The 54,241-nt window shown below is 66.7% G+C and carries 62 protein-coding genes and 1 tRNA gene (2 of these 63 only partly in view); 38 read left to right on the top strand and 25 right to left on the bottom strand.

Features of this window, described 5'->3' with window-relative positions; all coding sequences use genetic code 11:
• The 3 genes in view from pgeF to lgt are tightly spaced (at most 13 nt apart) and all read right to left on the bottom strand, a layout consistent with a single transcriptional unit that may run on beyond the window.
• Nucleotides 1-547 carry the 5' portion of a peptidoglycan editing factor PgeF gene (gene pgeF, locus PFY01_RS05530; RefSeq protein ID WP_271042728.1) on the bottom strand. 224 nt of this gene lie to the left of the window's left edge, so 547 of the gene's 771 nt are visible here — the first part of the coding sequence; its start codon is at nt 545-547; its stop codon lies off the left edge, out of view.
• A gap of 13 nt (nt 548-560) precedes the next feature.
• Complete coding sequence (locus tag PFY01_RS05535) at nt 561-1,646, bottom strand: class I SAM-dependent methyltransferase (protein ID WP_271042729.1); 1,086 nt, start codon at nt 1,644-1,646, stop codon at nt 561-563.
• Nucleotides 1,643-2,518, bottom strand: coding sequence for a prolipoprotein diacylglyceryl transferase (lgt, locus tag PFY01_RS05540; protein WP_271042730.1), 876 nt, complete (start codon nt 2,516-2,518; stop codon nt 1,643-1,645). Before lgt ends, PFY01_RS05535 begins: the two co-directional genes overlap by 4 nt.
• Nucleotides 2,519-2,691: 173 nt before the next feature.
• Here lgt and PFY01_RS05545 point away from each other — a divergent pair, with 173 nt between their 5' ends.
• The 3 genes from PFY01_RS05545 (at nt 2,692) to PFY01_RS05555 (ending at nt 4,374) form a co-directional block, all read left to right on the top strand.
• On the top strand, nt 2,692-2,991 hold the full coding sequence (locus PFY01_RS05545; protein WP_271042731.1) for an accessory factor UbiK family protein: 300 nt from the start codon (nt 2,692-2,694) through the stop codon (nt 2,989-2,991).
• A 73-nt stretch (nt 2,992-3,064) separates the two neighbouring features.
• Nucleotides 3,065-3,568, top strand: coding sequence for a YbjN domain-containing protein (locus PFY01_RS05550; RefSeq protein ID WP_017504503.1), 504 nt, complete (start codon nt 3,065-3,067; stop codon nt 3,566-3,568).
• A gap of 17 nt (nt 3,569-3,585) precedes the next feature.
• Nucleotides 3,586-4,374: a pyrroline-5-carboxylate reductase family protein gene (locus PFY01_RS05555; protein WP_271042732.1), complete on the top strand. Its 789-nt coding sequence runs from the start codon at nt 3,586-3,588 to the stop codon at nt 4,372-4,374.
• Here the strand turns inward: PFY01_RS05555 and PFY01_RS05560 are convergent.
• The 3 genes from PFY01_RS05560 to PFY01_RS05570 all read right to left on the bottom strand — a co-directional run bounded on the left by PFY01_RS05560 (nt 4,371) and on the right by PFY01_RS05570 (nt 7,036).
• On the bottom strand, nt 4,371-4,847 hold the full coding sequence (locus tag PFY01_RS05560) for a hypothetical protein (RefSeq protein WP_271042733.1): 477 nt from the start codon (nt 4,845-4,847) through the stop codon (nt 4,371-4,373). The genes PFY01_RS05555 and PFY01_RS05560 overlap by 4 nt on opposite strands.
• Nucleotides 4,848-4,932: 85 nt before the next feature.
• Nucleotides 4,933-6,300, bottom strand: coding sequence for an ATP-binding protein (locus tag PFY01_RS05565; protein WP_271042734.1), 1,368 nt, complete (start codon nt 6,298-6,300; stop codon nt 4,933-4,935).
• Between the two features lie 4 nt (nt 6,301-6,304).
• Nucleotides 6,305-7,036: a response regulator gene (locus tag PFY01_RS05570; RefSeq protein WP_404419666.1), complete on the bottom strand. Its 732-nt coding sequence runs from the start codon at nt 7,034-7,036 to the stop codon at nt 6,305-6,307.
• 88 nt (nt 7,037-7,124) lie between these two features.
• On the opposite strand from PFY01_RS05570, the gene PFY01_RS05575 reads away from it, so the two are divergent.
• Nucleotides 7,125-8,003, top strand: a complete 879-nt coding sequence (locus PFY01_RS05575; protein WP_045810405.1) for a branched-chain amino acid aminotransferase — start codon at nt 7,125-7,127, stop codon at nt 8,001-8,003.
• Nucleotides 8,004-8,136: 133 nt separating this feature from the next.
• Nucleotides 8,137-9,408: a NupC/NupG family nucleoside CNT transporter gene (locus tag PFY01_RS05580; RefSeq protein ID WP_271042735.1), complete on the top strand. Its 1,272-nt coding sequence runs from the start codon at nt 8,137-8,139 to the stop codon at nt 9,406-9,408.
• Nucleotides 9,409-9,415: 7 nt separating this feature from the next.
• Here PFY01_RS05580 and PFY01_RS05585 read toward each other — a convergent pair whose 3' ends face one another.
• The gene (locus tag PFY01_RS05585; RefSeq protein ID WP_039246907.1) at nt 9,416-9,847 is read right to left on the bottom strand and encodes a PaaI family thioesterase; all 432 of its coding nucleotides are present in this window, start codon (nt 9,845-9,847) and stop codon (nt 9,416-9,418) included.
• Nucleotides 9,848-9,894: 47 nt separating this feature from the next.
• On the opposite strand from PFY01_RS05585, the gene PFY01_RS05590 reads away from it, so the two are divergent.
• The 12 genes from PFY01_RS05590 (at nt 9,895) to PFY01_RS05645 (ending at nt 22,106) form a co-directional block, all read left to right on the top strand.
• Entirely contained in the window at nt 9,895-10,197 is a 303-nt protein-coding gene (locus PFY01_RS05590) for a DUF3253 domain-containing protein (protein ID WP_271042736.1), read from the top strand.
• On the top strand, nt 10,187-10,828 hold the full coding sequence (locus tag PFY01_RS05595) for a uracil-DNA glycosylase family protein (RefSeq protein ID WP_271042737.1): 642 nt from the start codon (nt 10,187-10,189) through the stop codon (nt 10,826-10,828). The genes PFY01_RS05590 and PFY01_RS05595 overlap by 11 nt, the downstream gene beginning before the upstream one ends.
• Before the next feature lie 16 nt (nt 10,829-10,844).
• Nucleotides 10,845-11,870 (top strand): alpha/beta fold hydrolase, encoded by a 1,026-nt coding sequence (locus tag PFY01_RS05600; RefSeq protein WP_271042738.1) that lies wholly within the window; start codon nt 10,845-10,847, stop codon nt 11,868-11,870.
• A gap of 88 nt (nt 11,871-11,958) precedes the next feature.
• The gene (gene fliF / locus PFY01_RS05605; protein ID WP_199060198.1) at nt 11,959-13,599 is read left to right on the top strand and encodes a flagellar basal-body MS-ring/collar protein FliF; all 1,641 of its coding nucleotides are present in this window, start codon (nt 11,959-11,961) and stop codon (nt 13,597-13,599) included.
• The gene (fliG, locus tag PFY01_RS05610) at nt 13,599-14,633 is read left to right on the top strand and encodes a flagellar motor switch protein FliG (protein ID WP_039246914.1); all 1,035 of its coding nucleotides are present in this window, start codon (nt 13,599-13,601) and stop codon (nt 14,631-14,633) included. Before fliF ends, fliG begins: the two co-directional genes overlap by 1 nt.
• Before the next feature lies 1 nt (nt 14,634).
• Nucleotides 14,635-15,297 (top strand): flagellar assembly protein FlbE, encoded by a 663-nt coding sequence (locus PFY01_RS05615; RefSeq protein WP_271042739.1) that lies wholly within the window; start codon nt 14,635-14,637, stop codon nt 15,295-15,297.
• The gene (gene fliN, locus PFY01_RS05620) at nt 15,297-15,629 is read left to right on the top strand and encodes a flagellar motor switch protein FliN (protein ID WP_039246916.1); all 333 of its coding nucleotides are present in this window, start codon (nt 15,297-15,299) and stop codon (nt 15,627-15,629) included. Before PFY01_RS05615 ends, fliN begins: the two co-directional genes overlap by 1 nt.
• A gap of 36 nt (nt 15,630-15,665) precedes the next feature.
• Nucleotides 15,666-17,078, top strand: a complete 1,413-nt coding sequence (locus tag PFY01_RS05625; RefSeq protein WP_271042740.1) for a sigma-54 interaction domain-containing protein — start codon at nt 15,666-15,668, stop codon at nt 17,076-17,078.
• 109 nt (nt 17,079-17,187) lie between these two features.
• Nucleotides 17,188-17,988: a class A beta-lactamase gene (gene bla / locus PFY01_RS05630; RefSeq protein WP_271042741.1), complete on the top strand. Its 801-nt coding sequence runs from the start codon at nt 17,188-17,190 to the stop codon at nt 17,986-17,988.
• 13 nt (nt 17,989-18,001) lie between these two features.
• Nucleotides 18,002-20,098, top strand: a complete 2,097-nt coding sequence (gene flhA, locus PFY01_RS05635; protein WP_271043025.1) for a flagellar biosynthesis protein FlhA — start codon at nt 18,002-18,004, stop codon at nt 20,096-20,098.
• A gap of 62 nt (nt 20,099-20,160) precedes the next feature.
• On the top strand, nt 20,161-21,687 hold the full coding sequence (locus tag PFY01_RS05640) for a sensor histidine kinase (RefSeq protein ID WP_205682840.1): 1,527 nt from the start codon (nt 20,161-20,163) through the stop codon (nt 21,685-21,687).
• Entirely contained in the window at nt 21,684-22,106 is a 423-nt protein-coding gene (locus PFY01_RS05645; RefSeq protein WP_231868686.1) for a response regulator, read from the top strand. Before PFY01_RS05640 ends, PFY01_RS05645 begins: the two co-directional genes overlap by 4 nt.
• Here PFY01_RS05645 and PFY01_RS05650 read toward each other — a convergent pair.
• On the bottom strand, nt 22,061-22,282 hold the full coding sequence (locus tag PFY01_RS05650; RefSeq protein WP_271042742.1) for a hypothetical protein: 222 nt from the start codon (nt 22,280-22,282) through the stop codon (nt 22,061-22,063). The genes PFY01_RS05645 and PFY01_RS05650 overlap by 46 nt on opposite strands.
• Between PFY01_RS05650 and PFY01_RS05655 the strand changes: the two genes are divergently transcribed.
• The 3 genes from PFY01_RS05655 (at nt 22,184) to PFY01_RS05665 (ending at nt 23,868) form a co-directional block, all read left to right on the top strand.
• Complete coding sequence (locus PFY01_RS05655; RefSeq protein WP_271043026.1) at nt 22,184-23,146, top strand: histidine kinase dimerization/phosphoacceptor domain -containing protein; 963 nt, start codon at nt 22,184-22,186, stop codon at nt 23,144-23,146. The genes PFY01_RS05650 and PFY01_RS05655 overlap by 99 nt on opposite strands.
• 14 nt (nt 23,147-23,160) lie before the next feature.
• A complete protein-coding gene (locus PFY01_RS05660) occupies nt 23,161-23,604 on the top strand; it encodes an NUDIX domain-containing protein (RefSeq protein WP_271042743.1) in 444 nt (147 codons plus the stop codon).
• A gap of 84 nt (nt 23,605-23,688) precedes the next feature.
• A complete protein-coding gene (locus PFY01_RS05665; RefSeq protein WP_055803844.1) occupies nt 23,689-23,868 on the top strand; it encodes a CsbD family protein in 180 nt (59 codons plus the stop codon).
• A gap of 66 nt (nt 23,869-23,934) precedes the next feature.
• Here the strand turns inward: PFY01_RS05665 and PFY01_RS05670 are convergent, their stop codons facing one another.
• Genes PFY01_RS05670 through PFY01_RS05680 form a run of 3 tightly spaced genes read right to left on the bottom strand, consistent with a single transcriptional unit; the run spans nt 23,935 to nt 26,203 of the window.
• A complete protein-coding gene (locus tag PFY01_RS05670; RefSeq protein ID WP_271042744.1) occupies nt 23,935-24,432 on the bottom strand; it encodes a hypothetical protein in 498 nt (165 codons plus the stop codon).
• A gap of 44 nt (nt 24,433-24,476) precedes the next feature.
• Nucleotides 24,477-25,655: a vWA domain-containing protein gene (locus tag PFY01_RS05675; RefSeq protein ID WP_271042745.1), complete on the bottom strand. Its 1,179-nt coding sequence runs from the start codon at nt 25,653-25,655 to the stop codon at nt 24,477-24,479.
• A 20-nt stretch (nt 25,656-25,675) separates the two neighbouring features.
• Nucleotides 25,676-26,203 (bottom strand): GNAT family N-acetyltransferase, encoded by a 528-nt coding sequence (locus PFY01_RS05680; RefSeq protein WP_271042746.1) that lies wholly within the window; start codon nt 26,201-26,203, stop codon nt 25,676-25,678.
• Nucleotides 26,204-26,276: 73 nt separating this feature from the next.
• On the opposite strand from PFY01_RS05680, the gene PFY01_RS05685 reads away from it, so the two are divergent.
• From PFY01_RS05685 to dxs, 5 genes are all read left to right on the top strand, one after another.
• Nucleotides 26,277-27,197, top strand: coding sequence for a histone deacetylase family protein (locus tag PFY01_RS05685; protein WP_271042747.1), 921 nt, complete (start codon nt 26,277-26,279; stop codon nt 27,195-27,197).
• Between the two features lie 41 nt (nt 27,198-27,238).
• Nucleotides 27,239-27,901: a histidine phosphatase family protein gene (locus PFY01_RS05690; RefSeq protein WP_052247765.1), complete on the top strand. Its 663-nt coding sequence runs from the start codon at nt 27,239-27,241 to the stop codon at nt 27,899-27,901.
• 48 nt (nt 27,902-27,949) lie between these two features.
• A complete protein-coding gene (locus PFY01_RS05695) occupies nt 27,950-28,201 on the top strand; it encodes an exodeoxyribonuclease VII small subunit (RefSeq protein WP_271042748.1) in 252 nt (83 codons plus the stop codon).
• Between the two features lie 79 nt (nt 28,202-28,280).
• On the top strand, nt 28,281-29,156 hold the full coding sequence (locus PFY01_RS05700; RefSeq protein ID WP_038293630.1) for a polyprenyl synthetase family protein: 876 nt from the start codon (nt 28,281-28,283) through the stop codon (nt 29,154-29,156).
• A 57-nt stretch (nt 29,157-29,213) separates the two neighbouring features.
• Nucleotides 29,214-31,127: a 1-deoxy-D-xylulose-5-phosphate synthase gene (gene dxs, locus PFY01_RS05705; RefSeq protein ID WP_271043027.1), complete on the top strand. Its 1,914-nt coding sequence runs from the start codon at nt 29,214-29,216 to the stop codon at nt 31,125-31,127.
• A gap of 5 nt (nt 31,128-31,132) precedes the next feature.
• Here dxs and PFY01_RS05710 read toward each other — a convergent pair whose 3' ends face one another.
• Entirely contained in the window at nt 31,133-31,864 is a 732-nt protein-coding gene (locus PFY01_RS05710; protein WP_271042749.1) for an NYN domain-containing protein, read from the bottom strand.
• 46 nt (nt 31,865-31,910) lie between these two features.
• Nucleotides 31,911-32,840, bottom strand: a complete 930-nt coding sequence (gene gcvA / locus PFY01_RS05715) for a transcriptional regulator GcvA (protein WP_271042750.1) — start codon at nt 32,838-32,840, stop codon at nt 31,911-31,913.
• Between the two features lie 124 nt (nt 32,841-32,964).
• Between gcvA and cysG the strand changes: the two genes are divergently transcribed.
• The 5 genes from cysG to PFY01_RS05740 are packed head-to-tail and all read left to right on the top strand — an operon-like array spanning nt 32,965 to nt 38,388.
• Nucleotides 32,965-34,350, top strand: coding sequence for a siroheme synthase CysG (gene cysG, locus PFY01_RS05720; protein WP_271042751.1), 1,386 nt, complete (start codon nt 32,965-32,967; stop codon nt 34,348-34,350).
• A complete protein-coding gene (locus PFY01_RS05725) occupies nt 34,347-34,622 on the top strand; it encodes a DUF2849 domain-containing protein (protein WP_271042752.1) in 276 nt (91 codons plus the stop codon). Before cysG ends, PFY01_RS05725 begins: the two co-directional genes overlap by 4 nt.
• Nucleotides 34,622-36,289 (top strand): nitrite/sulfite reductase, encoded by a 1,668-nt coding sequence (locus tag PFY01_RS05730; RefSeq protein ID WP_271042753.1) that lies wholly within the window; start codon nt 34,622-34,624, stop codon nt 36,287-36,289. Before PFY01_RS05725 ends, PFY01_RS05730 begins: the two co-directional genes overlap by 1 nt.
• On the top strand, nt 36,276-37,352 hold the full coding sequence (locus tag PFY01_RS05735; RefSeq protein WP_271042754.1) for a phosphoadenylyl-sulfate reductase: 1,077 nt from the start codon (nt 36,276-36,278) through the stop codon (nt 37,350-37,352). Before PFY01_RS05730 ends, PFY01_RS05735 begins: the two co-directional genes overlap by 14 nt.
• A gap of 37 nt (nt 37,353-37,389) precedes the next feature.
• Entirely contained in the window at nt 37,390-38,388 is a 999-nt protein-coding gene (locus PFY01_RS05740) for a cysteine synthase A (protein ID WP_271042755.1), read from the top strand.
• A gap of 10 nt (nt 38,389-38,398) precedes the next feature.
• Here PFY01_RS05740 and PFY01_RS05745 read toward each other — a convergent pair whose 3' ends face one another.
• The 7 genes from PFY01_RS05745 to flgF form a co-directional block, all read right to left on the bottom strand.
• Nucleotides 38,399-40,186 (bottom strand): DUF885 domain-containing protein, encoded by a 1,788-nt coding sequence (locus tag PFY01_RS05745; RefSeq protein WP_271042756.1) that lies wholly within the window; start codon nt 40,184-40,186, stop codon nt 38,399-38,401.
• A gap of 49 nt (nt 40,187-40,235) precedes the next feature.
• Complete coding sequence (locus PFY01_RS05750) at nt 40,236-40,736, bottom strand: hypothetical protein (RefSeq protein ID WP_271042757.1); 501 nt, start codon at nt 40,734-40,736, stop codon at nt 40,236-40,238.
• Between the two features lie 11 nt (nt 40,737-40,747).
• Nucleotides 40,748-41,176, bottom strand: a complete 429-nt coding sequence (locus tag PFY01_RS05755) for a hypothetical protein (protein ID WP_271042758.1) — start codon at nt 41,174-41,176, stop codon at nt 40,748-40,750.
• A 141-nt stretch (nt 41,177-41,317) separates the two neighbouring features.
• Nucleotides 41,318-42,040 carry a flagellar basal body L-ring protein FlgH gene (gene flgH, locus PFY01_RS05760; protein ID WP_153922591.1) on the bottom strand — a complete coding sequence of 241 codons (723 nt, stop codon included), beginning with the start codon at nt 42,038-42,040 and terminating at the stop codon, nt 41,318-41,320.
• 12 nt (nt 42,041-42,052) lie between these two features.
• Entirely contained in the window at nt 42,053-42,661 is a 609-nt protein-coding gene (locus PFY01_RS05765) for a flagella basal body P-ring formation protein FlgA (protein ID WP_271042759.1), read from the bottom strand.
• A 10-nt stretch (nt 42,662-42,671) separates the two neighbouring features.
• Nucleotides 42,672-43,460, bottom strand: coding sequence for a flagellar basal-body rod protein FlgG (gene flgG, locus PFY01_RS05770; protein ID WP_174085936.1), 789 nt, complete (start codon nt 43,458-43,460; stop codon nt 42,672-42,674).
• 14 nt (nt 43,461-43,474) lie between these two features.
• Nucleotides 43,475-44,215, bottom strand: a complete 741-nt coding sequence (gene flgF / locus PFY01_RS05775; RefSeq protein ID WP_045810382.1) for a flagellar basal-body rod protein FlgF — start codon at nt 44,213-44,215, stop codon at nt 43,475-43,477.
• Nucleotides 44,216-44,395: 180 nt separating this feature from the next.
• Here flgF and PFY01_RS05780 point away from each other — a divergent pair, with 180 nt between their 5' ends.
• From PFY01_RS05780 to PFY01_RS05810, 7 genes are all read left to right on the top strand, one after another.
• The gene (locus tag PFY01_RS05780; protein ID WP_174085938.1) at nt 44,396-45,067 is read left to right on the top strand and encodes a flagellar basal body-associated FliL family protein; all 672 of its coding nucleotides are present in this window, start codon (nt 44,396-44,398) and stop codon (nt 45,065-45,067) included.
• A gap of 2 nt (nt 45,068-45,069) precedes the next feature.
• A complete protein-coding gene (gene fliM / locus PFY01_RS05785; protein WP_165115751.1) occupies nt 45,070-46,113 on the top strand; it encodes a flagellar motor switch protein FliM in 1,044 nt (347 codons plus the stop codon).
• On the top strand, nt 46,113-46,694 hold the full coding sequence (locus PFY01_RS05790; RefSeq protein WP_271042760.1) for a DUF6468 domain-containing protein: 582 nt from the start codon (nt 46,113-46,115) through the stop codon (nt 46,692-46,694). Before fliM ends, PFY01_RS05790 begins: the two co-directional genes overlap by 1 nt.
• Nucleotides 46,695-46,711: 17 nt before the next feature.
• Complete coding sequence (locus PFY01_RS05795) at nt 46,712-47,632, top strand: MotE family protein (protein WP_271042761.1); 921 nt, start codon at nt 46,712-46,714, stop codon at nt 47,630-47,632.
• 323 nt (nt 47,633-47,955) lie between these two features.
• On the top strand, nt 47,956-48,195 hold the full coding sequence (locus tag PFY01_RS05800) for a DUF3297 family protein (protein ID WP_045810378.1): 240 nt from the start codon (nt 47,956-47,958) through the stop codon (nt 48,193-48,195).
• A gap of 43 nt (nt 48,196-48,238) precedes the next feature.
• Nucleotides 48,239-49,684 carry a M20/M25/M40 family metallo-hydrolase gene (locus PFY01_RS05805; RefSeq protein ID WP_271042762.1) on the top strand — a complete coding sequence of 482 codons (1,446 nt, stop codon included), beginning with the start codon at nt 48,239-48,241 and terminating at the stop codon, nt 49,682-49,684.
• Between the two features lie 58 nt (nt 49,685-49,742).
• Nucleotides 49,743-49,829: transfer RNA gene (locus tag PFY01_RS05810), tRNA-Leu, on the top strand.
• 17 nt (nt 49,830-49,846) lie between these two features.
• Here the strand turns inward: PFY01_RS05810 and PFY01_RS05815 are convergent.
• Nucleotides 49,847-51,256, bottom strand: coding sequence for an SLC13 family permease (locus PFY01_RS05815; RefSeq protein ID WP_271043028.1), 1,410 nt, complete (start codon nt 51,254-51,256; stop codon nt 49,847-49,849).
• 145 nt (nt 51,257-51,401) lie between these two features.
• Here PFY01_RS05815 and PFY01_RS05820 point away from each other — a divergent pair, with 145 nt between their 5' ends.
• The gene (locus tag PFY01_RS05820) at nt 51,402-52,136 is read left to right on the top strand and encodes a hypothetical protein (protein WP_271042763.1); all 735 of its coding nucleotides are present in this window, start codon (nt 51,402-51,404) and stop codon (nt 52,134-52,136) included.
• Nucleotides 52,137-52,138: 2 nt separating this feature from the next.
• Here the strand turns inward: PFY01_RS05820 and PFY01_RS05825 are convergent, their stop codons facing one another.
• The 4 genes in view from PFY01_RS05825 to PFY01_RS05840 are tightly spaced (at most 25 nt apart) and all read right to left on the bottom strand, a layout consistent with a single transcriptional unit that may run on beyond the window.
• Complete coding sequence (locus tag PFY01_RS05825) at nt 52,139-52,768, bottom strand: methyltransferase family protein (protein WP_271042764.1); 630 nt, start codon at nt 52,766-52,768, stop codon at nt 52,139-52,141.
• 10 nt (nt 52,769-52,778) lie between these two features.
• Nucleotides 52,779-53,426, bottom strand: a complete 648-nt coding sequence (locus PFY01_RS05830; protein WP_271042765.1) for a tetratricopeptide repeat protein — start codon at nt 53,424-53,426, stop codon at nt 52,779-52,781.
• A gap of 25 nt (nt 53,427-53,451) precedes the next feature.
• Nucleotides 53,452-54,204, bottom strand: coding sequence for an SDR family NAD(P)-dependent oxidoreductase (locus tag PFY01_RS05835; protein WP_271042766.1), 753 nt, complete (start codon nt 54,202-54,204; stop codon nt 53,452-53,454).
• On the bottom strand, nt 54,194-54,241 hold the final stretch of the coding sequence (locus tag PFY01_RS05840; protein WP_271042767.1) for a TenA family transcriptional regulator. It continues 630 nt past the right edge of the window; only the last 48 of its 678 coding nucleotides appear in the window; its start codon lies beyond the right edge, outside the window — the gene reads right to left on this strand; the stop codon is at nt 54,194-54,196. The genes PFY01_RS05835 and PFY01_RS05840 overlap by 11 nt, the downstream gene beginning before the upstream one ends.

Below are 54,241 nucleotides of genomic sequence, written 5' to 3' on the forward strand. Positions count from 1 at the left end.
CATGGTGTGTAAAGCGACCTTCGAAATCGACGCCGACCTCATAGCTGGCGGGCGCGATGCAAGGGCCGACGACGGCGACCACCCGCCGGGGCTCGGCGCCCAGGGCCTGCATGGCGGAAACGGCGGAATGAATGACGCCGCCCAGCGCGCCCTTCCAGCCGGCGTGGACGGCGGCGACGATGCGCGTCTCCGGATCGGCCATCAGGATCGGCGCGCAGTCGGCGGTCAGGACCGAACACAGCAGGCCGGGCTCGGCCGAGACGACGGCGTCGCCCTCTGGCCTGTCGCCATGCCAGGGGCCTTCGGCCACACGCGCAACGGCGGAATGGATCTGGTAACAGCCGTTCAGGTGGTCGGGGTCGGCGTTGAAATGGCCCGCGACGCGCCGGCGGTTTTCGGCGACGGCGGCCGGTTCGTCCTTGGAGCCGACGCCAGCGTTCAACCCTTCATAGATGCCGGTCGAGACGCCGCCCGCACGGGTGAAGAAGCCGTGGGCGATGCCGGCGGCGGTCAGAAGCGGGTGGGTGATGGGATACAGGTCGCTCATGCCCCCACCTATATCAGGCGTCCCAGCCGGGCACGACCAGGGATCGGGGGGCGAAGATGGCGGCGGCCTTGAATAGGGTTCCCATCTGGTCGTCGCCGGTCAGCCGATCCAACTGGCGCGCAATGACGTCGGCGGCGGCGGGCCGGCCGGCTTTCAGCGCCTCGGCGCGCGCCTCGATGCCCAGCCGGCGCAGGAACTCGCCTTGGGGCAGGCTGCCGGTGACGTCGGCGCCGGTTCGCACCGCGGCTTCCAGCACCAAGGGGAAGTCGGCCCATTGGGTCAGGTCGGCTTCGCCTGGTGTTGCGAGGGGATCCACCTTCTGGTGACGACGCAAAGCCTGGAGCGTGTCGCCGGCTTCGGGCCGGGCGCGGCCGTAGTCGATCAGCAAGGCGGCGCCCGAGGCGGCCTTCATCAGCAGGCCTAGGTCGCGGCCAAAGACCGCCTGCTGGTCCGAAATTTCCAGAATGCCGCCCGGCGCGATCTCGAAATCCGGCTTTTGAAAGCCGCCTGAAATGGCGGTCAGGCCGAACATAAGGTCGCCATCGTCTGTGACGCCGACGCGGCGCTCGGCCCAGCCGCCGTCGGTGCGGACGAACTGACGGGCGGGCATGCAGTCCAGCACTTCGTTGGCGATCAGGATGACCGGGGCGTCGGTCTCGATCGCCGTCAGGCTGCGGACCCAGCGCGGCGACAGGTCGGCGCCGGCCAGGGCCTTGGCCTGCAGATCGCGCAAGGGGGCGCTGGGTTCGATCAGGATCAGATCGCAGGCTTCGAGAAAGCCCGGGACCAGGCGGGCGGCGCGCAAGGCGTCGCTCATCAACGTGCCGTCGCCGGGGCCGACCTCGACCAGGCGGAACCGCTCGGGCGCGCCCAGTCGGTTCCAGGTTTCGACCGCCCACAGGCCGATCAGTTCGCCGAACATCTGGCTGACCAGGGGGGCGGTGATGAAGTCGCCACGCGCACCCAAATCCGGACGCGACGCATAGTAGCCGCCCTTGGGATCGTGCAGGCAGCGGGTCACGTAATCGGCGACCGTCATCGGGCCCGTCAGGGCGATCTCGCGCGCCAGACGGGCCTTGAGGGTTTCGGCCTGGCTCATGCCTCAGCGGCGGCCGGCGGGCGCTTCCACGCGCGCCAGATCAGCCAGGCGCCGACCAGGATCATCGGGATCGACAGCATCATTCCCATGGTCAGGCCGAACGGGAAATCCGGCATGCCGATATCCGGCTCGCGCACATTCTCCAGAGCCGCACGGCAGATGCCATAACCCACCAGGAACAGGCCGGTGATATAGCCGGGCTTCTTCAGCAGGCCGAACTTCCAGATCGCAATGGAAAGGACGGAGAAGAGGACGATCCCCTCAAGACCGGCCTCATAGAGCTGGCTGGGGTGGCGAGGCGCATCGCCTGCGGGGCAGAAGCCGTACATCTGTTCGATGCGCGCGTTGCAGAAGCGCACGGCCCAGGGGGCGGTCGTCTCGCGGCCCCACAGCTCGCCATTGATGAAGTTGGCCAGGCGGCCGAACATCAGGCCGATGGGCACGACGGGCGCGACCAGATCGCCGAGGCGCAGCATGTCGATCTTCTGCGACCGGGCATAGAGGACGATGGCCAGGCAGACGCCCAGGAAGCCGCCGTGGAAGCTCATGCCGCCGGTCCACAGCTGGAACAGTTCGAACCGTTCGCCCAGCGTCTGGCCGGTGAACAGCTGGCCATACATGGCCGGCTTGTAGAAGAGGGCGTAGCCGAGGCGGCCGCCCAGGATGATGCCCAGCACGATCCACAGCACCAGGTCGTCCAGTTGCGTCGTGGTGACAGGCGGCTTGCCGGGCGCCCACAGCCGCTGGGTCTTGGCCAGACGCGCGGCGTACCACCAGCCCAGCACGATGCCGGCGACATAGGCCAGGGCGTACCAGCGGATCGGAAGCGGTCCGAGGTGGATCAGGACCGGATCGAATTCGGGAAAGGGCAAGGGGCGTTCCTGTGCGGGACTGTCTTTGACAGCGGTTTAGCAAGCGTCGCCGCCGTCGTCGCCTGTGAAGACGCATCACGACGCCTTGATGGCGCCCGCGAAGCAGCAGAAAGAAAGGTTTCGTTCACCATAGTCGGTGAACCTTCGTTAACGACGTTGAGGTCGGAGCCGCCATGCAGACCCGCAATCCCATTCTGGACGAGTTCGCCAAGCTGACGACGGGCGCCATGGGCCTGGCCCAGGCCGCAGGCGAAGAGGCCAAGACCGCCTGGCGCGCCCAGGCCGACCGGATCGCCGCCGAAATGGACCTGGTCCGTCGCGACGAGTTCGATGTTCTGAAGGACGAGATCGCCGCTTTGCGTGCCGAGATCGCAGAGTTGAAGGCGGCCCAAAAGCCGGCTGCAAAGCCCGCCACTGAGGCTTCTGGGGGAACGTCCACAGATGGAACTCAACCCGGGGACGCAGCCGGTTGAGCCGAATCTGCGAACAGGCTTACCGTTCTGTTAACGCCCGCGATTCTCGCGGACGCAGCGTGAAAGACACTTGATGGACATCGCCCGGCCCGAGGAAGTGGACGTGCCCTTCGACCCGCTTGAGGTCGTCGAGCATGTGCTCACGGCCGAGAACCTTCCGTTCGACCGCACCGACGACGGCGACCTCGCCTTTGCGCTGGCCGGCGACTGGAAGGACTATGAGCTGTGGTTCGCCTGGCGTCCCGAGGGCGACTGTCTTCAGCTGTGCTGCGCGCTGGATTTGAAGGTGGCCAAGAGCCGCAAGACGGCCGCCTATGAACTGGTCGGCCTGATCAACCAGCGCACCTGGATGGGCCATTTCGAGGTCTGGGCCGAGGACGGCGAGATCGTCTTCCGCCATTCGCTGGCCTTGCCGATGGGCGAGCGCCCGACCTTGGCCCAGGCGGCGTCGATGATCGACGCGGCCATCGAGGCTTCGGATCGCTACTATCCCGCCTTCGACTTCATGGTGCGCGGGAACAAGAAGCCGCAGGAGGCGATCGACGCCTGCCTGTTCGAGACCGTCGGCACCGCCTGATGCCAAGCGCGGCATCTGTGCCGGGTCCCGTCGTTCTGGTCGGCTGCGGCCGGCTGGGCTCCGCCATTCTGGAAGGCTGGCTGCTGACCGAGACGGTGGCGGCGTCTGACCTGATCATTCTCACCCCCTCTGAAAAGCCGGCGGCCGAGACGGCGCGGGCCAAGGGCGCGCGGATCAATCCGCCGCTGGAGGCTCTGACCGAGGCGGCGGTCATAGTGCTGGCAGTCAAACCGGCGCTGTGGCGCGAGGTCATGGCTCCGCTGGCGCCGTTCCTGAACGACCGGGCCGTCATTTTGTCGGTCATGGCGGGCGTGACGGCGCCGACCCTAGCGGAAGGCCTGGGGGACTGGCCCATCGTGCGGGTGATGCCGACGACCGGCGTGTCGCGCGGGCGCGGCGTGGCCTCTGTCTGGTCGGCGGACCCGCGCGCCCAAAACATCGGGCGAGCGTTGTTCGAGCCTATGGCCGAGACGGTCGTGCTGGCTGACGAGGCGCTGATGGATGCGGCGACGGCGGTGGCCGGCTCGGGCGCGGCCTATTTCTACGCCTTTACCGAAGCGCTGGCCCGGGCCGGGGAGGCGACGGGTCTGGATGCGGCGACGGCCGATGTGCTGGCGCGCGCGACCCTGAGGTCCGCAGCCAACTCCATGGGTGACGACGGGCTGGAGGCCCTGATAGGCCGCATCGCCTCGCCTGGCGGCTCGACCCGCGCCGGGCTTGACGCCATGGCGAAGGACGGCCGCCTCACGGCGATGCTGGACGAGACGGTCGCGGCGGCGGTCAGACGCAACCGCGAGATGGGTTAGAAGCGTCCGCGCTCAATCTGATCGCCGAAGCGCTCGAATGCGCGGTCGGCGTCGCGCCAGACGCTGTAGCCCCAGACGTCGTTGATGCTGGGCGTGAAATAAGAATAGTCCACGGGCCGCGTCACCCCGTCCGCCATCACGATCTCGCCCTTGATGGCCGCGCCGCCGATCGACACGCTGCGGATCGGATCCAGGCCCGGCGTCTGGCGCACCTGCTCCCAGGTCGGCCGGTTCGGCTTCAGGTCGACCAGGACCAGATTGGCCGTCGCGCCCGGATAACGCTGGGCCAAGGCCTTTCCGACCTCGGCCTGAAGGCCGACGATCTGCTCGTTGACCTCGCGGTCGCCGAGCTTTTCGACCTCGCGCTGAAGCTGCGGCCCGACCGTGACGTTCACCGTCGGCGCTTGAGCCTGAGCCATGGCGGCGACGGCGAGTGTCGCGGCCAGGGGTGCAAAGAAACCGAGTTTACGCATCGAAATCATCTCCAAGCCCTGTCGCTCTCAAGATGACCCTTGCAGCGCCGTTCCGCCAGACCCTGATGACGAAAGCTTTCAAGCCTCAGGCGGACTCGGCGACGGTGACCGCGCCCGGGATGCGGATCGTCGCTTTCAACCCGCCCAGCTCGCTGCGATCCAGGGTGACGTCGCCGCCGTGGCCGCGCGCCACATCGCGCGCGATGGCGAGGCCCAGACCGACGCCCTTGCGGTTCTGGTTGCGAGAGTCGTCCAGGCGCGAGAAGGGCCGGAAAGCTTCGTCATACATGGCCTCTGGGATGCCGGGACCGTCGTCCTCGACAATGATCTCCAGCCCGCCGGACGCCAGGGCGCGGGCCGACAGGCGCACATGCTCGCCGTGCGAGGCGGCGTTGCCGGCCAGGTTCACCAGGGCGCGCTTGAAGGCGAGGGGGCGAACGGAGGCGGTCAGGCCATCAGCCACGACAACTTCGACCTCGGCGCCGGCGCGTTTTGCATCCTCGCCGGCGGCGTTCAGCAGGTCGGAGATCGAGACAGGCTTCGGCGGTTCGCCCGCCTCGCCACGGGCGAAGTCGAGGTATTCGTCGATCATATGCTCCATCTCGTCCAGGTCGCCACGCATGGCCGACTGGCGCTTGAAGGGTGGAGCCAGAGCCAGTTCGAGGCGCAGACGGGTCAGGGGCGTGCGCAGGTCGTGGCTGACCGAGGCGAGCAGGGCGGTGCGCTGATCGATGTGGCGCTGAATTCGGTCTCGCATGGCCATGAAGGCGACGGCGGCGGCGCGAACCTCGCGTGCACCGTGCGGCTTGAACCGGGGCACGGTCTCGCCACGCCCGAAGGCCTCGGCCGCGTCGGCCAGACGCTCGATGGCGCGGACCTGATTACGAATGAACAGGATGGCGACGCCCATCAACAGGACGGTAGCCACCGCCAGCCACAGGACGAAGATATGGGCCTGGGTCGCCACCGCGCGCTCGCGCGGGGCGATGATGCGCAGCACCCCTTGCGGCTCCTGCACCTGAATGTCGACGTAGGCGGGATAGCGGGTGGTGTCGAACCAGTAGGGGCGGTCCAGACGCGCATCCAGGGCCTTGTCCAGCACCCGGTCCACCACGCCGATCGCGCCGCGGCGTTCTTCCGTCGGAAGGGTGCGCCCATCCTGAAGCACGATGGACAGGGACATGGATCGCTCGGCGCGATTGGCCAGCTTGTCCAGGTTCGCCGGGCTGGGGTCGTCCTCATAGCTCTCGACGGCCCAGGCGATGTCGCCGGCCAGGCCTTCGGACAGACGCGCGGTCACCGTCTGCCAGTGGGCGTCGAAGAAGACCCAGGTCACCGCCATCTGCATCACCAGCACCGGCAGGACGATGATCAGCAGCGACCGGCCCCAGAGCGAGGTCGGCAGGCGCCGCTTCAGGAATCGCGGCCACAGATAGGCGGGCAGAAGCCGCATCGGCTCAGTCGGGAGCCAGCATATAGCCGACGCCGCGCACCGTCTGGAGATAGCGCGGGTTCTTGGGATCGACCTCCAGCTTGCGGCGCAGGCGCGTCACCTGGACGTCCACGGCGCGGCCGGTGATGTCGGCGGTGTCGGGCGACAGGCTCATCCGCTCGACCGGAGCATGGGCGTGAAGCGCCAGGGTCTTGAGCAACTGGGCTTCGGCCTCGGTCAGGCGCTGGGGCGCGCCGTCGCGGCTCAGTTCCAGCCGCTCCATGTCGAAGACGGCGGTGCCCAGCTTGATCTCCCTGGGACCGATCGGCTTGCCGCCGGTGCGACGCAGGATGGCGTCGATGCGCAACACCAGTTCGCGCGGTTCGAACGGCTTGGACATATAGTCGTCGGCGCCGCGCGACAGGCCCTCGATCCGGTCCTCGGGATCGCCGCGCGCGGTCAGTAGCAGGACCGGCGTCTTGGATAATTCGGCCTTGTTGCGGACCCAGCTGGTCAGGTCCAGGCCGCTTTCGCCCGGCATCATGACGTCCAGCACGACCAGATCGAACTCGATCAGTTCCATCATCCGCTTGGCGGCGGCCGCGTGCGCGGCGCCGGTCACGCGATAGCCTTCACGCGCCAGGAATTCCTTCAGCAGTTCGCGGATGCGATCGTCGTCATCGACAATCAGCAAATGGCGGCCGACGCCGGGACCGGCGATGGGGCCTGAGCGGCCATGCGAACGCGATTCCGTCATGCTCATGCGACGTTTCCCCCGCTTGCGGCGTTGACCTGAGCGATTCGTGCGGCTCTAAGACCGTCAGTTTCGCGGGAGACGTATTTCAATGGCCTTCGTTCCTTTCGACGATCGTGACGGCTTCATCTGGGTGAATGGCGATTTCGTCCCCTGGAGGGAAGCGAAAACGCACGTTCTGACCCATGCCCTTCACTATGGCTCGTCGGTCTTTGAGGGTGAGCGTATGTACGGCGGCGAAATCTTCAAGCTGACGCAACATTCCGAGCGCCTGAAGCGGTCCGCCAACCTGCTCGATTTCGAGATACCCTACAGCGTCGCTGAAATCGACGCCTTCTGTAAGGAAACCTGCGCCAAGAACGGTCTGACGGACTGCTATGTGCGTCCCGTGGCCTACCTCGGCCCAGAACAGACCAGCGTTTCGGCCCTGAACAACAAGGTTCACCTGGCCATCGCCGTGTGGGACTGGCCCAGCTATTTCGACCCCGAGGTCAAGGCGCGCGGCCTGCGTCTGGAATGGTCCAAGTGGCGTCGTCCCGATCCGGCGACGGCCCCGACGACAGCCAAGGCGGCGGGTCTGTACATGATCTGCACCATGTCCAAGAACGCCGCCGAGCGCCGCGGTTTCGCCGACGCCCTGATGCTGGACTGGCGCGGCTATGTCGCCGAGGCGACCGGCGCCAACGTCTTCTTCGTCAAGGACGGCGTCATCCACACGCCGAACGTCGAGCACATTCTGGACGGCATCACCCGCCAGACGGTGATCGAGATCGCCCGCGAGAAGGGCATCGAGGTCGTGGTGCGCGAGATCAAGCCGGAAGAGCTGTCGGACTTCACCGAATGCTTCCTGACGGGAACGGCCGTCGAGGTGACCCCGGTCGCCGAGGTGGGCGAATACCGCTTCACCCCCGGCGCCCTGTCGCTGGATCTGATGGATCACTACGGCAAGCTGGTGCGCGGTCAGCTGTAAGCCGGAGCGCGACGACAGGATGAGGGCGGTCCCTTAAGGGGCCGCCCTTTTTCGTTTCGCTTGCCAGCCGCGTCACTTTGTCCTTGAAGCGAATAAAGACCGGCAGGCGCGCCGGGTGCGGGGATCGTTGTTCATGTTCAGCCTCCTGAACCTCCAGAGCCTTCTGGGTCTGGTCGTCATCGTCGCGGTCTGCTGGGCGATTTCGGAAAAACGCAAGGCCTTTCCCTGGCGGCTGACGATCGGTGCGATCCTGGTGCAGGCCGGGCTGGTGCTCGCCCTGTTCGCCATTCCGGGCTCGCAGGCGGTGCTGGCGGCGGTGACGGGCGCGGTGGACGGTCTGGCGGTCGCCACGACCGAGGGGACCAAATTCGTCTTCGGCTATCTGGCCGGCGGCGACCAACCCTATACGGTCTCTAACCAGGGCGCGCTTTTCACCTTCGCCTTTCAGGTTCTGCCGCTGATCCTGGTGATTTCAGCCCTGTCGGCCCTGCTTTGGCATTGGAAGATCCTGAAGTGGATCACGCTGGGCTTCGGCTTCCTGTTTCAGAAGACAATGGGTCTGGGCGGCGCGTCGGCCCTGGCGGTCGCGGCCAACATCTTCCTGGGCATGATCGAAAGCCCGATCGTGATCCGCGCCTATCTGGACAAGCTGACGCGGTCCGAGATCTTCCTGATGATGGTCGTGGGCCTGGCTACAGTCGCCGGTTCGACCATGGTGGCCTATGCGACCATCCTGTCGCCGGTCCTGCCCAATGCGGCGGGGCACGTGCTGGTGGCGTCGATCGTTTCGGCGCCGGCCGGCGTGCTGCTGGCCCGGATCATCATCCCCGAGAAAGAGGGGATGGGCGGCGCGGTCGCAGACTATGACTCGGCCCTGAAATACGACAGCGCCATCGACGCCATCGTCAAAGGCACATCCGACGGCTTGATGGTCGTGCTGAACATCTCGGCGGTGCTGATCGTGTTCGTGGCCTTGGTCGCCCTGGTCAACGTCATGCTGGGCGGGTTCGTGGTGTTCGACGCGCCCCTGACCGTCGAGCGGATGCTGGGCTGGATCTTCGCGCCGGTGGCCTGGCTGATTGGGGTCGAGTGGAAGGACGCCGATGTCGCCGGCTGGCTGCTGGGCGTCAAACTGACCCTGACCGAGTTCGTCGCCTTTATCGACCTGGGCAAGGTGCCGGCCGCCGAGATGACCGAGCGCACGCGCATGCTGATGACCTACGCCCTGTGCGGCTTCGCCAATATCGGCTCGGTCGGCATCACCGTGACCGGCCTGTCGGTCCTGATGCCCGAACGCCGCGAGGAGGTGCTGGGCATGGTCTGGAAGGGCCTCTTCGCCGGCTTCCTGGCCACCTTGATGACCGCGGCCATCGTCGGCGCGATGCCCAGCGTTGTCTTCGGCTAGGACACGCTCAGCGCGGCGTGAACTTGCGGATGACGCCGGAGAAGGTCATCAGCAGGCGCTCGCCGGTATTGATCTGGCCCCGCACGAAGATCAGGCTCTTGCCGGCCTTGGTGACCTGGCCGGTGGCCTCGATCAGTTCGCCGACATAGCCGCCGTCGATGAAGGTGGAGTCCAGCTGAACCGTGACGCCCGAGGCGCCTTCCATCTCCTGATAGGCGATCTGGAACATGGCGATGTCGGCGAAGGTCATCAGGCAGCCGCCGTGCATCCGCCCGCCTGCGTTCATATGCTTCTGCTCGGCGCGGAAGGCGCAGCGCATGTGCCCGTCGGGATCCGGCTTGCCGTAGAAGGGACCGACCACCGTGTCGAAGGTGTCGTGCAGATCGTAGGTCTGCCAGCCGGCGAACTCGCCCTCGGTGATGGTGATTTTCTTGGGCATGCAGACTCGGCCTTACTTATGGGCGTGCGTTGCAGCATATAGGCGCAATGAGCGACCCGATCGAAACCGCAATCCTGAACAAAATCGCCGCGCTTGAGCCCGGCAAGAGCATTGAGCCGGCGGAAGTGGCCAAAGAGCTACAGCCCGAGCAGTGGCAGCGCATGCTGCCCAAGGTTCGCGCGACCGCTTTGGGCCTGATGCGCCAGGGCAAGCTGACCATCACGAAGAAGGGCAAGGCGGTCGATCCGGATAACTTCCGAGGCGTCACGCGCCTGCGTCAGGCGACCGGGGAAGAAACGGCCCTGGCGTTGAGTCGCCGTCCGCCGGTCGTCGAGGGCGATGACGACTGATCTCCAGGACATTCTGAACGACATCCGCGCCTGTCGCGCCTGCGCGGGCGTCCTGCCGCACGTGCCGCGCCCGGTGGTGCGGGTCTTTCCCGAGACGCGGCTGCTGATCTGCGGCCAGGCGCCGGGACGACGCGTCCACGAGAGCGGCCTGCCGTTCACGGATCCCTCCGGCGATCGCCTTCGTGACTGGATGGGCGTGGACTATGAGACCTTCTACGCCGACCCGCGCATCGGGGTGGCGGCCCAGGCCTTTTGCTATCCTGGCACCGCGCCGAAAGGCGGCGACTATCCGCCGCCGACACGCTGTGCGGAACTGTGGCGACCGCAGTTGCTGGACGCCCTGCCGCAGATGGAACTGACCCTGCTGGTCGGCGGCTATGCCCAGGCGTGGGCGCTGGGCGATAACGCCAAGCGGACCATGACCGAAACGGTCCGAGCGTGGCGGGGGTATGCGCCGGATCTGCTGGTGCTGCCGCATCCGTCGTGGCGCAATACGGCCTGGCTGAAGAAGAATCCGTGGTTTGAGGCGGAGGTGCTTCCCTATCTGCGGGAACGCGTTCGGCGCATTCTGACTTCTGCAAATCCGGCGGCCATTCGCTCCAGCGAGAAGGACTCGCCGGTGGTATCATGAGCGCTGCTTGGGACACATGGCCTTGATCGCCTCCAGACTTATGCCGCTGACCGCCGCGCTCATTCTGTCGGCCTGCGCCGCACCCCACATTCAGCCGCCGTTGACGCCGCCGCCGGGCTTTGTGGGCGCCCATGTCGAGGATCGGGCGCTGGTCATGTCGGACGGCGCGCGCCTGCCGTATCTGCATTGGGGGCCAAAGGATGGGGCGCCTTGGGCGGTGATCGTGGCCCTGCATGGGATGAACGATCACGACGCCAGCTTCCGCTTGGCCGGCCCCTGGTGGGCCGAGCAGGGTATCGAGACCTGGTCCTACGACCAGCGTGGCTTCGGCGGGGCGCCGGGGCGGGGCGAATGGGCCGGGCAGCAGCGGATGACGGATGATCTGCGCGAGATCACCGCGATGGCGCGGGCCCGCTATCCCAATGCCGTCATCGCTGTGGTGGGCGAGAGCATGGGCGGGTCGGTGACGGCGGCGGCCTTCGGCTCCGACAATCCGCCGGATGCGGACCGGATCGTGCTGCTGGCGCCCGGCGTATGGGGCTGGTCGACGCAAGGACCGTTGAACAGCACGGCGCTGAACATCGCAGCTCGAGCGCTGGGCGACGTGGCGCTGGAGCCGCCGGAGTTCATCACGCGCGACATCCACGCCTCTTCGAATACGTTGGAGCTGATCCGCAACGGGCGCGATCCGAGGAGCATCCTCGCGACCCGGTTCGACACCGTCTATGGGCTGGTCGATCTGATGGAGGCCTCGTCGCGCAGCCTGGGCCGCATTCGGGGCGACGCCATCCTGATGTACGGCGCCCACGACGAGGTGGTGAAGAAGGGACCGATGAAGGCAGCTCTGGAGCGGGCCGAGCGGGAGGGCGGGACGCTGCGGACCGCATGGTATCCGAACGGCTGGCATCTGCTGAACCGCGATCTGGACGCCGAGATCGTCTATCGCGACGTCGCCTCGTGGTTGAGAAATCCGAAAGCCCCCTTGCCGTCGGGTGCGCCGGCGGTTTTGCCGCAGCTTCAGGCGGACGGGGCGCGCCCTTAAGCGGGTCTTAACGCGACGTTTACCATCCAGGCGGCATTTTCTGCCTAGCGGGGCGTTCGTGTCTCCCGCGAGTAGGGGGCGGGGACGCGTGGGCGGCTTCACAGCGGCGTTGCAGAAGTTCGGGATCGGCCGTCTGGCTGCGGTCCTCGGCGTCGCCGCGGGCGTGGCCGCCGTGCTGGTCGCCGTCATGCTGCGCATGGGCCAGGCGCCGGACGCGCTTCTCTATTCCAACCTGGATCTGCGCGAGGCCAGCGAGATCAGCGCCGCCCTGGATCAGGCCGGCATCAAATATTCCTCCAAGGGCGACGGCTCGACCATCATGGTCAACCGCGACGAGGTCGGCACGGCGCGGATGCTGGTCGCGGGTAAGGGCTTGGTCACGTCCGGATCGGTCGGCTACGAGCTGTTCGACAGCCAGTCGGTGCTGGGTCAGACCGAGTTCCAGCAACAGTTGAACGAACAGCGCGCCCTGCAGGGCGAACTGTCGCGCACCATCATGTCCATGCGCGGCATCACCGCCGCCCGCGTCCACATCACCATGCCGCGCCGCGAGATGTTCACCTCGGCCGCCGGCGAACCGACCGCCGCCGTTCTGGTGGGCCTGGGCGGGCGTGACCTGACCAGCGACCAAGTGCGGGCGATCCGCAACCTGGTGGCCTCGTCCGTGCCGAACCTGAAGCCCGACCGCGTCACCGTCGCGGACCAAACGAACCGCACCCTGGCGGCCGGCAGCGACGACGGAACCTTCACCTCGGCTTCCGCCGCCGAGGCCAAGGGCAATACCGAGAGCCAGCTTCAGGCGCGCATCAAGGACATCGTCGAAGGCGTCGTGGGCGCCGGCGCCGCCCGTGTTCAGGTCACGGCCGACATCGATCAGAGCCGCGCCACGACCCAGGAAGAGAAGTTCGATCCCGACGGTCAGGTCGTCCGCTCGACCACGACCAACGGCTCGCAATCCGCAGACAACAGCGCCCAGCCCGACGGCGGCGTGACTGCGACGAACAATATCCCCGGCGGGGCGGCGCCCGGCGCGACGCCGGCCGGTTCGACCAATTCGGAAAACGCCGAGACGACCAACTACGAAATCTCCAAGACCACCACGACCACGACCAAGGAACCGGGCGAGGTCAAGAAGCTGGCCGTCGCCGTCGCGGTCGACGGCAAGTGGACGCCGGCGAAGGACGGCAAGGGCGAGCCGACTTATGCGCCGCGCACGGCCGAGGAGATCGCCCAGATCAAGTCGCTGGTCGCGGCAGCCGCCGGCATCGACGAGACGCGCGGCGACAAGATCGAGGTCATCAACGTCCGCTTCAATCACGACACGGGCATCGAGGGTGGTCTGGACGGCAAGTCGTCGCTGCTGGACTTCTCCAAGAACGACATCATGCGTTTCGTCGAGCTGGGCATTCTGACGGTCGTCGCCTTGCTGCTGATCTTCTTCGTGCTGCGTCCTCTGCTGAAGACGGCGGCGGGCGGCGGGGCCAATCTGCCGGCGCTGGCGGGGGCCAACGGCGTACCGGTCACCACCGTGGCGACCACGGTGATCGGCCCGGACGGCCAGCCTCAGTTGGTCCAGCTGCCGGCGCCCAGCGAGATGGAACAGAAGATCGACATCGCCCGCATCGAGGGTCAGGTGAAGGCGTCGTCGGTCAAGAAGGTCGCCGACTTCGTTCAGTCGCATCCCGATGACGCGGCCGGCATCCTGCGGACCTGGGTGGCCGAAGGCTGATGGCGAAGCTGGTCAACAAGAAAGCCTCGATCGACGATCCCAACAAGCTGTCGGGACCGGAGAAGGCCGCCGTCATCCTGCTGGCGCTGGGCGAAGAGCACACCGCGCTGTGGGAGCGGCTGGACGACGACGAGGTCAAGGAAATCTCCCAGGCCATGGCGACCCTGGGCAACGTCAGCGCCGAGGCCGTCGAGGCCCTGATGATCGAGTTCGTCTCAGGCCTGTCCGGCTCGGGCTCGGTCATGGGCAGCTATGAGCAGACGCAAAAGCTGCTGGCCGCCTTTCTGCCCAAGGATCGCGTCGACGGCCTGATGGAGGAAATCCGGGGGCCGGCCGGTCGCACCATGTGGGACAAGCTGGGCAATGTGAACGAGGCCGTTCTCGCCAACTATCTGAAGAACGAATACCCCCAGACCGTCGCCGTGATCCTGTCCAAGGTGCGCTCGGACCACGCCGCCCGCGTCCTGACCAGCCTACCGGAAGACTTCGCCCTGGAATGCGTTCAGCGGATGCTGCGCATGGAGCCCGTGCAGCGCGAGATCCTGGACAAGATCGAGGCGACGCTGCGCACCGAGTTCATGTCGAACCTAGCGCGGACCTCCAAGCGCGACAGCCACGAGATGATGGCCGACATCTTCAACAGCTTCGACCGCCAGACCGAGGCCCGCTTCATCGGCGCCCTGGAAGAACGCAATCGCGAGTCGGCGGAACGCATCCGCGCCCTGATGTTCGTCTTCGAAGACCTGTCCAAGCTGGACCCGGGCGGGGTGCAGACCCTGCTGCGCGCCGTGGACAAGGATTCTCTGGGCCTGGCGATGAAGGGCGCGTCGGAAGGGCTGCGCGAGATGTTCTTCTCCAACATGTCCGAACGCGCGTCCAAGATCATGCGCGAAGACATGGAGTCGATGGGGCCGGTGCGTCTGAAGGACGTGGACGCCGCCCAGATGGCCATGGTCCAGGTCGCCAAGGATCTGGCCGCCAAGGGCGACATCATGCTGGCCGGTCAGGGCGCGGACGACGAGTTGATCTACTGACATGACCCAGTCCCCTGAAATCCGACGCCTCTTCGCCTTCGACACAGAGTTCGACGCGGACGGCACGGTCGTGCGCCCCGGCGCCTGGACGCCCGCCAAACGCTCCTATCTGCCGGCCGAGGTCGAGGCCCTGGTCGCCCAGGGGCGTCTGGAAGCGCGCGAACAGGCCCTCGCCGAGGTCGAGAACATCCGCGCGATGGCTCTGAGCAACATCGCTCAGGCTGTCGCATCGGCCATGCCGACCCTGAAGGCTGTGGCCCAGGCGCACCGCGAACAGGCCGCTGACCTGGCCCTGGCTGCTGCGCGCACCATCGCAGGGGCCGCTCTTGACCGGTTTCCGCATGCGCCGCTGAAAGCCGCTTTGGAACTGTTGGCGCAGGAAATCGACGCCTCGCCGCGTCTAGTCGTTCGCGCCTCGGGCCTGGATGACGAGGCGCGCGGCCTGATCGAGCGCGCCTGCGCCGACAGCGGATTCACCGGCGTGGTCGCCTTCCGCGATGAACCGGGCATGGCCCAGGCCGCCTTCCAGCTGGAATGGGCCGACGGGCGCGCTGATCACGATCCGCAAGGCTCGGCCGACCGCGTCGCTGAGGCCCTGACCGCCGCCCTGGCCGCCGAGGCCGGACACGCCGAAACCCTTCCCGTCGACAGGAGCATGTTCTGATGGCATCCGACGACCTGGCGCTGGAGGAATTCTCCGGCCTTTCGGGCCTGCCGCCCCTGGACGACAGCGGCGAAAAGAGCGCCGCCGACCTGGCGACCGTCTTTGACGTGCCGGTCAACATCTCGGCCGTTCTGGGCAAATCGCACATGTCGGTGGCCCAACTGCTGAAGTTGAACAAGGGCTCGGTGCTGGAGCTGGACCGCAAGGTCGGCGAGGCGATCGACATCTTCGTCAACAACCGCCTGATCGCGCGCGGCGAGGTCGTCGTCGTCGACGACCGGCTGGGCGTGACCATGACGGAAATCATCAAGACCGAGGATTCGGGCGCCTGATTGGCGACCGGCTTTAGAGATTAGAGGAGAAGAACGATGCGTCTTCTGGTGGTAGGCAGACTGAGCGGCCAGCTCGCTTCGGCGGTGAAGATGGCCATGGCGCACGGCGCCAAGGTCAATCACGTCGAGCGCGCCGACCAGGCGACCGAACAACTGCGCCGGGGGCAGGGCGCCGACTTGCTGATGGTCGACTATCAGCTGGACATCGCCGCCCTGATCGCCGCCAACGAGGCCGAGCGGATCACCATTCCGGTCGTGGCCTTCGGCGTCGACGCCGATGCGCGAGAGGCGGCCGCCGCCATCAAGGCCGGCGCCAAGGAATTCATTCCGCTTCCGCCCGACGCCGAACTGATCGCCGCCGTCCTGTCGGCCGTCGCCGACGACGAAAAGCCGATGATCTCGGCCGACCCGTCGATGAAGGCGGTGTTGCAACTGGCCGACCAGGTCGCGCGCTCGGAAGCCTCAATCCTGATCACGGGCGAAAGCGGCGTCGGCAAGGAGGTGATGGCGCGGTATCTGCACGAGCATTCGCGTCGGTCCGAGCGCCCCTTCATCAGCGTCAACTGCGCCGCCATTCCCGACAACCTGCTGGAATCCGAACTGTTTGGCCACGAGAAGGGAGCCTTCACCGGCGCCGTTGCACGCCGCATCGGCAAGTTCGAAGAGGCCGACGGCGGCACGCTTCTGCTGGACGAAATCTCCGAGATGGACGCCCGGCTTCAGGCCAAGCTGCTGCGCGCCATCCAGGAGCGCGTCATCGACCGTGTCGGCGGCTCCAAGCCGGTCTCTGTCAACATCCGCATCATCGCCACCTCGAACCGCGATCTGGCCAAGGCCGTGGCGGAAGGCACCTTCCGTGAGGACCTGCTGTATCGCCTGAACGTGGTGAACCTGCGCCTGCCGTCCTTGCGCGAGCGGCCCGGCGACATCGTGGTTCTGGCCGACCACTTCATCAAGAAGTACGCCGCCGCCAACGGTGTGCCGGTGCGTCCGATCTCGGCCGCCGCGCGTCAGGCCATTTCGGCCCATCGCTGGCCGGGCAACGTCCGCGAGCTGGAAAACGCCATGCACCGCGCGGTGCTGCTGGCCACCGGCCCCGAGATCGACGTCGATGCCATCCGTTTGCCGGACGGTCAGCCGCTGGGCGGCATGGGCGCAGCCATGATGGCGGGACAGGCCTATGCGGCGCCGCAAGCCGGGGTGGCCGCCCGCGCCGCCCAGGCGGCCGACGCCGTGACCCGCAGCTTCGTGGGCCAGACTGTGGCGGCGATGGAAAAGACGCTGATCCTGGACACCCTGACCCACTGCCTGGGCAATCGCACCCACGCGGCCAACATCCTGGGCATCTCGATCCGCACCCTGCGCAACAAGCTGAACGAATATGCCGATGAGGGCACGGCCATTCCGGCGCCGATGAGCGGCGTCTCCGCCTCGGGCTACGCGGCCTGAACCCATGCGCGCACCCGTGGAGCGCCGATGCGTCCTGACGGGGCTGGCCGCCTTGAGCGCGGTCGGCTGTTCGCCACGCGCGGAATCACGCCCTGCGGCGCCCGCCCCTGTGTCAGACGAGGTCATTGACCTGTCCGACCTGGAAACGCGTAATGGCGGCCGTCTCGGCTTCGTCGTTCAGGACGCGGCGACAGGGCGAAAGCTGGTTTGGCGCGGCGACGAACGCTTCGTCTATTGCTCGACCTTCAAGATGTATCTGGCCGCTGCGACCCTGTTGCGCGCGCAGGCTGGGCAAGAGCGAATGGATCGCCGCATCCCCATCACGGCGGCTGACATGATCAACCACGCTCCGGTCACCGAGCCCGCCGTCGGCTCCACCCTGACGGTCGAGCAGTTGCTGAAGGGCGCGGTGGAGGTCAGCGACAACCCCGCCGCCAATCTGTTGCTGAAGGCCATGGGCGGCCCGTCGGCGATGCAGACCTTCTATCGCGGCATCGGCGACCACAGCACCCGTTCGGACCGCTTCGAACCGGAGATGAATCGCCTGGACGGCGACAAGGACACCATCCTTCCCAACCAGTCGGTCGCCAATCTCCGGCGTTTTTTTCTGGATCCGGCCTCGCCCCTGACCGCGGCGTCACGCGCCCTGTTGCTGCAGTGGATGACCGATACGCCTACGGGTCAGAATCGTCTTAGGGCTGGGACGCCTGCGGACTGGCGGGTGGCGCACAAGACGGGGACGGGGGGCTATGGGCCGACCAATGACATCGGCCTGTTGTATCCTCCAAACGGCCAACCCGTGATCGTCGCCGCCTATTACCACGCCAGCCGGGCGACGTCTGACGACGCCAATGCGGCCGTGATCGCCGAGGCGACGCGTCGCGCACTGAAGGTCTTGGGTCGTGGCTGATGCGCCGATCCTGATGAAGGACGGCATGGCGCGCCCGACGGGACGCGACGTGATCGGCTGGCTGAACCGCGGCGAAGTCCTGATGGCGGTGGGCGTAATCGGCGTGATCATGCTGCTGATCCTGCCGGTGCCCAAGTTCCTGCTGGATCTGCTGCTGGCCTTCTCGCTGGTGTCCAGCGTGCTGATCCTGATGACCGCCGTGATGATGAAGCGGCCGCTGGACTTCGCCATCTTTCCGACGGTGTTGCTGGTCTCGACCCTGTTCCGGCTGGGCCTGAACCTGGCCTCCACGCGCCTGATCCTGACCCACGGCCAGGAAGGTCACGACGCGGCGGGTCAGGTCATCAACGCCTTCGGTCAGCTGATGATGGGCGGCAACTTCATCATCGGGGTGATCATCTTTGCGATCATTCTGGTGGTGAACTTCGTCGTCATCACCAAGGGTTCGACCCGGATCGCCGAAGTGTCCGCCCGCTTCACCCTGGACTCCATGCCGGGCAAGCAGATGGCCATCGACGCCGATCTGTCGTCGGGTCTGATCACCGAGGATCAGGCCAAGCTGCGCCGCAAGGAGCTGGAGCAGGAATCAACCTTCTTCGGCGCCATGGACGGCGCCTCCAAATTCGTGCGCGGCGACGCCGTCGCCGGTCTGATCATCACCTTCATCAACGCCATCGGCGGCATACTGATCGGCACGCTGCAACATGGCATGCCGGCGATGGAGGCCGCCAACACCTATGTGCAACTGACCATCGGCGATGGTCTGGTGACGCAGGTGCCAGCCATCATCATCTCGATCGCCGCCGGCTTCCTGGTGTCCAAGGCGGGCGTCGAAGGCACGGCGGACAAGGCGATGGTGACGCAGCTGGCGACCAATCCGGTGTCGCTGGGCGTGGTCTCGGGCGCGGCCGGTCTGATCGGCCTGATCCCCGGCATGCCGCTGATCCCGTTCGCGGCCCTCGCCATCGGTTCGGGCTTCATGGCCTGGCGGCTGGGCCGCAATCGCTTGAAGCCTCAGCCGACAGAGGCGGAGATTGCGGCGGCGGCGGCGGCCGCAAAACCCAAGGAAGACGTCGAAGAGCCCATCTCGAACATCTTGACCATCGACGAGGTGAAGATCGAGCTGGGCTATTCGCTGCTCAGCCTGATCAACGATCTGGAAGGCCGCCGGCTGACCGATCAGATCCGCGCGCTGCGGCGGTCGCTGGCCCAGGAATACGGCTTCGTCATTCCCCAGGTGCGCATCCTCGACAACATGCGCTTGCCGACCCAGGGCTACGCCATCCGCATCAAGGAGATGGAGACGGGCGCGGGCGAGGTGCGGCTGGGCCATCTGATGGCGATGGACCCCGCAGGTCGTCAGGTCGAGCTTCCGGGCGAGCATATGCGCGAACCGGCCTTTGGTCTGCCGGCGACCTGGATCGAGGAAGGTCTGCGCGAAGAGGCGACGTTCCGGGGCTATACGCTTGTCGATCCGTCGACGGTCCTGACGACGCACCTGACCGAGATCCTGAAAGATAATATGGCCGATCTGCTATCCTATGCGGAGGTGCAGAAGCTGCTGAAGGAACTGGGCGCCGAAGAGAAGAAGCTGGTCGAGGAACTGGTGCCCAGCGTGGTCACCGTCACGACGCTGCAGCGGGTGTTGCAGTCGCTTCTGCGTGAGAAGGTCTCGATCCGCGATCTGCCGGCCATTCTGGAAGGTTTGGCCGAGGCCGCGCCGCACAGCTCCAGCGTCACGACCCTGGTCGAGCACGTCCGAGCCCGTCTGGGCCGCCAACTGTGCTGGCAGAACAAGGACGGCGAAGGGGCTCTGCCGATCGTCACCCTGTCGCCGGAATGGGAAAACGCCTTCGCCGAAAGCCTGATCGGCAATGGCGAGGACAAGCAGCTGGCCATGGCGCCGTCGCGCCTTCAGGACTTCATCCGCGCCGTGCGCGACACCTTCGAGCGGATCGCCATGACGGGCGAAAATCCGGTGTTGCTGACCGGCCCGATGACGCGGCCCTATGTGCGATCGATCATCGAACGCTTCCGCGGCCAGACCGTCGTGATGAGCCAGAACGAGATCCATCCCAAGGCGCGCTTGCGGACCCTGGGCCAGGTCTGATCCCGTCGACTTGGCAGTTTGACGTTTGACGCGGCGACGCACCCCGCTAAAGCTCCGCCGTCATGAGTCCGAACCCCCGATCCCAATGGTCGCGCCTGCGCGACTTCATGCGTACGCCGTCGTTGGCTCGGTCCATATCGGCCATGCTGATCTTGGCGTTCGGGCTGCTGATCGTGGTCAATGCGACAACCTTCGTAATGATCCAGCGCACCTTCGCGCTGAACGAAACCATCGAGCATGCTCAGCAGATGCGGCGCGCCGCGCGTACGGTTCTGATTGCGAGCCTGAACGCCGAGACCTCGCAACGCGGTTTTCTGCTGACGGGACGAAGCGATTTTCTTCAGCCCTACCGCGACGCCAGGGCCGACATGGAGCCCGCGCTGGCGTTTCTGGATGAGGGCGCGGCCCTCGATCCGACGCTGAAAGCCACCGTCGAACCCATCCACCGTCTAGGCGACAAGAAATGGGACGAGATGGAAAACACCGTCGCCTTGGCGCGCCAAGGTCGGATCGGGCAGGCGATCCAGGCTGTACGGTCGGGCGAGGGCAAGCAATATATGGACGAGCTCCGAGCCGCCATTGAGAAGTTCGACAAGCTGAAGTCCGATCGGATCGACAGCCGACGCCGGGCGTCGGAAGTGTTCGGCCTCCTGACCGTCACGATGAACGCCATCGCGGGTCTGCTGGTCATCGTCCTTGCGCTGCTGTCAGCTTGGCTGGTTCGGCGTTACGTGTCCGAAATTCAATCCGCCCGTGCGACCCTCGACGCCGCCAACGCCAGCCTCGAAGACAAGGTCCGCGAGCGCACCGGCGACCTGATGCGCGCCAACGAGGAGATTCAACGCTTCGCCTATATCGTCAGTCACGACCTGCGTGCACCGCTGGTCAACGTGATGGGCTACACCTCCGAACTGGAGCAGGCGGGCAAGATCGTCGACAAGGCGATCTATGAGGCTGAAAAGACGCGCGTGGTCGATCCCGAGATCGTCACCGCCGTGCGAGAGGAGATGCCCGAAGCCATCGGCTTCATCCGCGCCTCGACCGAGAAGATGGACCGGCTGATCAACGCCATCCTGAAGCTGTCGCGCGAAGGTCGTCGCAACCTGCTTCCAGAGCCGCTGGACATGACGGCGATGGCGCAGAACATCGCCAACAGCGTCCATCACCAGACCGAAGCCTCGGGGGCGCGCATCGAGGTGCAGTCGCTGCCCGAGATCGAGAGCGACCGCATTTCGATGGAGCAGATCGTCGGCAATCTGATCGACAACGCCGTCAAATATCTGGATCACGACCGGCCGGGCGAAATCGTCGTGTCAGGCGAAGACGTACCCGGCGGCTGGGTCGTCTACCGGGTCGCCGACAACGGCCGGGGCATCGCCCCACGCGACCATGAGCGAATCTTCGAACTGTTCCGGCGCTCCGGAAGACAGGATCGTTCTGGCGAGGGGTTGGGCCTGGCATTTGTGCGCAACAGCGTGCGTCGACTAGGCGGCACGATCGACGTCGAGTCCGAACTGGGCAAAGGCTCGACTTTTCTGCTGAAATTCCCCAAACGACTGATCCTGTCTGAACCCGGAGGCGCGCTGTGACGCAACCCGTCAAAATCATCATGGTCGAAGACGACCACGGCCACGCCAAACTCATCGAAAAGAACATCCGCCGGGCCAACATCAACAACGAGATCAAGCATTTCGATGAGGGCGGTGCGGCGCTCGACTATCTGTTCAGCGACGAAATCCTCGCCAATGGCCCGCTGCTGATCCTGCTCGACCTCAACCTGCCCGATATGTCGGGCACGGACATTCTGGAAAAGGTGAAGGCCAACGACCGTCTGAAGCGGGCTCCGGTCGTGGTGCTGACGACCACGGACGACAAGGTCGAAATCCAGCGTTGTTACGACTTGGGCTGCAACGTCTACATCACCAAGCCGGTGGATTATGAGTCCTTCGCCGGCGCCATCCGTCAGTTGGGTCTGTTCCTGTCGGTGATCCAGGCGCCGGAGATCTGACGATCGACGCGTCCCAGCCCATCCGCCTGCTCTACATCGACGATGATCGGGGTCTGTCCCGACTGGTCGAGAAGGAACTGGGGCGTCACGGCTACGCCGTCACCTGCGCGCCCGACGGCGATGCGGGGCTGGAGCTGTTGCAGCAGGACGAGTTCGACGTCTGCGCGCTCGACCATTATATGCCGACGCGAGACGGGCTGGACGTCCTACCGGACATTCTGGCCCTGACGGCGCCGCCGCCCGTCGTCTATGTGACGGGTGCGCAGGATGGGCGGATCGCCGTCGCGGCCCTTCGAGCGGGCGCGGCGGATTATGTGATCAAGGACGTCTCGGAGGACTTCACCTCCCTGTTGCGCTCGGCGCTCGAGGACGCCCTGTCGCGCCGTCGGCTGGAGCGCGAGAACGAACTGGCGCAGGAAGAAATCCGCCGAGCGCGCGATCGGGCCGAGGCGATGCTGCGTGAGGTGAACCACCGCGTCGGCAACTCGCTGCAGCTGGTGTCCAGCTTCATGTCGCTGCAGATGCGCCACGTCACTGATCAGGGCGCCAAGGACGCGCTGCGCGAATCGCAGGCGCGCATCGAGGCCGTCGCCCATGTTCACCGCCGCCTCTACACGTCCGGCGACATGAGCCACGTGGCGATGGACGAATATCTGGTCGGGCTGATGGACGAACTGTCCAAGTCCATCGGGCCAGACGAAGGATCGCCCAGGCTGACGCTGGACGCCGAGCCCCTGTCGGTCACGACCGATCAGGCCGTGTCCATCGGCGTCATCGTCACCGAACTGGTCACCAACGCGGTCAAATACGCCTATGCGCCGGGGCAGGGCGGCGAGATTCGCATCCATCTGCGCCGCGAGACGGACCATCGCGTGATGCTGACGGTCGAGGACGATGGCCCCGGCCTGGGCGACGGCGCGCCCAAGGGCACGGGGCTCGGTGGCAAGATCATTTCCGCCATGGCGTCTGGCCTGCGGTCGGCGGTCGAGTTTGACGGCGCCCACAAGGGCGTGCGCGCCAGGTTGTCGTTCGACCTCTAGGGTCGGTTTTCATCATGTTGCAGTTCGGCGTTCGCAAACCCGCTTGGGATTATCGTCACCGCGCCACCGCGTTCGGCATCGTCGAGCGCGACGGCCTGATCGCCTGTGTGCGCGTCGAACGCGAGGCCGGCCCCTATTTCGATCTTCCCGGCGGCGGCTTGGATTTGGAAGAGACCGAGGTTCAGGCGCTGATCCGCGAATTCGTCGAGGAAACCGGCTTGACGGTCGCGCCGCTGAACCGCATCGCCGAGGCCAGTCAATATTTCGTGCGTTCGACACGCGAGCCGGTGAACAATGTCGGCGGCTTCTGGACGGCGACTGTGGCGGCCGAAAATCCCGATGCGAAATGTGAGGACGATCACACGCTGGTGTGGCTGGATCCGACCTTCGCCATCTCGCGCTTGCGTCACGATTCTCACGCCTGGGCTGTCGCCGTCTGGCTGCGTCGTCCAAGCTGAGCCTTACGGAACAGGCCATTAGCGAACTCGTTCATTTTTCGAACCGCAACGTTACGTCGCGGCGATGAAAATTAGGAGATTTCCATGGCTGACCATGACCGTATCGAAGGCGCCGCCAAGAACATCGGTGGCAAAATTAAAGAAGGCGTCGGCAAGGTGACCGGCGACACCAAGATGCAGGCTGAAGGCAAGGCCGATCAGGTCGAAGGCAAGGTCCAGAATACTGTCGGCGGCGTCAAGGACAGCTTGCGCGACAAGGCCTAAGCTTCCCTAGAATGCGCGAAGATGCGAAGCGCCGTCCGCGAAAGCGGGCGGCGCTTTTCTTTTCGATCAATCCTTGTCGCCCCACAGGGTCAGCGACAGCCCCTTCTTGTCGGCTCCATCGATCGTGCGGCACTCAGAGCTAAACCCGCCCTCGACCGGACGCGGACGACAATCCATTTCTCGCAGGCTCGAGGGCGCGGCCGCCGTGCGAGACTGCGGGCCGCACTGGACCGCATAGTCCGAGCCTGCGGCGCTGGCCCGGATCATCTGGCAGTCGCCGGCCATTCCGCTGGGACGCAGGGCCTCAGGCAGGTTTGACCCCATGGCGATGGCGAGTTGCTCGCGCACCTCGGTCTGGCATTCGGCCATGGACGTCTGGCCGCGCACTAGCGGACTGCACCGTGCGCGCTCGAAGCCAAAGGGATCAGCCAGTCCCCAGGCAGGTACATTGTGCTCGAACGGCGGCGCCGGCGTTTCAACCACCGCCTCGGGCGCGGGCGCATCCCACACGACGGTCGGCGCAGCTTGTTCGAGGATCAGCAAGGCGAAGGCGGCGGCGATCATGGTCGGACCTTTCGTGAAGTTGCAGGCGGTCGCCCGAACGTCTCCTACCTTGTCAGGGCCCGCATTGCCTTGTCGAGGCCTTCGAGCGTCAGCGGGAACATCCGCTGCTCCATCACCTCGCGTACCAGGCCGACGGAAGCGGTATAATCCCAGTACCGCTCCTGAACGGGATTGATCCAGACCGACTTCTCCCACTGCTGGCGCGCCCGCTTCATCCATACGGCTCCGGCCTCCTCGTTCCAGTGCTCGACGGAGCCGCCGGGCATGGTGATCTCATAGGGGCTCATCGTCGCATCGCCGACGAAGATGGCGCGCCAGTCGCCGGGGTATTTGTGAAGCAGATCCCACGTCGGGATCCGCTCGGTGTGGCGGCGGCGATTGTCCTTCCAGACGCCTTCGTAGAGGCAGTTGTGGAAGTAGAAGAACTCCAGGTTCTTGAACTCGGTCTTGGCCGCCGAGAACAGCTCCTCAACCAGCTTGATGTGACCGTCCATCGACCCGCCGATGTCGAGGAACAGCAGCACCTTGATCGTATTGCGCCGCTCGGGCCGCATCTGGATGTCCAGCCAGCCCTGGCGCGCCGTGCCGTCGATGGTGCCGTCGATATCCAGTTCGTCGGGCGCCCCCTGTCGGGCGAAACGGCGGAGACGACGCAGCGCCACCTTGATGTTGCGGGTGCCCAGTTCGACCGTGTCGTCCAGGTTCTTGAACTCGCGCTTTTCCCAGACCTTGACCGCCCGACCCTGCTTGCCCGGACCGCCGATGCGAACGCCTTCGGGGTTATAGCCGCCGTGTCCGAAGGGGCTGGTCCCGCCCGTGCCGATCCATTTCGAGCCGCCCGAGTGTCGCTCCTTCTGCTCTTCCAGACGCTGCTTCAGCGTCTCCATCAGCTTGTCGAAGCCGCCCAGCGCCTCGATTTGGGCCTTCTCCTCGTCGGTCAGATATTTTTCGTTCAGCAGCCGCAGCCAGTCCTCAGGAATGTCGGTGGTCAGATCCTCGCCCGACCCGACCGACTCGACGCCCTTGAACACCGTTCCGAACACCTGATCGAACCGATCATAGTGCTTCTCGTCCTTGACCAGCACCGCGCGCGACAGGTGATAAAAGGCCTCGACCTCGCGCCCCGCCACGTCGCGATCCATGGCCTCCATCAGATGGAGCCATTCCTTCATCGACACCGGAACCTTGGCGTCGCGCAGCGCGGTGAAGAAGGGCAGGAGCATGAGAGGGATGTGAACCCGGATCAGCCGCGCCGCAAGATGAACTCGCGGTCGCGCCAGGCGCCGACGGGATAGTCGTATTCTCCAGCCTTCTCGAAGCCGTAGGCGGCGTAGAGGCGCTGGGCCTTGTCGTTGCCGCTCCAGACGCCGATCCACAGCGGTCCGTCCGTGTGGCTTTGCATCCAGTCCAGAGACAGCTTCAGCAGTCGGGTTCCTAGCCCCAGACCTTGCGCCGCCTTGGATACATAGAGCCGGCGCAACTCCATGTGCGACTGTCGAGCCTCGGGGTGGGGCAGGCCGTTGGGGCCGGCGTTGGCGAAGGCCAGCAGCTCGCCGTCGCGGTCAGCCACCCACCAGGCGCAGTCGGGCTCCGCCAACTTCTTCAGCGTCGGCTCCAGATCGAAGCTGGCGTCCAGAAACGCGTTCAGATCGGCCGGCGGATAGGGGATGCCGAACCCCTCGACGAAGGTGTTGATAAAGGTCTGGCGCCCCAGGGTGCCCAGGGCGGCGGCGTCTTCGGGGCGGGCAGGGCGGATCACGATCTCGGTCATGCGTCGGCTCTAGCGCGCGCCTTGGTGCGCGTCACGGGCGACAAGTCCAAAAGCCCGGCGTATCGTCGTTCCAATGTCCCTGCCGATCTTCACCCATCCGTCCATGCTGTCCCACGTGCCGGGCGCGGGCCATCCCGAAAGTCCCGAGCGGCTGAAGGCGGTGCTGGATGCTCTGGACGACGCAGGCCTGGCCCGCGACCGGCGCGCCGCGGCCCAGGCCGAGGTTGCGGATCTGGAGCGGGTGCATCCCGCCGCCTATGTCGCACGACTGCTGGAGGCCTCGCCGGTCGCCGGCATGGTCCAGCTGGATGCCGACACCGTCCTTTCGCCCGGCAGCGTGCCGGCGGCGCGGCTGGCGGCGGGGGCGGCGATCAATGCGGTAAGGGCCGTGGCGCGGGGCGAGATGGACCGCGCCTTCGCCGCCGTGCGCCCGCCGGGCCACCACGCCGAGCCGGACCGCGCGATGGGATTCTGCCTGTTCTCCTCCGTCGCCGTCGCGGCGCGCGCGGCTCAATCCGAAGGGATGGCGCGGGTGGCGGTGGTCGATTTCGACGTTCACCACGGCAATGGCACCCAGGCGGCGTTTGAGGACGACGACAGCCTGTTCCTGGCCTCCATCCACCAGATGCCGCTGTATCCCGGCACGGGCGCGGCGTCCGAGGGGGGCGTCGGCAATATCGTCAACGCGCCCGTCGCGCCCCATGCGGCGCGCGAGAACTGGCGCGCGACCTTCGCCGGCGGGTTGATGCCTGCGCTGGAATCGTTCCGGCCGGACCTGATCCTGATCTCGGCCGGTTTCGACGCCCACCGGCGTGATCCCTTGGCGCATCAGTCGCTGGAGGCCGAGGATTTCGCCTGGGCGACGCGCGCGATTCTGGAGGTCGCGCGTCGGACCTGTTCGGGCAAGGTTGTGTCGGCGCTTGAGGGCGGTTACGACCTTGAAGGACTAGGCCGCTCTGCGGTCGCCCACGTCGCTGCGCTCGGGGAGGACTGAGGACGCTTAACGCCTTGAAACCAAAGGCCCGTCCGCTTGTCATGTCAGCCCCCGCCCTGTCCCTCGATTCGACCGAACCGTCCGTGTCCCCGCCTGACGCCGCACCATCCGTCGGCGCGCTTGTCGCTGTCCGTCCCGGCGCCATCATCCTGACGCGTCACGGCGAGCCGGCCCTGTCGCGCAAATGTCTGATCTCTGCCCGCCAGTACGGCGACTGGTGGGCGAAGTATGAGATCGGCGGCCTGCTGGCCGGTCAGACGCCGCCGCCCGAACTGGTTGCAGCGGCCCAGGGGGCTGGGGCCATCTACGCCTCGACCCGTCAGCGCGCCCAGGAAACCGCCGCTGCGGTCGCCGCGGGACGCGAGGTCATGGCCGACGTCATGTTCATCGAGGCGCCTCTGCCGCCGCCGCCGATTCCGGAATGGATCAAGCTGTCGCCCAAATGGTGGGGCGTGGTGTCGCGCTTCTGGTGGCACGCGTTCGATCACCACGGCGGCCAGGAAACCCGCGCCCAGGCCGAGGCGCGCGCCGATCAGGCGGCGCAAAAGTTGATCGCGCGAGCCGAGAGCGGTCAAGACGTGCTGGTCTTCGCCCATGGCTATTTCAACCATATGGTCGGGCGCGCGCTGAAGGCCGACGGCTGGAAGCTGGTCCAGAACCAGGGCTTCAAATACTGGTCGCAGCGTCGCTACGAGAAACGATAGCCGCTTCTGACGTTGATGCGCCCCGCGCTCGCCTCTAGGGTCCGCGCCATGACCGATACCGCCGCCGCCATCCCCGCCGATCTCAGCTTCGAAGACGCCCTGAAGCGCCTGGAGACCATCGTGTCTCGCCTGGAATCCGGCCAGGCGCCGCTGGAAGAATCGATCGCCCTCTATGAAGAGGGCGCCAAGCTGAAGGCGCATTGCGAGGCGCGGCTGAAAGCGGCTCAACTGCGTGTGGAAAAGATCGTGGTCGGCCCGGACGGTCAGGCCAGGGGCGTCGAGGCGACGTCGTTCGAATGATCCCCGTGTCGTCTTCGAGCCTGGTCTGGAGCCGGTTTTCGTGAACCGGGTCATCGCCGCGAACTCGCCGGAACAGGCGGTGATCGATCGCGTGGCCGAGGTCGCGGATTTGGTCACGGTCGCGCTGGATGAACTGCTGCCACGCGCCGAGGGCCCGGAATCCCGTCTGACCGAGGCGATGCGCTACGCGGCGCTGGGCCCCGGCAAACGCTTGCGGCCGTTCTTCGCGCTGGAGGCCGCACGCCTGTTCGACATCGATGAGCGGTCGGTGCTCCGCGCCGCCTGCGCGCTGGAATGTGTCCACGCCTATAGCCTGGTTCACGACGACCTGCCGTGCATGGACGACGACGATGTGCGCCGGGGCCGGCCGACCGTTCACCGGGCCTATGATGAGGCGACGGCGGTGCTGGCCGGCGATGCGCTGCAGACGGCCGCCTTCGACATCATCCTGCACGAAGACACCCACGAGGATGCGGCCGTGCGTTGCGAACTGGCGGCGCGGCTGTCGCTGGCGTCCGGCGCGCGGGGCATGGCGGGCGGTCAGATGATCGATCTGCTGGGCGTGCGCGACGACCTGGGCGGCGTGGCGCGAATGCAGCGACTAAAGACCGGCGCCCTGTTCGCCTACGCCTTCGAAATCCCGCTGATCATCGCCGACGCCTCGGCCCAACATCGCCACGCTCTGATCAGCTTCGCCCACGATGTCGGCCTGGCCTATCAGATCGTCGACGACCTGCTGGATGCCGAAGGCTCGGCCGAGGAAATGGGCAAGGCGGCCGGGGGCAAGGACGCAGCGCTGGGCAAGACCAACTTCGTCACCCTGTTGGGTCTGGAGGCGGCGCGGCAAAGGGTCGCGCACCTCGCAAATCAGGCCCGGTCGCATCTGGAGCCGTTCGGCGACGAGGCCGAAATCCTCAGGGCCAGCGTGGACTTTGTGCTAAAGCGCCGGTCCTGATACGAAACGTTGAAACGACCTGCGGGTTGATCGACAAGACTTTCCAAGGTTTTACGGCTGATGCCCGACACCCCGCTACTCGACACCGTCAAGACGCCCGCCGACACGCGGGACTTCGATATCGCCCAGTTGAAACAGCTGGCGCAGGAGGTGCGGGCCGAAACGATCGACGCCGTGTCCGTCACCGGCGGCCATCTCGGCGCGGGTCTGGGCGTGGTCGAACTGACTACGGCGCTGCACCATGTGTTCGAGACGCCCAAGGACATCCTGATCTGGGACGTTGGGCATCAGTGCTATCCGCACAAAATCTTGACCGGACGGCGCGACCGCATCCGCACCCTGCGCCAGGGCGGCGGCCTGTCGGGCTTCACCAAGCGCAGCGAGAGCGAATACGATCCGTTCGGCGCCGCCCACGCCTCGACCTCGATCAGCGCCGCCCTGGGCTTCGCCGCCGCGCGCGATCAGAAGGGCGAGAAGAACCGCGTGGTGGCCGTCATCGGCGACGGCTCTATGTCGGCCGGCATGGCCTATGAGGCGATGAACAACGCGGCCGAGGCGACCAGCGGCCAGCTGATGGTCATCCTGAACGACAACGACATGTCGATCGCGCCGCCGGTTGGCGGGATGAGCGCCTATCTGGCCGGCCTGGTGTCGGGCGGCGCCTATCAGAACGTCCGCCGCCTGGGCAAGACGGTGGCCCAGCACCTGCCGCGCCCCTTCCGCAAGGCGGCCAAGAAGGCTGAGGAGTATGCCCGCGGCATGGTCACCGGCGGCACCTTCTTCGAGGAGTTGGGCTTCTATTATGTCGGCCCGATCGACGGCCACGACATGGACAATCTGGTGCCGATCTTGAAGAAGGCGGCCGCCATCGAGGACCGTCCGGTGCTGGTCCACGTCGTGACGCAGAAGGGCAAGGGCTACGCCCCCGCCGAAAGCAGCGCCGACAAACTCCATGCGGTCGTCAAGTTCGACGTGGTCTCAGGCAAGCAGGCCAAGGCCATCTCCAACGCCCCCAGTTACACCAAGGTGTTCGGAACCGAGCTGATCAAACACGCCAAGGTCGACCCGTCGATCGTGGCGATCACGGCGGCCATGCCGTCCGGCACGGGGCTGGACCTGTTCGGCCAGGCGTTTCCTGAGCGGACCTATGACGTCGGCATCGCCGAACAGCACGCGGTGACCTTCGCGGCCGGTTTGGCGGCGGACGGCATGAAACCGGTCTGCGCCATCTATTCGACCTTCCTTCAGCGCGGTTACGACCAGGTGGTCCACGACGTGGCGATCCAGTCGCTGCCGGTGCGTTTCGCCATGGATCGGGCGGGCCTGGTTGGGTCGGATGGCGCCACGCACGCGGGATCGTTCGACATCGGCTTCATGGGCGCGCTGCCCGGAATGGTGCTGATGGCCGCCGCCGATGAGGCCGAACTGGCGGCGATGATCTCGACCAGCCTGGCCATCGACGACCGACCCAGCGCCTTCCGCTATCCGCGCGGCGACGGCGTGGGCGTGGAGATCCCTGATCTGGCCGCCCCGCTGGAGATCGGCAAGGGTCGGATCGTGCGCGAGGGGACTTCGGTCGCCATCCTCAGCCTGGGCACGCGTTTGCAGGAATCGCTGAAGGCGGCGGACATGCTGGCCGCCAAGGGCGTGTCGGCCACCGTCGCCGACGCCCGCTTCGCCAAGCCGTTGGACGCCGATCTGATCCTGCGTCTGGCGCGCGAGCACGAGGCCCTGATCACGGTTGAAGAAGGTGCCATGGGCGGCTTCGGCGCCTTCGTGCTGCAACTGCTGGCTGAGAAGGGCGCGCTGGACGGCGGGCTGAAGATCCGCACCCTGAACCTGCCCGATGTCTTCCAAGACCAGGATGCGCCGATGGCCATGTACGCCCAGGCCGGCCTGAACGCCGAACACATCACCGCCGCCGCGCTTCAGACCTTGGGCGTGTCGGTGAGCCAGGCCGTCCGCGCGTAAACGCGTCAGGCGCGGTCGCGAATTCGCATCGCGCCGCGTTCGCCGGTCTCGACCTCGAACCGGCCGGTGGCGCGGATCAGGTCCGACAGCTTGGCGTAGCCATAGGTGCGCTGGTCGAAGTCGGGATGGGCGTTTCGCAGCCGATTGCCGATACCACCCACCGCGACCCATCCGTCGCCGTCCTCGTCCATGTCGGCGATGATGGCCGCGATCAGGCGCGCGGCCTCGGACGGCTTGCGCTTGGTCGCCGGCGCTTCGGCGACGGGCGACTTGGCACCGGCGTCGACTGGAACCGGCGCAATCAGGTTCTCTGTATAGATGAAACGGGTGCAGGCCTGACGGAAGCTTTCGGGCGTTTTATGCTCGCCGAAACCATAGACATCGACGCCTTCCTCGCGGATGCGAGCCGCCAGTCGGGTGAAATCGGCGTCCGACGACACCAGGCAGAAACCGTCGAACCGCCCCGAATGCAGCAGGTCCATCGCATCGATGACCAAGGCGATGTCGCCCGAGTTCTTGCCCTTGGTGTTGGCGAAGTTCTGCTGGGGCTGGATGGCGAAACGCGCCAGGACCCGCGTCCAGCCGGCGATCTGCGGGCTGGCGAAGTCGCCGTATATGCGCCGCGCCGAGGCCTCGCCCAAGGTGGGGATTTCGCTGAAGAGCGCCTCTGCGATGCGGGCGGAAGCATTCTCCGCATCGATCAGGACCGCGAGGCGAGGGGCCTTGTCGTCAGCCATGGCGGATGTCCTTTTCCTGCGCCGCCAGTCTGCGGTGAAACGGACCCTACAACTGACCCATCGTATTGTCGTGATCCACGGCCTGTTTCTTCAGCCAGCCGACAAAAGCCGTCGCGCTGGGCGAGGGCGGCCGGTCGCGGGGCTGCACGACATAGTAGGCGAAGCCGACCGCCTCTGATCCGTCAGGGAAGGGCGCGACCAGTCGCCCTGACGCCAGGTCTGCTTGAGCCAGGGTGCGTTTGGCCAGGGCCACGCCGCGCCCCGATATGGCGGCCTCGATCAACAGACCCGACTGGTTGAAACGTGAGCCGCGACGCGGGTCGGGGTGACGAATGCCGCGCGCCTTCAGCCACATGGCCCAGTCCGGTCGGCTGGGATCGCCGTCGTTGGACATGTCGTGCAACAGGGTGTGTCCGATCAGGTCGGCGGGTTTGCGGATCGGCCTGTCGCCATCCATCAGCGATGGGGCGCAGACCGGCAGAACCGTCTCGGTCATCAGCCGATCGACCGTCAGGCCGGGATAGTCGCCGGGACCGTAACGGACGGCCAGATCGACCTTGCCCTCGCTCAGGTCCGCCGGCTCCATGTCGGCCGAGATCCACAGTTCGATCTCGGGATGAGCGGTGTGAAAGTCGTCCATGCGCGGCATCAGCCATTTGGAGGCGAAGCCGGGCGCGACGCTAATCGACACCTGTTTGCGACGCGGCGGTTCGCGCAACAGCGCCGAGGCGTCCATCAGCCGCTCGAACCCCTCGCGCAGCAGCGGTACGGAGGAACGGCACAGATCGGTCAGTTGGAGGCCCCGCGCCTCGCGCACGAACAGCGGCCCGCCGACGATGTCTTCCAACAGGCGGATCTGCTGGCTCACCGCACCGGGCGTCACCGACAGTTCGTCGGCGGCGCGCGAGAAGTTCAGGTGACGCGCGGCGGCCTCGAAGGCGCGCAGGGCGTTGAGCGGGAGCAGGGGACGGGCCATCGCGGATAGAAATCCTATCAGCGAGACAAAGGCAATCTGGTTTGCGGCTGTGGACGGGGAAGACGAAGGTTCGCGCCCTGCCGTCGTCCCTGTTTCTTCTCCCGACGGCCCTGAAAGCAAGACGATGCGTGTATTTCTCGCCTCCATTCCGCTGGAGGCCGCAAAGATCGTGATCATCGGCGGCGGCGAGCCGGCGCTGGCGAAGCTGCGACTGTTTCTGAATACGCCCGCTGAGGTGATATGGTTCGCGCCCGACGGCGCGCCCCCGAAGATCGAGACGCCGTTGACGGCGCCGGAGCCGATGCTGCGTTCGCCGGGGCCCGAAGACCTAGCCGGCGCACGGTTGGTGTTTATGGCGCTGGACGATGCGGACGAACTGACGCGGCTGGGCTCTCTGGCGCGGGCGGCAGGGGCCCAGGTCAATGTGGTGGACAAGCCGCATCTGAGCGACTTCCAGACTCCGGCCCTGATCGATCGCGACGAGGTGGTGATCGGCGTCGCGACCGGCGGATCGGCGCCCATCCTGGCGCGGGACATCCGCACCGCCATCGAAGGCGTGCTGCCGGCAGGCCTGGCCAATGTGGCGCGGTTGGCGCGCGAACTGCGCGATACGGTCAAGGCCAGCGTGCCGGACTTCATGGCGCGCCGGCGCTTCTGGGAAAAAGCCTTCCGGGGTCCGGCTGGGACCCTGGCGGCGGAAGGTCGGACGGCCGAGGCGCGGCGCGAGATGCTGCGTCTGCTGAACGTCGCTGCGCCAGAGCAGGGCGTCGTCCATATCGTCGGCGCCGGTCCGGGCGATCCGGAGTTGCTGACCCTGAAGGCGCTTCGCGTATTGCAGGACGCCGACGTCATCATCCACGACCGACTGGTGCCTGAGGCGGTGCTGGAGCGGGCGCGGCGCGACGCCAAGCGGCTGTACGTGGGCAAGGCGCGCGGCGAGCACTCGGTGCCGCAGGATCAGATCGAGGCCCTGATGATCGAGGAGGCCCGCGCTGGACACCGCGTCGTGCGGTTGAAGGGGGGCGATCCTTTCGTCTTCGGGCGCGGCGGCGAGGAACTGGACGCCATGCGGGCGGCCGGCGTCCCGGTCTTCGTCGTGCCAGGCGTGACGGCGGCCCTGGCCTGCGCGGCCGCGGCGGGCATTCCCCTGACCCATCGCGATCACGCCCAGGCGGTCACCTTCGTGACGGCTCAGGCCAAGCCGGGCGGCGACGAGGCCGACTGGACGCGACTGGCCGGCCCGAACCACACCCTGGCCATCTACATGGGTTCGGACCGCGCCGAGGAGACAGCTGCGCGCCTGATCGCGGCGGGGCGTTCGCCCTCAACGCCTGTCGCCATTGTTGAGAACGGCAGCCGCCCGGACGAGCGGGTTCTGAGCGGGCGACTGGACGGGTTGGGCGCCTTGGTGCGCGGCGCCGACCTGACCGGCCCGGCTCTGCTGTTCGTCGGCGAAACGGCGGCCTTCTCGGCGGCTCAACTGGATGTTCGAGCGGAGGTCGCGGCGTGAAGATCGTCACCGCAAACCGCCTGTCGGACGGCCGCGTCATCTATGCGGGCGTGGACAACCAGCCGGTCGAGCACATCGACCAAGCCTCGGTGCTGGACGATACGGCGGCCGAGGGTGTGCTGGCTGATGTCGCCGGGCGGCCGGACGTCTTCGTGAATCCCTATCTGTTCGAGGTTCAGGACCACGCGCCGTCAGGCCGCGATCGACTGAAGGAGCGCATCCGCTCGGCCGGGCCGACCGTCGGTCACAGCGTGGCGGGAGGGGGCGGCTGATGTATCGCTATGACGAGTTTGACCACGCCTTGGTGCGCGAACGGGTCGAGGAGTTCTCAGATCAGGTGGCGCGCCGCGCTTCCGGCGCCCTGACCGAGGACGAGTTCAAGCCGCTGCGGCTGATGAACGGCGTCTATCTGCAACTGCACGCCTATATGCTGCGCGTCGCCATTCCCTATGGGGTGATGAGCGGTCGTCAAATGCGTCGGCTGGGCGAGATCGCGCGGACCTATGACAAGGGCTACGGCCACTTCACCACCCGCTGTAACATCCAGTACAACTGGCCGGCCCTGACCGACCTGCCGGCGATCCTGAGCGATCTGGCCGATGTCGAGATGCACGCCATCCAGACCTCGGGCAACTGCATCCGCAACACCACGACCGACGTCTTCGCCGGCGCGGCCGAGGACGAGATCGAGGACCCGCGTCCCTGGTGCGAGATCATCCGTCAGTGGTCGACCATCCACCCGGAGTTCAGTTTCCTGCCGCGCAAGTTCAAGATCGCGGTGATCGGGGCCGAGAAGGATCGGGCGGCGATCCGCACCCACGATGTCGGCCTGCAGATCGTAAAGGGCGAGGACGGCGGCACGGCTTTCCGCGTCTTCGTCGGCGGCGGGCAGGGGCGTTTGCCCCATATCGGTCAGGAGATCGCTGCGGCCGTTCCGGCGGCGGACCTGCTGGCCTATCTGACCGCGATCCTGCGGGCCTGGAACCTACTGGGGCGGCGAGACAACATCCACAAGGCGCGGATAAAGATCCTGGTCGCCTCGCTGGGCATCGAAGCCTTCCGCGAGGAGGTGGACAAACATTACGCCACCTTGCGCGGTGAGGATCTGCGGATTCCCCACGACGAGGCCGCGCGCATTCAAGCCTATTTCGCCCCTCCGCCGTTCGAGGATCTGCCCAAGGTCAGCGGCCCGTTCGACCGCGCCCTGCTGGCCGATCCGGACTTCGCTCGGTTCGCGAGGAACAACGTCCGTCGTCATCGCCAGCCGGGCTACGCCTCGGTGGTGGTGTCGCTGAAGCCGGTCGGGGGCTTGCCCGGCGACATCACGGCTGACCAGATGGACGCGGTAGCGGATTTGGCCGAGCGCTATTCGTTCGACGAACTGCGCGCCGCCTATGAGCAGAACCTGGTCCTGCCCCATGTAAAGCTGGACGATGTGCCGACTCTGTGGCGAGCGCTGCGAGAGGCGGGGCTGGCGACGGCCAACGCCGATCTGGCGACCGATGTGATCGCCTGCCCGGGCCTGGACTATTGCAGCCTCGCCAACGCCCGCTCGATCCCGGTGGCCCAGGCCCTGTCGAAGCGGCTGGCGGACATGGACTATCAGGAGAAGCTGGGGCCGGTGCGCATCAATATGAGCGGCTGCATCAACGCCTGCGGCCATCACCACGTCGGCCACATTGGCGTCTTGGGCGTCGATCGCAAGGGCGAGGAATACTATCAGATCACCGTCGGCGGCTCCCCCGACGAACAGGCGGCGCTGGGCGACATTGTCGGCAAGAGCCTGCCGGCCGATGACGTCGCGCCCGCCATCCAGCGGACCCTCGACCGCTATCTGCAAATCCGCATGGACGGCGAGCGGTTCATCGACACGGTGCGCCGCGTCGGACCCGATCCCTTCCGCGACGCCATCTATGAGACGCTCGATGCAACGGCTTGAGGGCATACAGAACGGGTTGCGCCTGTCGGTGACGACCCCGCTGGAGGAGGTCGAGGCCGCCGCCGCGAGCGAAAACACGCTGGTGCTTGAGTTCGACGCCTTCCGTGACGGACGAGGCTTTTCGCTGGCGGCCGTGCTGCGAGAGCGCGGTTACGCCGGGCGTCTGATCGCGGCGGGCAAGGTGCTGCCGGATCAGGCGCGACACCTGCGGCGTTCGGGCTTCGACGCGGTGGAGCTGGCCGAGGGGGCGGATGCGGCCGCCTGGGACCGGATGGACCGGGCGTTCAGCGGCGCCTACCAGCCCGCCGTCGATCCCGCACCGACGATCTGGCAGCGGCGGCGTGCGGCGTCCAACGACCGCGATCTGGACGCGCTGGCGGATCGGCTGAACCGCGAGACGGCGGGCAAGGACGCGTCCGAAATCCTGAAGGCGGCGCTGGACCCGGCGCTTGGCCTGCGGGTCGGCGCCATCTCGTCGTTCGGGGCCGAGTCCGCCGCCCTGCTGGACATCATTGCCGGCGAGGACAAAACCGTGCCGGTGGTGTTTTTGGAGACGGGCCAGCATTTCCTCCAGACCCTGTCCTATCGCACCCAACTGACCAAGGCGCTGGGCCTGACCGACGTGCGGCTGGTCACGCCGGATGCGGGCGAGAAGGCGACGCTGGATGCGCGCGACGACCTGTGGAAGACCGACGCCGACGCCTGCTGCGATCTGCGGAAGGTGCGGCCGCTGGCGCGGGCGACGGCGGGGTTTAATGCTCTGATCACCGGGCGGAAACGCTACCAATCCGCCACGCGGGCAAAGCTGAAGCCGTTCGAGGTGTTGGACGGAGTGCTGCGGATCAATCCCCTGGCCAACTGGGACGCCGACGACGTGGAGGCCTGGCTGGAGGAGAACGATCTGCCGCGCCATCCGCTGGTCGAGCAGGGCTATGCCTCCATCGGATGCTGGCCCTGCACCCGCGCGGTCCAGGAGGGCGAAGACGCCCGTGCCGGACGTTGGTCGGGCATGGACAAGGTCGAGTGCGGCATCCACTTAGGGCGACGCCAGGCCGCCGCCTGATCCGCCCTGTCCTCGACCTTCGCCTGAAAGCCTGACCTTGTCCGCTACGTCATCCGTCACTGACCTGATCGGCAATACGCCGCTGGTGCGCCTGAACCGCCTGTCTGACGCGACGGGCTGCGAAATCCTGGGCAAGGCCGAGTTTCTGAATCCCGGCGGCTCGATCAAGGATCGCGCGGCCCTGTCGATCGTGCAGGGCGCGCGGGCGTCAGGCGCGTTGAAACCCGGCGGGACGATCGTCGAGGGCACGGCCGGCAACACCGGCATCGGCCTGGCCTTGGTCGGGGCCGCCTTGGGTCATCCGGTCGTCATCGTCATTCCACGCACCCAGTCGGAAGAGAAGAAGTCCGCCATCCGTTCGCTGGGCGCCCGCCTGGTCGAGGTGGACGCCGCGCCCTTTTCCAGCCCGAACCACTTCGTCCACTATTCCGGGCGTCTGGCCGCCGAGATGAACGACAGCGAAGAGGCCGGCGCCATCTGGGCCAATCAGTTCGACAACACCGCCAACCGCGAGGCGCATTACAACACGACCGGCCCCGAAATCTGGACGCAGACAAACGGTCAGGTCGACGCCTTCGTCTCGGCCGTCGGCTCGGGCGGGACCATCGCCGGCGTCGGCGCCTATCTGCGCGAACAGAAGCCGGATGTGACCATCGCCCTGGCCGATCCAGCAGGCGCGGCCATGTTCAACTGGTTCACCAAGGGCGAGATGACCGGCGAGGGATCGTCGATCACCGAGGGGATCGGTGTGGCGCGGATCACCGGCAATCTGGAGGGCTTCAAGCCTGACTACGCCTATCGGATCGAGGACGCGGAGTTCCTGCCGATCCTGTTCGACCTCGTGAAGCACGAAGGCCTGTCGCTGGGCGGATCGGCGGGGGTGAACATCGCCGGCGCGGTGCGGCTGGCGCGCGAGCTTGGCCCCGGCAAGACCATCGTCACCTGCCTGTGCGATCCCGGCTCGCGCTATGCGTCCAAGCTGTTCAACCCCGAGTTCCTGCGTTCGAAAGGTTTGCCGGAGCCGGACTGGGCGTAGGCCGCACAGCCTATTTCGCCTTCTGCTCCGCGATCCAGGCGTCCATCCGCTGGTCCAACAGCGCCAGCGGCAGCGGGCCCTCGACCAGCAGGGCGTCGTGGAAGGTGCGGACGTTGAACTTCGACCCCAGCTCCCGCTCGGCCCGCGCGCGGATTTCGCGCAGGCGGATTTCGCCGATCTTGTAGGCCGTGGCCTGGCCGGGCCAGCCGATGTAGCGCTGAAGCTCGGTTTCGATGTTGTGGGGCGCGAGCGCCGAGTTGTCGCGGAAACAGGCGCGGGCCTGTTCCTCGGTCCAGCCCATCCAGTGCAGGCCGGTGTCCGCGACCAGTCGGCAGGCGCGCCACATCTCATAGGACAGGCGGCCGAACCGTTCGTAAGGCGTGCGATAGAAGCCCATCTCCTCGCCCAGATATTCGGCGTAGAGGCCCCAGCCCTCGGTGTAGGCGCTGACATTGGCCTGGCGGCGGAAATAGGGTTGGCCGGGCGCCTCCTGCTGCAAGGCGATCTGGAGGTGATGGCCCGGAACGGCCTCATGCAGGGTCAGGGCGGGCAACTCGTAAAGCGGACGCTGATCCAGCTTGGACGTGTTGACGATGTAATGGGCCGAAACGCCGTTCTGCATCGAACCGCCGTTGTAACGGCCGGTGGTGTAGTTTTCCTCGATCTGCGGCGGCACGGGCTGCACGTCGTAGGTCAGGCGGGGCAGGGTGGCGAACAGGGGCGGCAGGCCGCCATCCGCGCGCTTGGCCATCTCCGACGCCTGCTGCAACAGGGCCTCGCGGCTGGTCGCATAGAACTGAGGATCGGTGCGCAGGAAGTTCAGGAAGCCGGCGAAGTCGCCGGTCCAGCCCGACGCCTTCATCTCCAAATCCATGCGGGCGCGGATGCGGGCGACCTCGTCCAGACCGATCTGGTGGATCTGGTCCGGCGTCAGGTCGGTCGTGGTGTGGCCGCGCACCAGATAGGCGTAGAGTTCCTTGCCGCCGGGCCGATTGCCGATGCCCGGCTGGACCGGCGCCTTGGGCAGGTAGTCGCTTTCGAGGAAGGCCAGCCAAGCCCGGCGCGCCGGAAGGATCACTTCCGAAACTGCTGCCGTCGCCTCTGCCGTCAGGCGATCCTTATCAGCCTGAGACACGGTGGACGGCAGGGTGGTCAGGGGCTTCAGCAGCGGCTCGGCGTCCGGCTTGATCGCCACATCGTTTCGCGCCAGCGTCACGGCGCTTTCTGTCACGGACCGGGCTTGGACCAGGCCGGTGTCCAGGCCGCGACGGGCGTTGGCGGTCGTCTGGGCGTAGATTTGGCCGAAGCCCCGGATACGCCTGATATAGGCCTCGGCCTCCGCGACCGAGTTCAGTCGCGTGCTGCCGCCGACATAGAGCGCCCAGGTTCCGGGGCCGCCTTCGGAATCAAAGGCCAGGCGGCTGGTGTCGTAATCCAGCCCTTCCAGGCTGCGGTTGAGCGTATAAAGCAGGAAGGCGTGATTGATGACTCCGGCGTGGGAAAGACTTGCCGGGTCGATGGCCGTCAATCGCCGAACGAACGCTTCCAGCGGCGCGCGCTGGGCCAGTTCGAACTCCCGCGACAGGTCAGGCACGCGGCCCATCGCCTCGACATCGCCCTCTCCGCCGGCCGAGATCGGATCGACCGACTTCAGATAGGTCTCGTAGTCGGCGATGACGGCGTTCAGCGCGGCGTCTGCCGGGGCGGTTGCGACGGCGGCGGGCGGCGTTTGCGCGACGGCCATGATCGGCGACCCGGCCGCAAGCATGGCCGCAATAGCCAGATAAGAAATCTTCATGACGCCCCTCCTGTCAGGAGCGGCACGCAAGCCGAGCAGAGCCGATGCGTCAACCGCAGACGGTGAAGAACCGCTCGATTTGCACCTTTGCGGCGGGATGGGCGGCATAGACGTGACGTTCGTCGTCAGCCCAGGCGGCGATCCAGCCCAGACGGCGGAAGCGTTGGAAGACCGGATCCTTGGTCTTGGCCTGAGCCGTCAGCAGTTCGCCGTCATGCACGGCAGCAGGCTCAGATGCGGCGCGATAGCGCTCGGTGTCTCCGCCGGATTCCAAGTAGATTTCGCGGCCCGGCTTGTCGCTGGAGGCCGTCAATTCCAGCGCGCTCGACCCCACCTGGCAGGCGAGCCGAAGTTTGACTTCGTCGCTGTTGGCGACGCCGTAGGCCAGCATGGCCTCCTGCCCATCGGTGTTCAGGAACCAGTCGTAACCGGGCGTGGGCGCCGGCGCCGATGCGGTCGCCGCAGAGCCGGCTGCGGGCATCGGGGGCTGGGTCGCGCAAGCCGCAAGAGCCGAGACGGCGATCAAGGCTGATATCAAGCGAAGACGCATGCGTGAGTTCCTCAGCCGGCGCAGCGATCGGCGAAGCGACGCAGCTTGGCCATGTGCGGACGTTCGACGGTGATCGTGTTGGCGTCGGCGCCAACGGCGATTGTCATCCGGCCGTTCGCGACGAAGGCGGAAAAGGCGGGGTGGTCGACGGGGATCGCCGTCTCCAGCTTGCCGCCACGCCCGACGCGGGCCTCGCTGGTGGCCGTCGACCCGCCTGAGGTGATGCGCGCAAAGCCAGCGGATGCATCCCCGCCATAGACCGCGACCGAGACCGCGCCCGAACCCTGCAGGCATTGCAGCGTGGCGCGCAGGCTGGCGGTGTCGGGGATGTCGTTGGCCAGCACCATCGGTCCTTCGCCCTCGTACAGGCTCCAGGTCCAGCCTGCGCCGGGCGCAGTCTGTATCGCGGCCGCCATCAGGGCGGAGAGTATCAGCATCATGTGTCAGCCCCCGCCGACGACGCGCAGCGCCGCGTCGTCTTCAATGTCGTCAGGCGCGGCTGGAACCGCAAGAGATCAGACGACCGCATTCACTCTGAACGCGGTTATCCGTCCGCAGTTCACCAGCAGGGTCGGCTCACGTCAGAACGGGCTGAAGCGTTCCGCCAGCGCCTGACCCACTGGCGGGGCCTGGACGCGGCTGACGTCGCCACGACCGCCGTAGGAGATGCGCGCCTCGGCGATCTGGGTGTGGTTGATGGCGTTGGCCGATGAGATGTCCTCGGGGCGGACGATGCCGGCGACGGTCAGTTCGCGGACCTCGCGGTTGGTGCGCACTTCCTGCCGACCCTGGATCACCAGATTGCCGTTGGCCAGGACGTCGGTAACGACGGCCGCGATGGTCAGCGACACCTTCTCGGCGCGGGTGACCGAACCGTTGCCCGATGATTTAAGATCGCCTTCCATGCCGACCATCTTCGACGGATCGAAGCCGCCGGGGAAAGCCCGGCCCAGGCTGCTTTCCAGGCCGAACAGATTGCTGACGCCGGCATTGATCTCGTTGGAGCGCGAGCGCTGGGTCGAGTTCTGGGTCTGGGCGCGATCGTCGATGTCGATCTTGACCGTCAGGATGTCGCCAATATGGCGCGCGCGCTGGTCGCCGAAGAAGGTCCGGGCGCCCGTGCGCCACAGGCTGTTGGCGCTGGCCGGCGCGGTCTCGCGCGCGGGCAGATAGGCCTGCTGCGCCGGGATCAGGGCGGCGGGATAGCCGATGGGGGCCAGTTCCGGACCGCGCACCGTTTCAGCGACGGTCGAGCAGGCAGCGAGCGGGGCGAAGGCGGCGAGGATCAGGACGGCTTTACGCATGACTTGGATTCCCTAGCGGGCAGCGAACTGTTGGGGATTGGCGCGGGCCATGTCGGCGCCGGGGCCGGCGATGGCTTGGCCGGGGCCGGAGGCGACCGCATCGATGACGCGGTTGGAGGTGGTGTTCATGATGGCCACTGGTTCGCCCAGCCCGGCGCTGCGCATGGCCTTACCCATAACGGCCAGGTTCACGCCGCCGACCTGATAGGTGACGCGCACCATATCGTTGCGGGCGATGACCTGTGGCGCGGCGCCGGGACGATAGGCGGCGCGGGCGATAGGTTGGGCGGCCTGGACAGCGTCCGTCGGCGCGGCCTCGGCCACGGTCTGAACCGGTCCGGCCGAACGGCGCACGGCGACGCGGCGCAGGCCGTTGGGATTGCTCCAGTCCAGGCCCGCCTGACGCGCCTGGGCCTGAAGCTGACCGGCGTCCAGCACGACAGAAGGACCGACGCGTTCGGCGACGGCGACATTGGCTGCGGCGCCCGCGCCCTCGAAGATGTCGCCCAGGGTGACGCGACCGTCGTCGTCCACGGGGTTGGCGCGCAGCACGACCGGGTTGGCGAGGGCGGCGCCGGCGAAGGCGCTGACGGCGGCGGCGAGCAGCAGGAAACGGATCATGGTCACGGCCCTAGCCCTTCACTTGCGAGGCGACGGACAGCATCTGGTCGGCGGTGCTGATGACCTTGGAGTTCATCTCATAGGCGCGCTGGGCCACGATCAGAGCGCTGATCTCCGCCACCGCATCGACGTTCGACGCCTCGGTGTAGGACTGCATGATCTGGCCGTAGCCAGCGTCGCCGGGCGTCCCGACGATCGCCGGCCCGGACGCGGCGGTTTCCAGCAACAGGTTGTCGCCGATGGCTTCCAGTCCGGCTTCATTGAAGAAGCTGGCCAGTTCGATCTGCCCGACCGTGGTCGGGGCGGGCTGTCCGGCCTGGGTCACCTGAACCAGACCGGTCTTGGAGATCGATACCTTGGTCGCGTCCTGCGGGATGGTGATCGCCGGCTCCAGCAAATAGCCGTCGTCGGTCACCATCTGGCCTTCTGGATTGACCTGTAGATTGCCGGCGCGGGTGTAGGCCTTTTCGCCAGAAGGCAGGCTGATCTGGAAATAGCCCTTGCCGTCGATGGCCATGTCATAGGGGTTGCCGGTCATCTGCGGCGTGCCCTGCTCGGTAACGCGATAGACGGCCCCGGCCTTGACGCCCGCGCCGATCTGGATGCCGGTCGGAACCACGGTGCCGGAGGCCGAGGACTGGGCCCCCATGCGTTCGACGTTCTGATACAGCAGGTCCTGGAACTCGGCGCGCTGCTTCTTGAAGCCCACCGTGTTCATGTTGGCGATGTTGTTGGAGATGACCTCCACGTTCAGCTGCTGGGCGGCCATGCCCGAGGCTGCAGTGCGAAGTGCGCGCATCTTGAGGGGCTCCCTTAAGCGGCCTTGCCGAGGCGCTCGACGGCGCGACGGCTCAGGTCGTTGGTGTTGTCGATCATGCGCGATACGCTCTCATAGGCGCGGCTGATCTCGACGAGATTGGTGATTTCGATCAACGGATTAACGTTGGAGGATTCCAGCGAGCCCTGATGAACCTGGGCGTCGGCGGCCTCGATCGGCTGGGCGTTGGACTTATTGCGGTAGAGGCTGTCGCCGCCCTTTTCGAGCACGCCCAGCGTATCGAAACGCACGACCGACAGCCGGCCGGTGACCTGTCCGTTCTGGGTGATGGTGCCGTCGGCGCCGACGCTGGGCGCGCCGAGCGCAGGGTCCAGCACGATCTCCGCGCCGCCGCCAAGGACGGCCTGACCCTGTTTGGTGGTCAAACGCCCCTCCGGGTCTAGGGTGAAGGCGCCGTCGCGGGTGTAGGCCTCGCCGTTGGCGCCGTCACGCACGGTGAAGAAGGCGCCTTCGCCGGAGATGGCGAAGTCCAGCGAGCGGCCCGTCTGCTGCATCGAGCCTTGGCCAAAGTCGCGGCCCACGCCATTGTCCAGCACGAAGCTGGCGGACGGGCGGATCGAGTCGTTGCGCGCCCGCTGGCCGATCTCGGCGCTCAGCATCAGCTGCTCGACCTTGAAGCCGGTGGTGTTGGCGTTGGCGACGTTGTTGGCCACGATGTCCAGTTCGCGACGCAGCGTCATCTGGCGTGACAATCCGATATAGGCGGCGTTTTCCACGAGAGGCGTGCTCCTTCGCCTCAGCCTCTCGCAACGGCCGTGCCAACAGGGTTAATTCAGGCGCAATGCGGGTTTGAGCAGGATCATGCCGCTTCCGACCCGGCAAATCCTGCCCATTGTAAACGTCGCGTTAACCAAACCGGACGATCCTCGCGATGAGAGAGTCTCCGGGGCGCGCGCATGTTCAAGTTCGGCAAGAAGAAGGGTGCGCCTGCGGCCGACGCCGACGCCAACCTGCCGGCCGTGACCGAAGGCGAGGCCGCCGATGGTGACGCAGCCGCGCCCAAGAAGAAGAAAATCCCGCTGCTGTTCATCATTGCGCCGGTCGCCTTGCTGGTGCTGGGCGGCGGGGGAGCGGCGGCCTTCTTCATGCTGAAGCCCAAGCCCGCCGAAGCGCACGGCGCCGAGGCTGAAGCCGGCCACGGAGAAGAGAAGGCCGACAAGAAGGCCGAGGGCAAGGAAGAGAAGAAGGAAGGCGGCGGTCACGGCGGCGGCAAGGAAGGCGAGGCCGATCCTGCGCTGGGCGTCATCGCCGCGGGGCCGGATGGCGTCACCTTCTACACCCTGCCCGACATGGTCATGAACATCCAGTCGCCCGACGGCCGTCCGACCTTCCTGAAGCTGAAGCTGACCCTGGAGATGCAGGACGCCGAGGTGGCGACCCATCTGCAGGAAGAGATGCCGCGTCTGCAGGACATGTTCACCGGCTTCGTGCGCGAACTGCGCCCCGAGGACCTCAGCGGCTCGGCCGGCACCTATCAGCTGCGCGCCGAGATCCTGCGCCGCGTCAATCTAATCGCCGCTCCGGGCAAGGTCGACGCCGTGCTGATCGAAGAAATGCTGGTGCAATAGGCATGACGGACGCGGCGCAACTCGATCCGTTCGGCGGTCTGGGCGATCCCGGCGACGCCCTGTCCGAACGCGTCCTGAACCAGGATGAGATCGACAGCCTGCTGGGCTTCGACCTGGGCGAAGACGACGGTTCAGAACGCTCGGGCATCCGGGCCATTATCAACTCCGCGCTCGTCAGCTACGAGCGTCTGCCGATGCTGGAGATCGTGTTCGACCGCCTGGTGCGGTTGATGACGACCAGCCTTCGCAACTTCACCTCCGACAACGTCGAAGTCAGCCTGGACAATATTTCGTCGATCCGGTTCGGCGACTATCTGAACTCGATTCCGCTGCCGGCCATCCTGGCTGTGTTTCGCGCCGAGGAGCTGGACAACTACGGCCTGCTGACGGTCGATTCGAACCTGATCTATTCGATCGTCGACGTGCTGCTGGGCGGTCGTCGCGGCACGGCGGCGCTGCGCATCGAAGGCCGGCCCTACACCACGATCGAGCGGGTGCTGGTGCAGCGGATGGTCGAGGTCGTGCTGAACGACGCCCGCCAGGCGTTCGAGCCCCTGACCCCGGTTCACTTCAACCTGGACCGGCTGGAGACCAATCCGCGCTTTGCCGCCATCGCGCGTCCCGCCAACGCCGCCATCCTGATCAAGCTGCGGATCGACATGGAGGATCGCGGCGGTCGTATCGAGCTGCTGCTGCCCTATGCGACGCTGGAGCCGATCCGCAAGATGCTGCTGCAGCAGTTCATGGGCGAGAAGTTCGGCCGCGACAACATCTGGGAAGGCCACTTGGCCACCGAGATCTGGACGACCGAAACCGAAGTCCGCGCGGTCCTGGACGAACAGCAAATGCCTCTGTCCAGCGTGCTGAACCTCAAGGTCGGCGACACGATGATGCTGAACGCCACGCCGGATTCCGAGGTCTCGATCCGCGCCGGCTCCATCCCGCTGACCACCGGCCGAATGGGCCGCAAGGGCCAGCACATCGCCATACGCGTCGAAGGGCCGGTCAATCCGGAAGTCGCCGCCCGCCTGGGAGTGAACGTCTGATGGCCGGAATGATCATGGACGGCGTGCTGATGGTGCTGCTGATCGCGGCGGTCGGCTACGGCATCAAGCTGGAACGCAAGCTGGCCGCCCTGCGCGCCGGACAGCTGGCCTTCGCCCAGGCCGTCACCGAACTGAATGCCGCCGCTGGCCGCGCCGAAAACGCCCTGGCCACCCTTCGGGCCTCGGGTCAGGAAACGGACCTGCTTCACGACCGGATCATCAAGGCGCGAGAGGTCAAGGCGCAGCTGGAAACCCTGATCGCCCGCGCGCCGGCAGTGGCGCCGGCGCGGATCGTCGAGGAAGAACCCGCCCGTCGCGCGACCCCGGCCGCCCTGGCTCCGGCGCCGGCCGCGACCGAAGACGAGGAGCGGGCCGAGCGCATGGCGGCGCTTGCTCAACGCATCCAGGGACTGGCCAGTCCCTCTTCGAACCGTCGCAATGAAGCGGCTGCGCCCGCCGGGCGCGACAATGTCGCCGCCATCGTTCAGGCCCTGACGGCCGGACGCTCCGCTAACCATTCCGCCAAACAAAGCCTCAACGCCGCGCGTCGTAATCTCGACGACGACCTGTTCGCCGCCTGAGTTCGGAACCCCATTTCATGGCCCGCCTTCCTCGCATCCTGCCCTTGATCGCCATCGCCATCGGCGGGGTCGTCGCCGTGCGCGCCGTCGGCGTCGCGCCTGGCCTGTTCGACGGGGCCAAGGCCTGGGCCGAGGAGGCGGTTCCATCTGCGGCCGGCGCGCCGCCCAAGCCGGTTCTGCCCGGCACCTGTTCCGCCTTGTCTCCCGAACAGCTGGCCCAGCAGGCCGGGATTTCGCCGGCCGAGCTGAAGATCATCCAGTCGCTGTCGCAGCGCCGCGCGGCGCTGGATGCGCGTGACCAGGACTTCGCCACTACTCTGCCGCTGATGGTCGCCGCCGAGCAGAAGCTGGACGCCAAGGTCAAGGCGCTGGAAGCCTTGAAGGCCGAGATGAAGCAGATGCTCGGCCAAGTCGACGAGCGCGAGAAGGCCGAGATCGATCGTCTGGTTCAGGTCTATTCCGCCATGCGTCCCAAGGAGGCCGCCCCGGTTATGGCCGCGCTTGAGGACCGGGTGCGCCTGCCGGTCGCCGCCGCCATGCGTCCGCGCACCCTGGCCGCCATTATTGCCCAGATGAGCGCGCCGCAAGCCAAGGAACTGACCGAGAAACTCGCCGCCCGCTTCCAGGCCCAGCAGATGGCCGCTCGCGCCGCCGCCGCAGAGGCCACACCGCCTCCGGCCGCTACGCCTGCCGCTGCTGCGCCAGCCGCGACGACCCCGCCTGCGACGCCGACGGCTCAGCCCGCGGCCGCCCCAACGACCCGTCCGACGCCGCGCCCGGCCGCCAACCGTCCCGCTGCGCGACCGGCGGCTCGCCCGGCCGCGACTCCGGCGCGCCGTCCCGCCGCCACGCCTGCGGCTGCTCCCGCCGCGACCGGCCCGCAGGCCTATCAGCCGTCAGCGGCCCCCAACGCCCAGCCCCGGCAAACTGTGCAGTAACCTTAAGTGTAATCTCGACGCTGACGTTTCGTCTCGACAGCGCGCACTGTTCGACCAATGATCTTCGAACGCTCCGTCAGAGAGCGATGACATCGAGGATCCGCGCCATGATCGGCGAACTGCTTTACGTGGCGCACCGCATGCGCAGGGCCATCATACTCGCCGTTCCGACGGTCGGAACTGTGATGATGGCCGCCGTCGCCCAGCACTATCACTTGCTGCCCTAGGGTCTTCGAACCCGGTTTCCACCCGGTTTCGGATTGGCAGGGCGCGCCAGCGCGTCTATCACCGCGCCTTCCCGAGATCTGAGCCCGACCAACGCCATGTCCGACACGCCCCCCGATCGCCTTTCGGTCGACCCGTCCAGCCCGCATCACGACGCCGAGGTCCTGCAACGCGGCGTCGGCATTCGCTTCAAGGGCGAAGAGAAGACCAATGTCGAGGAATATTGCGTGTCCGAAGGCTGGGTGCGTCTGGCGCTCGGCAACCGCGTGGATCGCAAGGGCAAGGCCCTGACCGTGAAACTGCAGGGTCCGGTCGAACCCTATTTCCAGAACGACTGAACCTACCTAGGGTCCGGCTCTCATCTGAGTCCGGAGCCTGCTTATGTCCATCCGTCTGCTGACCGCCAGCGCCGTCGCCCTGGGTCTTGTCGCGTTTACCCCCGCGGCCCATGCTCAGGATGCGGCGACGGTGCAGCAGGCGATCGTGGTGCGCGACGCCGCGATGCGCTCGAACATCGCCATGGACTATGTCACCCAACTGACGACGCGGTTCGGCGCGCGCCCGGCGGGTTCGCGTTCCGAACAACAGGCCGCCGCCTGGGCCGCCGACTATCTGCGCGCCAACGGCTTCCAGAACGTCCGCATCGAAGAGTTCCCACTGGTCGGCTGGGAGCGGGGCGAAAGCTCGGCCGCCATCGTCGGCGACAACGCCCAGGCCCTGGTCGCCGCCGCCCTGGGCCACTCGCCGGCCACGCCGAGGGGCGGCGTCGAGGCGGAGATCGTGCGCTTCTCCACCTTCGAAGACCTGCAGGCCGCGCCCGAGGCCGCCGTCCGCGGCAAGATCGTCTATGTCGATCTGGGCCAGATGCACCCCATGCAGGACGGCTCGGGCTATGGTCCCCAGACCCGAGTGCGCGGCGCCGGCCCCGGCGTGGCGGCGGTCAAGGGCGCGGCGGCCTTCGTCATGCGTTCGGTGGGTTCGGACGAAGACCGGATGCCGCACACCGGCACCACCCGCTATGTCGACGGCAAGCCGACCATTCCCGCCTTCGCCCTTGCCGCGCCCGACGCCGATCAGGTCAGCCGTCTGGTCGCCCTGGGCCAGCCGGTGCGCATGCGCCTGACCTCGACCGCCCGCACCTATCGCACCACCAGCCAGAACGTGATCGGCGATCTGCCGGGCGCCACGCGCCCCGACGAGATCATCGTGCTGGGCTCCCACATGGATAGCTGGGACCTGGGCACTGGCGCCATCGACGACGGGGCCGGGGGCGCCATCACCATCGCCGCCGCCAAGGCCATCGCCGACAGCGGCCGTCGTCCGGCCCGCACCCTGCGCGTCATCTTCTACGGTTCGGAAGAAGTGGCACAGCCGACCGCCCAGACCGGCAACGGCGGCGGCGTCTACGCGCGTGGCCAGGGCGCAGCGCTGGACAAGCACATCATCGCCGGCGAGAGCGATTTCGGCGCCGACCGCATCTATGCCCTGCGCCTGCCCGCCGGCGCGCAAGGCTCGGACTTCCAGAAGGCCGCGACCCGCGTCCTCTACCCGATCGGCGTCCTGGCCTCCGATCGCGTCGAGACCGAAGGCGGCGTCGATGTCGGACCGATGGGCCCGCTGGGCGTGCCCTTTTTCGGCCTCGCTCAGGACGGAACCCGCTATTTCGACCTGCACCACACCGCCAACGACACGCTCGACAAGATCGACCCGGCGCAATTGAACCAGAACGTCGCCGCCTGGGCCGGCCTGCTGTGGCTGATCGCCGACTCCGACGTGGACTTCCGGGCGATGAAGCCCGCGACCACGCCGGCGACCCCAACACGCTGACGACTTGGAGACCCGGCCCGGTTCCGTCTATAGGAGCCGAACCGGGCCAGACCGGGCTGCGGGCGTGGCGAAACTGGTAGACGCAGCAGACTTAAAATCTGCCGGACGAAAGTCCTTGCCGGTTCAAGCCCGGCCGCCCGCACCACTCCGACTGCCACTCGATCAGAACGGGAAGAAGATCGGGATGGCGACCATGGCGGCGATCCAGGTGATCAGGTTCAAAGGCAGGCCGACGCGGACGAAGTCCATGTAGCTGTAGCCGCCCATGTTAAAGACCAGCACATTGGTCTGGTAGCCGAACGGGGTGGCGAAGGCGGCAGAGGCCGCCATCATGACGCACACCAAGAAGGGGCGGGGATCGACGCCCAAGCTTTCGGCCAGGGCCACGGCGATGGGAGTGATCAGCACCGCGACGGTGGCGTTGGACAGCAGTTCGGTGGCGAACAGCGTCACGCCGTAAAGCACGATCAAGGCGCCCAGCGGCCCCAGGGGCCGGATCACACCGATCAGACGATCTGCGCCGGCGGACGCCAGCCCCGTGACCTCGATGGCCGTGCCGACCACGACCATCCCGGCGATCAGCAACAGGATTTCGGGGCGCAGTCCGGCATAGGCCTCCTCAGGTGTGATGACGCGCAGCAGGATCAGTCCGACGGCGCCGGCAAAGGCTGAGGCGGCGATCGGCGCCCACCCCAGCGCGGCCGACAGGATCACTAGCACAAACACGCTCAGCGAGATCGCAGCCGGCTTCAGCCGTAGCGGACGATCAGCGGCTCCATACAGTTCAACGTCGCCGAGATGCGCATCACCCGAACCATCGACCTGATTGCGTGATCCGCCCAGGCGCGGCAGGCCGAACGGCAGCAGGCGCTTGCGGCGATTGATGGCCTCGGCCTCTGCGCGGCGACGCGCCTCTTCCATTTCCGCCAGGCGCGCGGTTTCCGCCTCATCCCTGGCGACCGATCGACCCAGCTGGCGCGCACCCACGAAATAGAGCCACAGGCCGCCGACGACCGCGATGGCCAGACCCACGGGGGTGATCTCGAACAGGCCGAAGACCGGCTGGCCGGCGTTGCGGGCCATGTCGTTGACGAGCAGGTTGGTCGAGGTCCCGATCAGCGTCAGCAGACCGCCCATGACCGTGACGTGGCTGAGCGGCATCAGAAAGCGTTTCGGCGACAGGCGCAAGGATTGGGCCACGTCGCGGATCACCGGCGCGGCCAAGACCACCACAGGGGTGTTGTTCAGAAAGCCGCCGACCGAACCGCACAGGCCGATGACGATCCAGATGCCTCGGGCGCCGATCCGGGCGGAAAGCTGCGTCGCCTGTCGAATCAACCAGCCCAAGAGGCCGGACAGTTCGATAGCGTAGGCGATGACGAACAGGCCGGCCAAGGCGATGACGGCGGGACTGGCGAAGGCGCCCTGCACCTCGACCGGCCGCACGACGCCCAACAGCAGAAGGACGGCGGCGCCGGTCAGGGCGACGACGTCGGCCCGCATCTTGCCGTGGATCAGGACGCCCACGACGGCGACGAGCACGGCGAGGGCGGCGATCTGGTCGAAAGTTATGTTGCTGTGCAGACCGTCCCCCATCGTTCGCGTCAACCTTTTCGGGTCAACGCATCCACCTCAGCGGTTCGCGTGTTAGAGTGGTTCCATGCTCGAAACGATTGCGTCGCCTCGGTCTTCGATAGTCGCGCTTGCGGCGTCCCTGTTGGCGCTCGCCGCTTGCCAGCGTGAGCCGCAGCCTGCGCCTGCTCCGGCCCAAAAATCCGAAACGCCGCCGGTCCTGGACCGCGCCGGCCTGCTTCAGGCCATGGACATCGCCGCCTCGGCCTTCGCCGCAGGGCGCGAGGTCGGGGGCGCGTCTCTGGCAGGGCGTCGCTTTGTCGTGCGCCAAGCCTTTGGCTGCGGTGAGCCCGGCGACGCCGCCGAGGCTGCGGCCGATGGGCTGGCGACAGTCGCTTGGGCGAAGGATAGTCAGAGCCTGAAGGTCAGCCTGGCGCCGGCCGATTGGCTGCGGTCCGGCCTGATCGCAAACGACGACAGCAGCCTGGAGGCGTCCGAAGGCTTCTGGTTGGCCCGGCCGTGGCTGCGCACCGAGGCCTGCCCGGCGATTGCGCCCGGCGCCTCGGCTTCAAGCCAGGCCTCGCCTCAAACGGCAGGGCTGGCCGCCATATTCAAGCCAAACGGCGCGCGGACCGGCCGCCGAAACGGCCGCGCCTACGAGTTCACCCTGCGCGGCGAGGATGGCCAGCCGCCAGCGCCATCAGCACAGGGCTATCGTCTCGTGCTGGAAGGCCGGATGACCACCTTCGCCGACGGCCGCGCCATTCACTGTCGTGCAGCCCCTGATCAACGGCCGGTTTGCATCGGCGCAGTGCAACTCGACCGCGTCGCCTTCGAAGACGCCAACGGCCAAATGCTCAGCGAATGGCGCGACGGTTAGGTCTAGAACAGGCTGACCGGAAAACCGATCAACCCTGATGACTGCAGGTGCTCGATGCCCTCCATGACGGGGATGGCGGCGAGGAAGACTAGGCCGTCGCGCAGGGTGCGGACGAAGAAGGCGGGACGGATGGTCAGCTGCTCGGCGTCGCGCCAGCGGGCGGGATTGGGCAGGAAGCGCGGCGTGCGGGCGCAGTAGGCGGCGTAGGGCGCGCCGAAATGTTCGGCCAGCCAGGCCTCTTCGCGACCGACCGTGCGCAGGAAGACCAAAAAGGTCGCCACGGCGAAGGTCGCGCCGATCGTCACGCTGCCGGTCTGGGCGCCGACGCCGAAGGCGCCGATGAAGCTGAAGACATAGAGCGGGTTGCGCGTGATGGAATAGGGGCCGCGATCGACGATCTCGGCCTTCTTGCGTCCGCCGATATAGAGCGAGCACCAGGCGCGGCCGACGATGGCGACGATGATCGCGGCCAGGCCCAGGCCTTCGACGCCCTCATGCCATTCGCCGTCGAGGGCGGCGACCGAGCGGACGCTGGCGGTCAGGACGATGAGGGCCAGCAGAACCAGGCCGGCGAACCATTTGCGACGGCGTTGGACGACGTCGAGCGACAGGGCGGGGGGAACAGGGCTCATGATGATATGTTCAGTGATGCTGCTGAGCGCGGACGAGCAGGGCGCGGGCCTCAGCCTTGCGACCGCGGTCGGCGACGGCGCGGCCGGGACGGGCCGGGGCGTCGATGGCCTTTTGCAGATAACGCGCGGCGCCGTTCCAGTCGTGTTCGCGAACCAGCAGATCGCCCATGAAGAAGTTGGCGTCGACATCGTTGGGCGCCATGGCCAGACCGCGCAGTAGGTAGTCGCGGGCGCGCTGGCGGTTGCCGAAGCCGATCGGGGCGCCCGGCACCTGGGCGTAGAGCGAACCGAGGCTGACATAGACCGAGCCGTTCAGCGCGCGCGGGTTGATCCGCTCGGCCTGTTCCAGTTCGGTGCGCGCCTCACGCACGAGGCCCAGCGCGCCGATGCCGCCCTTCAATCCCGCTTCCGATGCGGTGATGATGGCGTCCCAGACCAGAGGTTCGGCGCGGTTGGGGCATTGAGCCACGACGGCGTCGGCCTGGGTGTTCAGGCGCGCCATTTCCGCCATTCGAACGCCTTGCGGAACTTCGAAGTTCACATGGTCCCACGACTGCTGGAGACCGCGCGCGCGGTCGTCGCAGGCGTCTGCATGGGCGACGGAGGCAACCGTCAGGGGGGCGGCCATCAGGGACAGGGCGAACAGGGCGGTTTTCATGGCGTGTCTCTCCTTTTTCTGTGGTTCAGCCGGCGAACAGGGCGCGGGCCTTCAGGTCGTTGGACTTCAGGGCCCCGTCGATCAGACTGGGCGCCAGAGCGTTGAGGCGGACGAACAGGTTTTCGGGGAAGCCGAGGTAGACGTCGCGGCGATCTGAGCGGATGGCGGCGACGATGCGGTCGGCGATCGGGTCCGGATCGTCGACGGCCATGCCGGTCAGGCGCGCATATTCATCGACCTTGGCGGAGTTGAACGGCGTGGCCACCGCGCGGGGCGCGACATAGGTTACGCCGACGCCCGTACCGGCCAGTTCGCGGCGCAGCGATTGGCTGAGCGCCCGCATCCCGGCCTTGGCGCTGGAATAGCTGGCGAAGTGCGCGAAGTTGATCGAGCCGAAAATGGAGCCGACGTTGGCGATCTGGCCGTGCTTGCGCGCCTTCATGCCGGGCAGGACGGCTTGGGCCAGACGGGCCGGCGCGACCAGATTGACCATATAGGTCGCCAGCAGGTGCTCGGGCGTCTGCTGCTCTAGCGGGCCGAAATGCTGGATGCCGGCGATATTGATCAGAATGTCCCAGGCGCGGCCGCCGGCCTGTTCGGCGACGCTGTCGAGGCCCTGCGGAGTGGACAGGTCGCCCACCAGGGTGTGATGGCCCGCCACCGGCGCGCGGGCGACGATCGTGACCCGACCGCCCTCGCGCTCGATCCGCTCGACCACGCGACGTCCCAAGGCGCCGGAGCCGCCGGTGACCAGGATGTTGCGATCCTCAAACTGCATCGACCGTCTCCCGCGCTGCGATGTGGGGGATGGAGGC

It is taken from the genome of Brevundimonas vesicularis, assembly GCF_027886425.1.
Classification (GTDB): Bacteria; Pseudomonadota; Alphaproteobacteria; order Caulobacterales; family Caulobacteraceae; genus Brevundimonas; species Brevundimonas vesicularis_C.

What these genes read in the sequence shown, in the direction of transcription:
- PFY01_RS05565 (WP_271042734.1), bottom strand. Translation starts at nt 6,300, where the DNA reads ATGCGGCTTCTGCCCGCCTATCTGTGGCCGCGATTCCTGAAGCGGCGC.
- PFY01_RS05695 (WP_271042748.1), top strand. Translation starts at nt 27,950, where the DNA reads ATGACCGATACCGCCGCCGCCATCCCCGCCGATCTCAGCTTCGAAGAC.
- PFY01_RS05800 (WP_045810378.1), top strand. Translation starts at nt 47,956, where the DNA reads ATGTCCGACACGCCCCCCGATCGCCTTTCGGTCGACCCGTCCAGCCCG.
- PFY01_RS05755 (WP_271042758.1), bottom strand. Translation starts at nt 41,176, where the DNA reads ATGATGCTGATACTCTCCGCCCTGATGGCGGCCGCGATACAGACTGCG.
- PFY01_RS05650 (WP_271042742.1), bottom strand. Translation starts at nt 22,282, where the DNA reads ATGGTCGAGCGCGCAGACGTCGAACTCGTCCTGCTGCAACAGCTCCAG.
- PFY01_RS05665 (WP_055803844.1), top strand. Translation starts at nt 23,689, where the DNA reads ATGGCTGACCATGACCGTATCGAAGGCGCCGCCAAGAACATCGGTGGC.
- PFY01_RS05685 (WP_271042747.1), top strand. Translation starts at nt 26,277, where the DNA reads ATGTCCCTGCCGATCTTCACCCATCCGTCCATGCTGTCCCACGTGCCG.
- PFY01_RS05805 (WP_271042762.1), top strand. Translation starts at nt 48,239, where the DNA reads ATGTCCATCCGTCTGCTGACCGCCAGCGCCGTCGCCCTGGGTCTTGTC.
- PFY01_RS05660 (WP_271042743.1), top strand. Translation starts at nt 23,161, where the DNA reads ATGTTGCAGTTCGGCGTTCGCAAACCCGCTTGGGATTATCGTCACCGC.
- PFY01_RS05745 (WP_271042756.1), bottom strand. Translation starts at nt 40,186, where the DNA reads ATGAAGATTTCTTATCTGGCTATTGCGGCCATGCTTGCGGCCGGGTCG.
- PFY01_RS05560 (WP_271042733.1), bottom strand. Translation starts at nt 4,847, where the DNA reads ATGCGTAAACTCGGTTTCTTTGCACCCCTGGCCGCGACACTCGCCGTC.
- PFY01_RS05750 (WP_271042757.1), bottom strand. Translation starts at nt 40,736, where the DNA reads ATGCGTCTTCGCTTGATATCAGCCTTGATCGCCGTCTCGGCTCTTGCG.
- PFY01_RS05690 (WP_052247765.1), top strand. Translation starts at nt 27,239, where the DNA reads ATGTCAGCCCCCGCCCTGTCCCTCGATTCGACCGAACCGTCCGTGTCC.
- PFY01_RS05825 (WP_271042764.1), bottom strand. Translation starts at nt 52,768, where the DNA reads ATGAGCCCTGTTCCCCCCGCCCTGTCGCTCGACGTCGTCCAACGCCGT.
- fliG (WP_039246914.1), top strand. Translation starts at nt 13,599, where the DNA reads ATGGCGAAGCTGGTCAACAAGAAAGCCTCGATCGACGATCCCAACAAG.
- PFY01_RS05570 (WP_404419666.1), bottom strand. Translation starts at nt 7,036, where the DNA reads ATGACGGAATCGCGTTCGCATGGCCGCTCAGGCCCCATCGCCGGTCCC.
- PFY01_RS05835 (WP_271042766.1), bottom strand. Translation starts at nt 54,204, where the DNA reads ATGCAGTTTGAGGATCGCAACATCCTGGTCACCGGCGGCTCCGGCGCC.
- PFY01_RS05670 (WP_271042744.1), bottom strand. Translation starts at nt 24,432, where the DNA reads ATGATCGCCGCCGCCTTCGCCTTGCTGATCCTCGAACAAGCTGCGCCG.
- PFY01_RS05680 (WP_271042746.1), bottom strand. Translation starts at nt 26,203, where the DNA reads ATGACCGAGATCGTGATCCGCCCTGCCCGCCCCGAAGACGCCGCCGCC.
- PFY01_RS05795 (WP_271042761.1), top strand. Translation starts at nt 46,712, where the DNA reads ATGGCCCGCCTTCCTCGCATCCTGCCCTTGATCGCCATCGCCATCGGC.
- PFY01_RS05790 (WP_271042760.1), top strand. Translation starts at nt 46,113, where the DNA reads ATGGCCGGAATGATCATGGACGGCGTGCTGATGGTGCTGCTGATCGCG.
- fliN (WP_039246916.1), top strand. Translation starts at nt 15,297, where the DNA reads ATGGCATCCGACGACCTGGCGCTGGAGGAATTCTCCGGCCTTTCGGGC.
- fliM (WP_165115751.1), top strand. Translation starts at nt 45,070, where the DNA reads ATGACGGACGCGGCGCAACTCGATCCGTTCGGCGGTCTGGGCGATCCC.
- PFY01_RS05730 (WP_271042753.1), top strand. Translation starts at nt 34,622, where the DNA reads ATGTATCGCTATGACGAGTTTGACCACGCCTTGGTGCGCGAACGGGTC.
- PFY01_RS05710 (WP_271042749.1), bottom strand. Translation starts at nt 31,864, where the DNA reads ATGGCTGACGACAAGGCCCCTCGCCTCGCGGTCCTGATCGATGCGGAG.
- PFY01_RS05780 (WP_174085938.1), top strand. Translation starts at nt 44,396, where the DNA reads ATGTTCAAGTTCGGCAAGAAGAAGGGTGCGCCTGCGGCCGACGCCGAC.
- PFY01_RS05590 (WP_271042736.1), top strand. Translation starts at nt 9,895, where the DNA reads ATGAGCGACCCGATCGAAACCGCAATCCTGAACAAAATCGCCGCGCTT.
- PFY01_RS05675 (WP_271042745.1), bottom strand. Translation starts at nt 25,655, where the DNA reads ATGCTCCTGCCCTTCTTCACCGCGCTGCGCGACGCCAAGGTTCCGGTG.
- cysG (WP_271042751.1), top strand. Translation starts at nt 32,965, where the DNA reads ATGCGTGTATTTCTCGCCTCCATTCCGCTGGAGGCCGCAAAGATCGTG.
- flgG (WP_174085936.1), bottom strand. Translation starts at nt 43,460, where the DNA reads ATGCGCGCACTTCGCACTGCAGCCTCGGGCATGGCCGCCCAGCAGCTG.
- flhA (WP_271043025.1), top strand. Translation starts at nt 18,002, where the DNA reads ATGAAGGACGGCATGGCGCGCCCGACGGGACGCGACGTGATCGGCTGG.
- PFY01_RS05600 (WP_271042738.1), top strand. Translation starts at nt 10,845, where the DNA reads ATGGCCTTGATCGCCTCCAGACTTATGCCGCTGACCGCCGCGCTCATT.
- PFY01_RS05545 (WP_271042731.1), top strand. Translation starts at nt 2,692, where the DNA reads ATGCAGACCCGCAATCCCATTCTGGACGAGTTCGCCAAGCTGACGACG.
- PFY01_RS05535 (WP_271042729.1), bottom strand. Translation starts at nt 1,646, where the DNA reads ATGAGCCAGGCCGAAACCCTCAAGGCCCGTCTGGCGCGCGAGATCGCC.
- gcvA (WP_271042750.1), bottom strand. Translation starts at nt 32,840, where the DNA reads ATGGCCCGTCCCCTGCTCCCGCTCAACGCCCTGCGCGCCTTCGAGGCC.
- PFY01_RS05830 (WP_271042765.1), bottom strand. Translation starts at nt 53,426, where the DNA reads ATGAAAACCGCCCTGTTCGCCCTGTCCCTGATGGCCGCCCCCCTGACG.
- PFY01_RS05735 (WP_271042754.1), top strand. Translation starts at nt 36,276, where the DNA reads ATGCAACGGCTTGAGGGCATACAGAACGGGTTGCGCCTGTCGGTGACG.
- flgH (WP_153922591.1), bottom strand. Translation starts at nt 42,040, where the DNA reads ATGCGTAAAGCCGTCCTGATCCTCGCCGCCTTCGCCCCGCTCGCTGCC.
- PFY01_RS05595 (WP_271042737.1), top strand. Translation starts at nt 10,187, where the DNA reads ATGACGACTGATCTCCAGGACATTCTGAACGACATCCGCGCCTGTCGC.
- PFY01_RS05625 (WP_271042740.1), top strand. Translation starts at nt 15,666, where the DNA reads ATGCGTCTTCTGGTGGTAGGCAGACTGAGCGGCCAGCTCGCTTCGGCG.
- PFY01_RS05550 (WP_017504503.1), top strand. Translation starts at nt 3,065, where the DNA reads ATGGACATCGCCCGGCCCGAGGAAGTGGACGTGCCCTTCGACCCGCTT.
- PFY01_RS05575 (WP_045810405.1), top strand. Translation starts at nt 7,125, where the DNA reads ATGGCCTTCGTTCCTTTCGACGATCGTGACGGCTTCATCTGGGTGAAT.
- PFY01_RS05615 (WP_271042739.1), top strand. Translation starts at nt 14,635, where the DNA reads ATGACCCAGTCCCCTGAAATCCGACGCCTCTTCGCCTTCGACACAGAG.
- PFY01_RS05580 (WP_271042735.1), top strand. Translation starts at nt 8,137, where the DNA reads ATGTTCAGCCTCCTGAACCTCCAGAGCCTTCTGGGTCTGGTCGTCATC.
- PFY01_RS05585 (WP_039246907.1), bottom strand. Translation starts at nt 9,847, where the DNA reads ATGCCCAAGAAAATCACCATCACCGAGGGCGAGTTCGCCGGCTGGCAG.
- PFY01_RS05765 (WP_271042759.1), bottom strand. Translation starts at nt 42,661, where the DNA reads ATGATCCGTTTCCTGCTGCTCGCCGCCGCCGTCAGCGCCTTCGCCGGC.
- PFY01_RS05640 (WP_205682840.1), top strand. Translation starts at nt 20,161, where the DNA reads ATGAGTCCGAACCCCCGATCCCAATGGTCGCGCCTGCGCGACTTCATG.